Raw genomic sequence first — 57,200 nt, forward strand, 5'->3', positions numbered from 1 at the left:
TCCATCTACTTACTGCTGCCATGACATAGTCGATGATGGCCGTAGACATGTAGTCGCTCTTGGCGACCATTGTGATATTCAACTGCGGCAATGGTGCGGCTTTGCCGATCGTTTTGTAGGCCTGCTTGGCGACGTTACCGGGAAGTCGGCGAATAATTGCCGCCATGCCTTCGCTCTGCTCTATGTAGCAAAGCAACTCGGATTCGCGGCGATGACGGATCAATAGATCACTCAGCAATTTCACATACATGGACTCGATCGCCCCGGATTCCGTGTCGCTAGGGACACCTGTTCGATCGGTTACGACCATGTATGACCGAAAGAAGATGGTCCGCATGAGCTCTAAAAATGGACTGGAGACTTCTAGCGGATCGGTCGAACTGTGAAAACCGTTCTTGCGAAATTCTTCGAAGCTGGGAAGGCCGGCCAGGCTACTCTTCGCAGATAGCCTTTTATGCAAATCCCGAATCTTTTCCTCTATGTCATCTGCATCTTCACCCAGTTCAACCGCGCCGACGATCAGCGGCTGGGAGGTATTTCCGTTTCCTGACTCGTCCATAAATAGCTTCATCGCAAAGAGCCTTTCGTGAGGCCTGCCGCAAGGCCGCCAAGCCGTCCGCGTCGTCGCGCTGGTATCGACAGCCGCGGGAGTTGCACCTTCATCGGATACGGGACAACCCCTAGTTCTACCGGCTGGGTTTCCTGCCTGGGCTACAAGCCCATGGCCGTGCCTGGCGAGTGTCCCGGGAGGCGCCCAAGGCTGATCCAGTGTGCTGACGTTGCCGTCAGATTCTGCCGTCACGACTTCTTCGTCTGTTCAACGCCAACAGCGTTGGACACGCGATGCATACTATGCCTGCTCTCCGTCGACTTGCGCCCGAGTCAACAAGTATTCGCTGAACCTTTGAGCCTTTGTCGCTCGCTCTAGGATTACGCCCTCACGCTCAAGATATACCGCCGACCAAGTCTTGAGCTTCTCAAAAAGATCCTTGATTTGCCCCTCGTTGATTCCTGCATTCTTGCGCGCAAGGGAGCGGAGCATTTGCGGCCGCCGAATAGGGCCCCCATTCAACTGTTCCACAATCAGCATGGACAGGTGAAACTTGAGGTTGCTCTTCTGTGAAACGTTCGCTTCTGCAGCTTCGGACAGGAGGAAGTTATCCACCTGACGTTGCAGCTTGGCAGCCCAAAGATAGATCTCGAGATCGATGGACGAGTTGAATACTGAACGGTAGTCATCGTCATTCTTTAGGAGCGATGAAGGTTTACCGCGCGATTTATCAGGTCGGGCCAACCCCATTCCGGTAATACTCGCTCCGACGAATTGAATGCTCACGATCTTCGCAGGATCCTTGCCGTCATTCTTGTAAAATCCTTTCCTTCTGTCGTAGTACCATCCTTGAGTTAGAAAGTATTCCTCGATGTTTCGCTGAACCTCATCTGTTGCGCGAAGGGAAGCGTCCGTGATCGCCGTCTGGCGATTTGTTGCCCTGATTACCAAATCTCGCGTTGCTGCGTCATCTGTGACGATGATGCGGACCAGTAGCATGCGCTCTTCTGCCTCCGCTGCATCGCCACCTCGGAGTGAATTGAAGATCTCGTGACTTGTCTGCAGTCCATTTACGATTTGGATGTTGGACAGCGAGTAGGTCTTAGCTGTACTCGTGGCTTCACTGCAAATCAGTGTGACGCCGTTGTTTAGCCACCAAAACTCTGGGCTATCGGATGACGTCAAGGACTGCCGGATCTCCTGATTTACCGAGACGTTCCCCTGGTAATCTCTAACGTTCCACTCAAAAAGGTGCCTACGTAGGCGTCCGTTCTCGTCAACGATTAGATTGTAATAATCTTTCAGTTTCACAAGGGCGACATGAGATTTGCCGCTCGTGGCACTTTCCTGGTAATTCATGGCAAAGGTGTAAGGTGGGCGTTCGTTATACCTTGCCAGTAGCTCCTTATCGCCAAGCAGTTCTACAGAAACTTTCCGTGCATCCGGGACTGCCGATTGAATCACATGCCTCAGGGCGTTTAGTTTCGCCTCGAATTGGGGGGTGATGTTCCGTGAGTCGCCAGGAGCTGCGTACACTACATTCACGCTGATGCGCGGCCTACGGGTAAGCAGTTTCTCCCACGCGTCTCGAAATATTCCGAAGCGCACAAGTACTGTGGAGTTGTACAAAGACGACAAAGAATCAAGAGGTTGTGAGAGGTCCAACAGGCGACGCAGCGTGTTTTCAAGCTTCTCTGCCACCTCCTCGGCGAAGCTTGGGGTTCGCTTGGCTTGAACTACCCATAGTTCCAGATTCCTGTCCTGCCCGAATTCGGTTGGGCGGCTTTTCTGTGCGACAACGTCAGAATCTTCGTCCAGTAGGGCGTCGTCAAAGAAAACATAGACTGCATCAATCGCGCCATCTTGGCCCCCTCCCACGATCCCTGCTTCGATTTCTTCGATTCCAAGCCCAAACGGCCTCAGCGCTAGCTCGGATGCGAAAATTTCAAAAGCAGTTCCTCCGTCAACGGTGGGAAGGTTGTCTTCCGTCCATGCGTCGAAGATTCGCATGATTAGAGTCTGAGCATTACTGGGCATCTTTGGCATGTAGCACCTCGGGGAGAAAGTAATTTTTCTGGAGAAGATGTCATTCAGAGGTCTTTTGGCCCATGTGCCCTCACCTCTTCCCGGGTGTCATCTGTCCCGGCGTCGCCACGCAACGGAACCCGGTGTCATCGTCGTGCATCGTGTCGTTGGCATCATTGGGAACGGCCGGGATCCCGCGGAACAAAGGGCTCGTGAAGGCGCTACCGCGGAGCTCGTAGCGACCGGGCTCGGTCGCTGTCACAAGCCACTCCCACACGTTGCCTACCATGTCGTAAACCCCGTAGGGCGATACGCCGCTGTGGTATCGAGAGACGGACGTTGTGCGCTCCACGCCGGTCTCTCGGACGTTGCATTTTGCGGCAGTCTTCTGGTCTCCCCACGGGAAGGTGCGGCCGGCGGTGCCCCGTGCTGCCTTCTCCCACTGTTCGGCTGTCGGTAACGACTTCCCTGCCCACGTCGCGTACGCATTTGCGTCTCGCCATGTCACGTGCACAACGGGGTGGTCGTACAATGCACGCGGACATCGGCCGTTCTCCCAGTGCTCAGGCACGGGGTGTCGAGTGGCCGCGCAGAACCGCGCGTAGTCGGCGTTGGTTATCGGGAAGGTGTCGATGTGGAATTCATCCACCCACACCGGTTCGTCGTCCTCCCCCGACAGGAAGATTCCTTCCGGGACGTGCGCCATGAGTTTTCCATCACCGGGATGTTTCACGTACTCGCCGCTGCTCGTCTGTTCTTCATCGGGTTCGATGAGCGCTTGAGTAGGGACATCGTCCACCGCGAGGATGCCGACAAAACGACCCTGAGCATCCCGGTCAGCCTTGGCGAGCAGGGTGTCCAAGGCCGCTTGATTCACCATGCGCAGAGTGGCCTGTTCGCCGTCTGCCTCCCACCGGGAGACGATGCGATCGGACACCCCGAGCTTCTCAGCGAACTCCATGAGGCTCATCCGTACGGCTTCACGCAGCGCCTTAACTTCACGTCCGGTCCATTTTGTAACAAGTGGCATGGGCTACCTCTGTCGTGTGCTGCCGCCCCTGGTAGGGGCGGCAGCACGTGTCTACAGACGCTCGCCGGGGATGCCGGCGTAGGCGTCACGCAGTGCGGCGAGCACGGGGTGGTCCTGCGGGAACTGCACGTCATCGAGTGCGCTGATAGAACGCACGCCGATCGTCGTGTTCGTGGCGAATGCGGCTGCCATGTTCGGGACGTCGGCGAGCCGCACCGGAGCGGTGATCTGCTTCGGAGCGTCGAGGCTCTGGAGCAGCAGCATCGTCGTGCCGGGCAGCACGGGGGCGTCCGGCCAGATGACCGTCCCGCCCTGGTCGACGAAGCCAAGGTTCCAGGTGCCGCCCTCGGAAATCCGACCGTCCGGCTCGATGAATGCGGCGTCGTCGAACCCGGCGAGCTGGGCATCACGGCGAAGCCTGAGCTGAGGGTGAAGGCCGATGTGCTTCACCTCCGCGCTGTCGCGGGTGAAGGTGAAGGTCTTGGCCGTGAGGGGCGGAGGCGGCATGGCGCCTGCAGGCCGCAAGTTCACCAGGATGTGCGGGTCTTTGGCGTCGCTGGGGCGCCCCATGTCGAGCGCAGGATCGAAGACGGTGACGCGGAGGCCAGCAACCCCAGTGACACCCTGGGCTGCCTTGCGGATGTAGTTCAGCGTCCGCTCTCGGTCCAAATCGACGCCGAAGACGATGCGGCAGTCCCGCACCAAACGGTCCAGATGGAGCGACAGGCCCCGGACGGTGCCGTCCTCCATCCGCATTGACGTGAAGTGCCCGTAGTTCGTGAGGGCGAGGCCCTGGAGGTCGTCGAGGGTGACGGGTTTTCCGTTTAGTTCGGCCATACGACCAGTCTCGCAGCCGGTCAGGCTGCGCCAACACCCCCTTGAGGGCTGAAAGTTCGGATTAGTTCGGTGCGAGAGCGGCGGGAGTACGTACTCACGGCGCGCCCGCCGGGACACTCTGAGTGCATGAAGAAAAACGCACCGCGAGAGACGCTAGGCGCCGGGCTTCCCCTCAGCGGAACCCATGGCCGCTTCAAGCTGCCTGACGCGCTCGACGAGGCCAGCCAGTTCGGTCGAGACGCGCGTGACCTCAGCTTGCAGGTCGGTCAGGCGTTGGGCCGCCTCACGGGGCCCCTGCTCGCCAGGGGCGGTCTCGCGGACGTAGGTGCCACTCCCTGCGACACCTTCCACCAGCCCCTCGTCCCGGAGCTGCATGTAGGCGTTCTGCACGGTCATCAGGGATACGCCGAGCTTTTTGGCGTAGGCCCGGCCACCGGGGAGACGGTCCCCAGGGCCGAACGTCCCTGCGGCAATCTCATCTCGGATTCTGGCGGCGATTTCCCGGGCGTTGGGCTTCCTCGTCGGCTGTGAGTCCACCCCAAAAGCGTACTTGACCTAGGTCGTTTGGAATCAGACTGCGTAGCACTTGACGCCCCACAAGTGACCTAGGTAGCTTTCATATCAACGGCAAGTGACCTAGGTCGTTCTGCTTCTTGGGTGCTTTGACCTGGGAAGTTGCCCGGTCTCGACGTGTCCGCCAGCGGACGCGGAGGGCTCAGCACGACTGCACGAATGCACAGGGCGGGGACGCTGCAATCCCGCTAAAGGCCAGGTAGGACGCAATGGGCTTCGGCCCGACTGGCGAGGTGGCCCGGCGACCGCGAGCAACGGCCGGAGGGTGGGGACGAGGTCCCCCTTGCAGTGCTTGATCCCTGTTGACCGATAGAGAGAGGAGCCCCCGATGAGGCAGTTAAGTACCTGGGCGCCGCCGGTGCTGGACCGGCACTGACGGCCATGCCCTTCGCGTCTCCCTGCTCCGCCACGACAGCGCACCGGGACAGCCGGTGAGTCGCGGAGTCCAGGCCACCCGCGCGGCGGATGCCGCGGCCGGTTGCCTCCCCGTCCGTCCGGCCTCGCGCCGTACGGACGGGGCGGGGGAGCTGGATCTCCCGGTTCTAACGGCGTGCGGCCCCGGTGGTAGGACACCGGGGCCGCTGTGTTGAGCCGTTCCTGTCTGAGAGGAACACGACCCAATGAGCCACATCGTCACTGTTCAGGACGCCGTTACCGCGTTCGCCGACTTCATGGAGCCGACGAACGCCGAACTGGACGCGCTCGAGCGGGAGATGCCCGTCATCCTGGCGGACGTCGACCTGATCGACGCGCACATCGTCACCCTGGACCGCATGCCGACCGAGCTGGACGCGCGCCGCATCCGCCGGGCCCGCCGCCGGGCGCTGGCCGCGCGGGTCGCGCTGGTCAACCGCACCACGGGCGCGACCCTGCCGGGGGGTGCCGCATGAGGGGCCGCTTCGACCTCGCGCCGCGCGACCGGTGCCACGTGGAGGCTGCCCGCCGGGCCCTGGCCGACGCGGCAACCGTGAACCTGCTGGACGAGACCGCCATGGCCTACACGATCGGCCGGCTCGAGGTCGCCCTGGAGCGGCTGATCGGCCTGGTCGACGCGACCGCCCCCGGCCCGACGGACATCGCCGGGCCGGACGCTCCCGCCGGGGGTGCGGCATGAGCACCCCGACCCGCACCCGCCTGACCCGGGCACAGAAGATCGTGCTGAGCATCGCGTTCCTGCCGATGCTGGCCACCGGGGTGGCCGGCGGCATCGGCACCTACAGCAACATCAGCCACGCCTACGGCGCCGGCACCGCGCTGGGGGCGGTGGCGGCCGGTGAGGGCGCCACCGCCGTGCTCGCCCTGGTGCTGCTCGGGCTGACCATGCTCGGGCAGTCCTCCCCCTGGCCGGTCCGGGTCGGGCTGTGGGCGCTGCCGGCCGCCGCCGCGGTGATGGCCGCCATGGCCGGCCCCGACCCCGGCCGCACCGTGATCTACGCGGTGACCCCGATGGGCATGTGCGCCTCCGCCGAGGGCATGGCGTTCCTGGCCCGGCGCATCGTGGTGCACACCGACGGCCGCGACGCGGAGGCCGAGGCCCGCGCCGCCGCGGTGGTGCGGGAGCTGGCCTATCACCGGGCGGTGGCCGCCAACCACCCCGACGAGAAGACCCGGGGGAAGTCGGAGCGGACCTCGTGGAGGCTGGCCCGCCGGGTCGGCCACGGTGACCACTCCCTCGGGATCCGGCTGCTCGATGTCCAGCGGGCTCGGGTCACCGCCGGCGCCGACGCGGCGCTGGGATCGATGTTTTCCGCCCCGGGTGCGAATGCGGAGGAATCGGCCGAGACCGAGGCGAAACGGTCTATGGCTGACCTGCCGGAATCGACCCCGGGCCCGATCACGGTGTCGGTGGTGCGGGTGCCCGATCCGGTGCCGGTCGACTGCATCAAGTCGGCCCTGCCGGTCAAGCCGTTCCCGGCGGTCGAGTCGGCTCCCCTCGCCTCGATCGAGCGGCGCGCGGTGGCCGCCGAGTCGGCCCGCCCGCGCCGGGCCACCGGCCGGATTCCGCAGGCGGCGAAGTCGACCCGTCCGAAGCGGACCCCGGCTCAACTGCTGGCCGAGGCGCGCACGGTGACGGCCGATTGGCCGGACAAGCGGGTGACCGCCGAGGGCATCCGCCGCACGCTGCGGACGTCGCCGGTGAACGCGCGGACGCTGCGGGACACGATCCTGGGCGAACGCGCCGCGGCTGCTGCCGAGGTGGCGTGATGGGGGCGCTGCCGGTGTTCCGGTGGCGGCTGGCCCCGGACGGCTACGCCACCCGCCGCCAACTTCGTGCCCAGGGTCTGCGGCCCGGTGGTCAGGAGGTGGCGGCGCAGCTGGAGCGGTCACGCCGCCGGGGCCCGCTGGTCGCCCACCTCTACCGCATCGACCTGGCCAAGCCGGTGAGGCCGATGACGCCCGGCAGGTGGGCGGCACTCGCCGCAGCGAACCGCGCACGGCGCACCTGCCCGGTCTGCCGGCGCGATGCCGGCTACGTCATCCCCGCCGCGCTCGGCACCTGCGTGCCCTGCGCCTACCCCGACCCCTGCGACTCCCCAAGGAGTGCCTGACATGGGCAAGCCCGACACCCGCCGCCTGGACCGCGAGATCCACCAGGCCACCCGCAAGCTGGACGCCGTCCGCCGGCGCGAGCTGTGGCCGCTGGACGGCCGCGAGCGCCGCGCCGTCGCCGGTGCCGCCGTCACCGGCGGCTACCGGCTGCACCGGGGCGAGAGCACCGGCCGCGCCGAACACACCATGGACACCGCCTGGACCGCCGCCGAGACCCGGCTCATCGCCGAGATCACCGCCCTGCAGACCGAGCGGCAGCGCATCGTCACCGAGGCCGCCCGCGACAAGGCCACCAAGAAGTCGTCGGGGTGGTGGTGACCGTGCCCGCCACCAAGACGCCGCCGGGTGAGTGCCCGCAGTGCTGGCAGCACGCCCACGACCGGCGCATCCACCGCAAGCTCAAGCCGCGTGAGGACTGCCCGCAGTGCGTGGACCACATGGTCAACGGCTGCCCGTACCTCGTGCCCAAGAAGTTGTCGGGGTGGTGGTGAGCGTGCCGCGTACCGCCGGCAGGGCTACGCCCGCCCTGATTTCGCACTTTCACTGCCCGGACTGCGGGCCGCTGGTGTGCGGCGTGACCCGGGCCGTCTGCGGCCAGGTGATCCCCGCTCCGGTCGTCGGTGACGGCCCGGAACGCAAGTGCCCGGCCTGTAAGGCGGCACTGCGCGCCCACAAGAACGGCCACCGCCGCTGACCCCTGAGCGCCGGCCCCTGCCCGGCCGGCGCCCCTTCTCGTCTTCCCGCCCCGTTCGGGGCAGTCAGGAGCCTTCCCGTCATGGGTGACACCGTCGTTCACCTGCACAAGCACACCGACCCGCCCGCCGACACCGCCACCGTGACCCGGCTGACCGTGGTCCCCGACCCGCCGGCGCCCGCGCCCGTGCCGCTGTGGGTGCGCTCCGGCCGCGCCGTCAAGCGCATCGCCACCGACGAGCGGACCACGACCACCGCGCGGGCGGTGGCCCGGCACACCCTCTACGTGGCCGGTGGGGCGCGGATCGTGGCCCGCCGCACCTGGGACGGCCGCACCGCCGCCCGCTACGAGCGCTACATGCGCACGGCGGAAGCCGCGGGGAACATGGAAGCGGCGGCGGAGTGGGAGGAGCGCGGGCAGCGGTACCGCGACGCGCGCCACCGCCGCCGCATGGACCTGCTCCACTCCCCCGTCGACGCCGCCAAGGGCGTGTTGGTCGGCACCGGCATGGGCATCGGGGGCCTGGTCGCCCTCGGAGTGGTGCTGGCCATCGCCAACAAGGATCTCGGCGACGTCGTCACCCCGCTGATGGCGGTCATCGAGTTCATCCGGCTGCTCATCACCATCGTCACCGTGGTGTGGGGCCCGCTGGTCACCATCGGCCCGTTCCTGGCCCTGCTCGCCCTGTGGGCCGTCGGCCGCCACCAGCAGGCCGCCCCCCAGTGGGCCCTCCCGGCGAACGTCCGGTCGGGTGAGGGGGAGCCGGTCACCCCGTCCATCGTGGTCAAGGCCCTGCGCGACCTCGGAGTCCCGGCCCTGGCCCGGGCCATCAAGGAGATGGGCGACGCCGGCGCCTCCATGCTCGGACCGATCACCATCGCCGGATGCGGGGTGGAGGTCGACGTGACCCTGCCCTCGGGGGTGTCGACGATCGAGGTGCAGAACAAGCGCCGCAAGTTGGCGGAGAACCTGACCCGGCACGAGCACGAGGTGTTCATCACCATCCCCCAGGCGGCCCGCACGGTGCGGCTGTGGGTGGCCGACTCGGGGGCGCTGGACGAGCCGATCGGCCCGTCCCCGCTGGCCGTGGACGAGTCGCTGACCGCCGACTACGCCAAGGGCCGCGCCCCGTGGGGGCAGGACCTGCGCGGGGATGCCGCCGCGCTGAGCCTGTACCAGCGCCACCTGCTGATCACGGGCCTGTCCAACCAGGGCAAGACGGCCGCGCTGCGCGCGCTGGCCCTGTGGCTCGCCCTCGATCGCACCGTCGAATTCCGGGTGGCCGACCTGAAGGGCGCCGGCGACTGGGCCATGTACGACGGCCTGGCCACCGTCCTGATCCAGGGCCCGACCGATGACCACGTGATCGAGGCCACCGAGATGCTCGAAGGCGGCGTGACGGAGATGGAACGCCGCCTGACCGCGCCGCCCGGCACGACGTTTCCGCCGCTGATCCTGCTGGTCGACGAGGCGCAGGTGGCGTTCATGTGCCCGCTGCTCGACGCCGACAAGCGCCCCTACGGCGGCTCCAAGGCCACCAGCCGCTACTTCATGGCCGCCCGCAAGATTCACAACCAGGGCCGGGCGGTCAACGTGCTGCTGTGGCAGGGCACCCAGGACCCCACCGACCAGAACCTGCCCAAGCTGGTCCGCGAGGGCGCCCACACCCGCGCCTCCCTCGCCCTGGGCACCGAGTCGCAGGCCCGCATGGCACTGGGGGACAAGGCCGTCGACGGCGGCGCCGCGCCGAACCTGCTGCGCCCGGGGCTGGACAAGGGCACGGTCGTGGTCGCCTCCGACGGCATCGCCATCCCGGCCGGACAGGCGTCGATCACGGTGCGCACGCACTACATCGACACCGACACCGCGACCGAGATCGCCAAGCGAGCCAAGGCCCTGCGCGACGGGGTCACCACCCTGCACGTGATCGAGCGCGGGAAGGAGCATGACCCGCTCGCCGACATCGCCGCCGTCCTCGGCACCGCCTCCCGCGTGCTGACCGCCGATGTCCTCAAGCGGCTGTCCGCGCTCAACGAGGACGCCTACGGGCGGTGGACGCCCGGCGACCTCAAGCGCGTGCTGGAGGACGCCGGCGCCGAGCCATACAAGTCCGACGGCCGCATGGTCGTCGGCCGCGACCGCGTCGCCCGCGCCCTCGCCAACCGCGACACCGACGGTTCCGCTTCCGCCGACGGATGACAGGGAGCCGACCCCCACACGGTCAGGGAGGCAGGGAGAACTCCCTGACCGCCTCCCTGACCCGCCTCCCTGACCCTGACCAGCATCGATGATCTGTCAGGGAGGCAGGGAGGCACGCAGGTCAGACCCTCGAACACCCCTCCCCAGCGCCCCCGGCAGGGGGTGTCTCCGCCTCCCTGACCCATGTCCGGAAGGGATTCCGCATGTACCCCGAACCCACCCACCCCGTGCCCGTTCAGCGGGACGTGACCACCTACCAGCCCACCCCGCTCCCGCCCACCGTCGTCCACCCGGCGCCGGTCGTGCCGGTGCAGCCGGGCACCGCCCCGGCGGTGGCGAGCATCGTCCTGCCCGACGGACGCGTCGTCACCGGCTACGCCATCGACGCCGTCCGCCCGGAGCCGGTGACCGCGAAGCCGGCCGTCTCCCGCACGGCCGTGAACGTCGCCCTCGGAGGCGTCGGCTTCCTCGCCGTCTGCGGCGGGCTGCTGCTGCTCACCTCGTTCCTCGCCGCCCTGACCGCGTTCATCAGCCAGCTCATCATCCTGGCCGCGGTCATCTTCGGCGGCTGGATCGCCGTCCAGGTCCTCAGCCCGAGCGACCACCGGGGCGGCACCACGGTGAACATCCGCAAGGCCACGTTCAAGCGCAACCACTTCCACGGCTGACCAGGAGGAACCCCGCGTGTTCGACGACGACCAGTACTGCGACGACTGCGCCGCCTACGGATGCCCCGGTCACAAAATGTGCGACGAGTGCTCGGGCGACATCTGCAACGAGTGCGGCGGCTGCGACTGCCCCGACTCGCCCTGCCCCGGCTACACCGCCCACTACACCGGCACCGACCTCTAGCTACGCCAAGGGCGACCGCCCCTCTCGCCAAAGATGCGCGGTCGCCCTTGCCAACCAGCACCCATCAAGGAACTGGAGACCTCCAGCATGACGCAACCCACGCCCCCTCCGCTGCACCCCCAGCACACCGCGCTGAGCCTCGCTGAGTCCGGCGTGCCCGTGCTGCCGCTGCGCCGGGGCAAGGTCCCGTTCGGCAACTGCCCCTCATGCGCGGACAACGCGTGCGGCGGCCGGCCGAACATGAAGAGCGCGGGCCCGTGCCGGTGCCCCGGCGTCTGCCACGCCTGGGCCGCCGCCACCACCGACCCGGCCGTCATCGCCTCACCCTCGTGGACGACGGCGTGGCGGCGGGCCGTCTCCGTCGCCTACCACCCCGGTGGCGCCGGGCTGACCGTGGTGGACCTGGACGACGCGGACGCCATTGCGTGGGCCCGTACCGCCCTGCCCGCCACGCGGACCGTGGAGACGACGCGCGGCGAGCACTGGATCTACCGGGGCACCATGGGCTCGTCCAACGCCGTCCGCCCCGGCGTCGACATCAAGTCGACCATGGCCTACGCCCGGTGGCTCGGGCCCGGCACCGGCACCATGACCGCCCTGCCGGACGCCGTCCGCGCGCTGGCCGTGAAGGAACCCCCCATGGTCCAGCCGATGCCGCAGGCCGTCGCCGTGCCCACACGGTCCGGGAACGGGGAGTGCCCGCACCGCACGCCCGCCTACCTGGACCGGGGCATCGCCATGGCCGAGCAGCGCATCACCGAGGCGTCCAGCGCGGTGCACGCGACCGTGTATCGGACGTTCCTCGCCGTGCTGTCCACGCACGGCCGGTGCGGCTGCCTCACCGACGCCCACACCGCGCGGCTGTTCACCGCCGCGCAGGCCAAGGGCGAAACCCCGCGGCACTGCACGGACGCGTGGACCAACGCCCGCACCCGGTTGGGACTGTGACCATGGCCGACGACGACAAGACCCCCGCCCGCGAAATCATCACCGACTACGCGCAATCCCACTTCCGGTACTTCCGCACCGCCGACGGGACCGTGTACGCGCAGCGCAACGGCCACCCCGTGGCCCGCCCGATCCGCTCCCAGGGCACCACCGGCAGCCACCGCCAGGAACTCATGGTCGGACTGTTCAAGGACGGCATCGGCGTGTTCAACGGCACCGCCATGAAAGAGGCATTGGACTTGATCGAAGCACTCGCGCTGACCGAGGACGTGCAGCCCGTGCACATCCGCGTGGCCCCCGGATTCGACGGGGCGACGTGGCTGGACCTGGGGCGCAGCGACGGGCAGTCCGTGCGCATCCACCCCACCGGCTGGGACATCCGCACCCCGGACCCGCAGGAAGTCTGCTGGCGTCGCACCCAGCTCACGGGGGAAATGCCCCTGCCGGTCAAGGACACCGACGGCAAGGGCATCGATCTGCTGATGCGGTTGTGCAACTTCGCCACCGCGGAGACCGAGTGCCTGGCCATCGCCTGGCTCATCGGCTGCCTGGGTCCGGCCGTGCCCGTCCCGGCCCCGTTCCTCACCGGCCCGCAGGGCGCGGGCAAGTCCACCGGTGGGCGAATGCTCGTGCGGATCATCGAGGGCATGACCGGGGACCTGCGCCGGGCACCGAAGGACGAGGAGAACCTGATCACGGCGGTGGCGGCCGGTTGGGTCACCGCCCTGGACAACCTCTCGCACATGACGCCGGAGCTGTCGGATGCGATGTGCTGCATCGTGACCGGGGCAGAGAACGTCAAGCGTGCCCTGTTCACCGACGGGGACGTCTTCCGCATCGGCTACCGCCGCCCCCTGCTGCTGACCGGCATCGACGTCGGCGTGATCCGGCCCGACCTCGCAGAGCGACTGTTGCCCCTGCGGCTGGAACGCCCCCGGGTTCGGCGCACCGAGGCGGAACTGTGGTCCGACTTCGCCCAGGTGCTGCCCGTCATCCTCGGCTCTCTCCTGGACCTCACGGTGCAGGTGCGGGCAGCGGAGGCGGACATCCCGACGGATCTGCGCATGGCCGACTTCGCGCACCTGTGCGCGCAGCTGGACGCGGCCACCGGTCTGGGAGCTCTCGCTGCCTACCGGGCCAGCCTGGACGACCTCAACGACGACGTCATTGAGGGCGACCTGTTGGCACAGACGGTGCTCAAGCACGCCGCCGGCATCGACCCGGGCACCGAGCAGCGGATGACGTCGGCCGAATGGCTGCACAGCCTCACGGGCCTCTACACGAGCGAGGACTTCCGTCCCCTGCCCAAGGGGTGGCCGACCACCGGCAAGGTGCTCTCCGACCGGCTCAAGCGCCTTCAGCCCACCCTCGCGGCCCGGGGCGTCCTCATCGACTGGGGGCGTACCAAGACGTCCCGCTATATCGAGATCGCGCGGCCGTCCGCCGCACCGCCCTCGCCGGAGCAGGAAGCGGCCTTCTGACCGCGCGGCACCACGCCCGCTCATACAAGCAAGAGGAGCACCCGGCAGCGCGTGCTCCTCTTGCTGTTCGGCGGCGGCGCCGCCCTGCCAGGGTCGCGCCGCGCAGCGGCTCCCTCTTCGCGCTCTGAGCCGCGCACCACAACAGACACCACCCCCCTCTTTGTCCGAAGTAGGAAGCGTTGCGTCACCTGCGTCACCCGCACCCCGAAAACGGCCGGTGACCTGCCGGAAGACGGGTGACGCAGACGGTCGATTCCTGCGTCATCCTGCGTCACCTGCGTCACCCGATGACGGAGGTCTGTGTCACCGGTGACGTACCCCCACCGTGCTGCGTCACCGCGAAAGCGCAGGTCAGGTCGGCGAATGACGCAGATGACGCAGGTGACGCAGAAATCCGCACCTCGGACAGACGCAGGCTGCTGGGCCACTGAATCCAACTCCATTCGCAGGCTCCGCCCTCTCTGGAGGTCCCAAAGTGCCGACCGTTGTCCCGACCGATCCCCGCGCGACCCTCCGCGGCGGTCTCCCGGGCCGGTACCTCACCCCCGACGACATCGCCGACATGTTCGGCGTACCGCTCGAAACCGTCTACCAGTGGCGCAGGAAACGCACCGGACCGCCCGGCTTCCGGATCGGTAAGCACCTTCGCTACGACCCGGCCGACGTGCGCGCCTACGTCAGCCAGCGCAAGAGCGCCTGCCAGAGCGCCGCATAGCCAACCATCCCCAGGACAGCAGGGAGAGCCACCGCGGGTGGCTCTCCCTGCTGTATGTCGAGAGGACCGCCGCCGTATGGCTGGCCACATCCAAGACCGCTGGTACAAGACCGAGACGGCACCCAACAGAAAGACGATCAGAGTAAAGACCGACCGATACGGGACGGGCTTGCGCTACCGGGCCCGCTACGTTGCCCCGGACGGAAGCGAACGCAGCAAGTCGTTCCCGGACAAACAGAAACGTCTCGCGGAGGCGTGGCTGACGCAGATCGCGGCTGACATGACCCGGGGCCAGTACATCGACCCGTCGGCCGGCAAGGAGACGTTCAGGGAGTTCGCCACTCAATGGCTGGCATCCCAGACCACGGACCCTTCCACGATCGTGAACATGGAGCTGAGGTTCCGGCTCCACGCCTTCCCCTACATCGGTTCTCGCTCCCTGAGCGCCTTCCAACCCGCCCATATCCGCACGTGGGCACGGGCCCTCGCAGACTCCGGCATGGCAGCGTCGTATCAGCGGACGGTCTTCGCGAACGTCTCCGCTGTGTTCGGCGCCGCCGTGGATGACGGCATTCTGACCCGGAATCCCTGCCGCGCAGGCTCCGTACGCGCGCCCAAGCTGGACCGGCGGAAGATCAAGCCCTGGGCGCGTGACCGGGTGGTCGCCGTCCGGGGTGGACTTCCGAGCCAGTACGCGACGGCCGTCGACGTCGGTGCCGGGTGCGGTCTGCGACAGGGCGAGATCTTCGGGCTGGCCGTTGACGAGGTCGACTTTGTTGAAGGAGTCGTGCACGTCGTGCGGCAGGTCAAGTTGGTGGGGCCGCAGATGGTGTTCGCCCCGCCCAAGGGCGGCAAGCTGCGAGACGTGCCCCTGCCTAATGTGGTGTCGGAAGCGCTCGCCGCGCACATCACGCGCCGGCCCCCATCGACGTCACTCTGCCGTGGAAGACCCCCGACGGCCCGCCCGTTACCGCGAAATTGCTGTTCTACTCGCGGGAGCGTAAGGCACTGAACAGGAACTACTTCAACATGTACCTCTGGAAGCCTGCCCTGATCGCCGCCGGCGTCATTCCGGAACGGGCGCCGGGGGAGCGGTTCAAACCGTCGCGTGAGCACGGCATGCACGCCTTGCGGCACTACTACGCATCGGTGCTGCTCGACTCCGGGGAGAACATCAAGGCCCTGGCCGAGTACCTGGGTCACTCCGACCCGGGATTCACCCTCCGGACGTACACGCACCTGATGCCGAACAGCCGGGATCGGGCTCGCCGAGCCATTGACGCCGCATTCGGCGTACCCGACGCGGACGACGGCCCTGGGGAGGGCGACGTGCCGTCATAAGCGGCGGCGGGCCAGAAACAGGCCGTCGGCCGTGCCCTTCCACGCAGGAAGAGACACGGCCGACGGCCCACAGACGGCCCAGGGGAGCGGTTACCCGCTCTGACCTGGGGCGATATCACACGTCGAAGTAGAGCTCGAACTCGTGCGGGTGCGGGCGGAGGGCCAGGGGGGCGATCTCGTTCTGGCGCTTGAAGTCGATCCAGGTCTCGATCAGGTCGGACGTGAAGACGTCGCCCTGGAGGAGGTACTCGTGGTCGGCCTCGAGGTGGTCGAGGACGGCGGAGAGGGAGGTCGGGACCTGCGCCACGTTGGCGTGCTCCTCGGGAGCCAGCTCGTAGAGGTCCTTGTCGATCGGCTCGGCCGGCTCGATCTTGTTCTTGATGCCGTCCAGGCCCGCGAGCAGCAGGGCCGAGAACGTCAGGTACGGGTTGCCGGAGGCGTCCGGGGCGCGGAACTCGACGCGCTTGGCCTTCGGGTTCGAGCCCGTGATCGGGATACGCATCGCGGCGGAACGGTTGCGCTGCGAGTACACCAGGTTCACCGGGGCCTCGAAGCCCGGCACCAGGCGGTGGTACGAGTTCACCGTCGGGTTGGTGAAGGCCAGCAGCGACGGGGCGTGCCTGAGGATGCCGCCGATGTAGTAGCGGGCCATGTCCGACAGGCCGGCATAGCCCTGCTCGTCGTAGAACAGCGGTTCGCCGCCCGCCCACAGCGACTGGTGGACGTGCATGCCCGAGCCGTTGTCACCGAAGATCGGCTTCGGCATGAAGGTCGCGGTCTTGCCGTTGCGCCAGGCGACGTTCTTCACGATGTACTTGAAGAGCTGCAGGTCGTCGGCGGCGGCGAGCAGGGTGTTGAACTTGTAGTTGATCTCGGCCTGGCCGGCGGTGCCCACCTCGTGGTGCTGGCGTTCGACCTTCAGGCCGGACCGGGCCAGCTCCAACGAGATCTCGGCGCGCAGGTCGGCGAAGTGGTCGACCGGCGGGACCGGGAAGTAGCCGCCCTTGTAGCGGACCTTGTAGCCGCGGTTGTCCTCCAGCGCGCCGGTGTTCCAGGCGCCCGCCTCGGAGTCGATGTGGTAGAAGGACTCGTTCTCGGACGTCTTGAAGCGCACGCTGTCGAAGACGTAGAACTCGGCCTCGGGGCCGAAGAACGCGGTGTCCGCGATGCCGGTGGAGGCCAGGTACGCCTCCGCCTTCCTGGCCACGTTGCGCGGGTCGCGGGAGTACTGCTCGCCCGTGATCGGGTCGTGGATGAAGAAGTTGATGTTCAGCGTCCTGTCGCGGCGGAACGCGTCGAGCCTCGCGGTCGAGAGGTCCGCGCGCAGCGACATGTCGGACTCGTGGATGGCCTGGAAACCACGGATCGAGGATCCGTCGAAGGCCAGCTCCTCGTCCGGGTCGAACGCTTCGGCAGGCACTGTGACGTGCTGCATCACACCCGGGAGGTCGCAGAAGCGGACGTCGATGAACTTGACGTCCTCGTCCGCGATGAACTTCTTGGCCTCGTCGGCGTTCTGGAACATCCAGCTCCTCCTACTCCCGACCGTCCCGCCGGGGTGGTAGATCGTTCGTGCGGCCAGTGCGGGGGGCCCACGTGGTACTCGACCCTAGGGACGGGGCATTTCTCGGGCGTGACCCATTTGTTTCGCACAAGTTAACCGGCACATCTCTCACGGTAGTCCGGACACGCGTCGCCGTCGTGCTCCGGACCGCGCCTCGTCCCGCACCCCGCCGTCCCCCGCTCATATTCGGGCGCAGTACCGTGTAGGAGTGGACAACAGGCAGGCAATCGGATCGTGGCTTTCCGGGCCGCGCGAGGCCATGGAAGACGCCGGCGCCGACTTCGGGCACCGTGGTGAGCAGCTCGGGCTGCCGGAGCACGGGCCGGGCTCCCTCGCAGGCCCGGGCCGGAGGCTGGGCGCCCTGGCCGTCGACTGGGGCCTGTGCGTGCTGATCGCGTACGGGCTGATCACCGACGGCTTCGCCGGGCAGGCGACCAGTAACTGGGCGCTGCTGGTGTTCTTCGTGCTGAGTGCCCTCACCGTCGGCACGGTCGGGTTCACCCCCGGCAAGCGCCTGTTCGGCCTGCGCGTCGTCGCCGTCGACAGCGGTCGGGTGCAGCCGCTGCGCGGTCTGGTCCGCTCGGCGCTGCTCTGCCTCGCCGTCCCCGCCCTGATCTGGGACCGCGACGGCCGCGGCCTGCACGACCGGCTGGCCCGCACGGTCGAGGTCCGGATCTGAGCCGGTCCGGTCCCGAGGACGGCGACGGCACCGCGGTGCATGACGAGCCATGACGAGGGGGTGCCCGGAATCATTCCGGGCACCCCCTCGTCATGGCTCGCGTCGTATGCGAGGTCTCAGCGGGCCTTCGGGCCGCCGCCCTTCGGGAGCTTCATCCCCTTGGGCATGGGGCCCTTCGGGAGCGGCATGTTGCTCATCAGGTCGCCCAGCGCGCGCAGCCGGTCGTTGGTCGTGGTGACCTGCGGGCCGGTGAGGACACGGGGCAGCTTGAGCATGGTCGTGCGCAGCTTCTTCAGCTCGACCTGGCCCTCGCCCGTGCCCACGATCATGTCGTGCACCGGGACGTCCGCGACGATGCGGTTCATCCGCTTCTTCTCGGCGGCGAGCAGGCTCTTCACCCGGTTCGGGTTGCCCTCGGCGATCAGCACGATGCCGGCCTTGCCGACCGCGCGGTGCACCACGTCCTGGTTGCGGTTCATCGCGACCGCGGGGGTCGTCGACCAGCCCCGGCCGACGTTGTCCAGCACGGCCGCGGCGGCGCCCGGCTGTCCCTCCATCTGCCCGAATGCCGCCCGCTCGGCCCTGCGCCCGAACACGATCGCCGTCGCGAGGAAGGCGAGCAGGAAGCCCAGGATGCCGAGATAAACGGGGTGGCCGATCAAGAAGCCGATCGCGAGGAAGACACCGAAGGTGACGATTCCGATAGCCGCGAGTACAAGACCGATCTTCTTGTCGACCCTGCGGGTCATCTTGTAAGTCAGAGCGATCTGTTTCAGTCGCCCGGGGTTCGCAGCGTCCGCTGCGGTTTCCTTCCTCGCCATGCCACGAAGTCTACGTGTCCCCGGGAGCGGGGATGACGGCAGTGCCTTCGGAGGTCTCAGAGCCCCCGGAGGCGCCCGCCGGAGGACTCAGAAACCGGTGACGGTCGGGGACTGGTCGAGTACGCGCTCCGCCTCCACCCGGTCCTTGGCGCGACGGCGGTCCTCCAGGACGGAGGTCCAGGCGTTGCGGCGGGCGGTGCGCTGGCCGCTGCTCATCAGCAGTGACTCGACGGCGCGCAGCGCGGTGCCGAAGGACGGGATGGCGGTGGCGCGGACCGGCGCGGTCTGCATCGTGGAGGTCCCCCCTCGAAACGTCTTCGGGTACGGGTGCGGGTACGACTGTGGGTGCGGCCGTGAGCACGAGTGCACACGGCGTGATTCCAGGGTCACTGATTGGTGTTACCAGGGCGTGACCCGCCGGTCAAACGCACATGAAGCCCCGGTTCGGGCCTCACGAACACCGACGCGGCCCCGGCGCACGTCCTCATCTGCGAGGACGGCCGGGACCGCGTCGTCTCGGGCATTACTGGCCAGTAGTTTCTTGTGCGCGAGTTCACACGCATGCCGTACACGGCGCCCTCGGGTCCCGCGCGAGCGCGGACCCGAGAGCGCCGTGTCAGACGGCCTGGGCGGCGATGTACGCACCGCGCTTCTCGACCGCCATCCGGTAGAGGCGGCCGGCCCGGTACGAGGAGCGGACCAGCGGGCCGGACATCACGCCGGAGAAGCCGATCTGCTCGGCCTCCTCCTTCAGCTCCACGAACTCGTGCGGCTTCACCCAGCGGTCGACGGGGTGGTGGCGCACCGACGGGCGCAGGTACTGCGTGATGGTGACGAGCTCGCAGCCGGCGTCGTGCAGCTGCCGGAGCGCCTCGCCGACCTCCTCGCGGGTCTCGCCCATGCCGAGGATCAGGTTCGACTTGGTGACCAGGCCGTAATCCCGGGCGGCGGTGAGGACCTTCAGGGAACGGTCGTAGCGGAAGCCGGGGCGGATCCGCTTGAAGATGCGGGGCACGGTCTCGACGTTGTGCGCGAACACCTCGGGCCGGGAGGAGAAGACCTCCTCCAGCTGCTCCGGGACGGCGTTGAAGTCGGGGGCCAGCAGCTCGACCTTGGTGCGGCCGGACTCGCGCCCGGCGGTCTGCCGGTGGATCTGGCGCACGGTCTCGGCGTACAGCCAGGCGCCGCCGTCCTCCAGGTCGTCGCGGGCGACACCGGTGATGGTGGCGTAGTTCAGGTCCATGGTGACCACGGACTCGCCCACTCGGCGCGGCTCGTCACGGTCGAGCGCCTCGGGCCTGCCGGTGTCGATCTGGCAGAAGTCGCAGCGCCGGGTGCACTGGTCGCCGCCGATGAGGAAGGTCGCCTCGCGGTCCTCCCAGCACTCGTAGATGTTCGGGCAGCCGGCTTCCTGGCAGACCGTGTGCAGGCCCTCGCTCTTGACGAGGTTCTGCATCTTCGTGTACTCGGGCCCCATTTTCGCCCGGGTCTTGATCCACTCGGGCTTGCGCTCGATCGGGGTCTGGCTGTTGCGGACCTCCAGGCGCAGCATCTTGCGTCCGTCCGGTGCGACTGCGGACACGTCGGCTCCCTAGCTTCGATTCTTCGGCGTACCCCAGGGTACGCCCGTGTTTGATGGGTCTGACGGTCAGGCCGACCTCCGAGACCCGGGGGCCATTCCTGCCGCGTCGGGCGGTCGTACCGCCGGGTCAGGCGGGGTGCGGACGATCTCCCGCGGCTTCAGGTCGGCGTGCTCCAGGATGTCGCGCAGATGCCGCTCCACCACGGGGAGCACCTCCTCGATCGTGATGTCGCGGCCCAGTTCGCCCGCGAGGGAGGCGACGCCCGCGTCGCGGATGCCGCACGGGATGATCCGGTCGAACCACTTGTTGTCGGGCTGCACGTTGAGCGCGAAGCCGTGCATCGTGACGCCCTTGGCCACCCGGATCCCGATCGCGGCGATCTTGCGGTCCTCGCGGCGCTGGCCGGCGTTGGAGGGGGCGTACTGGGGGCCGTTCAGGCGGGGGTCGAACTCCTCGTCGTCCAGGCGGGGGTCGAAGTCCAGGGAGAGTCCGCCGAGCGCCGGACGCTGCTCGACCGGGTCGCCGAGCACCCACGCGCCGCTGCGTCCCTCGATCCGGGTGGTCGTCACACCGAACTCCGCGCAGGTGCGGATCAGTGCCTCCTCCAGACGCCGCACGTGCGCCACCACGTCCACCGGGCGGGGCAGCTTCTGGATCGGGTAGCCCACCAGCTGGCCGGGGCCGTGCCAGGTGATCTTGCCGCCGCGGTCCACGTCGATGACCGGGGTGCCGTCGAGGGGGCGCTCACTGTCCTGGGTGCGCCGGCCGGCCGTGTAGACCGGGGGATGCTCCAGCAGGATGACGGTGTCGGGCACCTCGTCGGCGAACCGCGCCGCGTGCACCCGGCGCTGCTCGTCCCAGGCCACCTGGTAGTCGACGGCCTCGGCCCCGAAGCCCATTCGGACGAACCGCAACTCACTCACGGCGAGCGCCTCCCGGAAGGTAGTAAGGCAGGACGTAGTAAGGCACGAAACGTGCCCAAGCCACTGTACGACCGTACGACCGGCTTTCCTTCCGGCGCCCGTTCCGATGCCCGCGCGGGCCCCGTGCCGGTCGCTGCCCGTCAGCCTCAGGGGAAATTCTCACACGATCGGATGAATGCGGGTCGAAATGTGCGACCAGGTGTTTACTCTCCGCTACATTCGCGCCGTCCAGAAGGCCATAAGGGCTGCTCACAGGTAATCCGGGCACCAACGTTCGCCGGAAGGCAGGAGACCGCACCACAGATGACGGAACGACCCGCGCAGCGCACCCCCAACCGCCAGCTCGCCGCGCTCATCGCAGAAGCGGGGTTCTCCCACGCGGGACTCGCCCGTCGCGTGGACCAGCTCGGTCTCGAACACGGGCTCGACCTGAGATACGACAAGACCTCCGTCACCCGCTGGCTGCGCGGGCAGCAGCCCAGGGGGACCACACCCGCACTGATCGCCGAGGTCTTCACCCGGCGCCTCGGCCGCCGGCTCACCGCCCAGGACCTCGGCCTGGACGCCTGCGCCCCCGTCTACGCGGGCCTGGAGTTCGCCGCCGCTCCGGAGGAGGCCGTCGACATCGTCAGTGGGCTGTGGCGCAAGGACTCCGGCAGCCACGCCGAGCTGCGCAAGATCGCCTTCACCTCGGCCGGGCTCGTCGTGCCCAGCCGGGACTGGCTCATCGGCCGCGCCGACGAGAAGGTGGCCCGCGCCGAGCCGCCGGTCCGCGTCCCCGCCCAGATCCGCCCCACCGGGCCGCCCGAGTTCGGCACCCGCCGCCGGGCAGCCGAACGCGGCCCCGGCCAGCGGGTCACCGGCGGCGACATCGCCGCGCTGCGCTCGGTCGGCGAGCTGTTCCGCACCCTCGACGACGCCTACGGCGGCGGCCACGCCCGCCAGGCCCTGGTGCGCTACCTGGAGCACGAGTGCGAGCCGATGCTGCGCGGCACCTACGACGAGCAGACCGGCCGCCGTCTGTTCGCCGCCGTCGCCGACCTGACCCGGCTGGCCGGCTGGACGTCGTACGACATCGGCGCGCACGGGCTCGCCCAGCGCTACTTCGTGCAGGCGCTCCGCCTCGCGCAGGCCGCCGCGGACCGGGCCTACGGTGCGTACGTGCTGGTCACCATGAGCCGACAGGCCGTCTACCTCGGTCACGGGCGGGAGGCCGTGCAGCTCGCGCGGGTGGCCCAGCAGGGGGCGGGCGGCTCCGCCCCACCCGCCGTGCAGGCCCTGCTGCACGCGGCCGAGGCACGCGGGCACGGGGTGCTCGGCGAGGTGCGGGCCTGCACCGCGGCCCTGGTGCGCGCCGAACGTGCCCTGGAGAACGCCCGGCCCGGCGACGAGGTCCCGCACTGGGTGCGGTTCTTCGACGAGGCCCAGCTCGCCGACGAGTTCGGCCACTGCCACCGCGACCTCCGGCAGTTCCGCGCCGCGGCCCAGCACGCGGAGCGCTCGCTGCAACTGCGGGCCCCCGGCCACGCCCGCAGCCGCCTGTTCTGCCGGGTCGTCCTCGCCACCGCCCGCCTCGGCCTCGGCGAACTCGACCAGGCCTGCCTGCTCGCCGCCGAGGCGGCCGGCCAGGCGTCCGAGATGCGCTCGGTACGGGCCGTGGAGTACGTCCGGGACTTCGAACGCAGACTGGAGCCCTACCGCGACGCGGCACCGGTACGCGTCTACCGCGACAAGATCGCGGCGTACTGCTGAGCCACTGCGGTCGCCTGGGCGGCGGATGCGTCGGGCGCGGCGGAGGGCCGCTGGTGTGCCGTCGGCCGGGTGGCGCGTGGTGGGGCCGCCACGTCCCTCCGGGGGTGGTCACCGAAGGGACGTGGGGCGGCTCGAGGTGTCGGCCGGTCAGGCCGCTCGGGCCGTGGGAAGGGGGTCCGCCGGGTGCATCGGGCGGCCCGCGCCGAGGTCCGTGAGGATCGCGGCCGAGGCGCGGCGGCCCGAGTGCAGGGCACCCTGCACGGTGCTGGTGTCCCGGTGGTCGCCGCACACGTACAGGCCCGCCAGCAGCCGCACCGGGCGCCGCAGGTCGTGCGGCGGCCGCATGGACGGGACGGCCTCGGCGGTGTGATACACCCCGAGCGTCTCCCAGCGCGCCGTCGACGTGCCGTACAACCTGGCCAGGTGCATGCGCACACCGGTGTCGACCTGGGCCCCGGGCGGTCCCAGGACCGTGGACGAGATCAGCGCGCGGTCGGCCGGGGCCCGGGACGGGTCGACCCGGCTGACCACCGCCGTGTGCGCCACCGGGCCGCCGCGGTCGGCGTCCAGGAGCAGCGAGGTGCCGGTCGCCGGGGGCTCGTCGGTGGCGTGGTGCACCACCGTCACCGGGTGGAAGTCAGGCACCCGCAGTCCCGGCAGCAGCTCCGCGGCGGCGCGCGCGTCCGTCGCGATCAGCACCGCGCGGCAGTGGAACTCGCCGTGCTCGGCGGTGGTCACCGACGTCGTGGAGACCGAGGTGACCCGGACGCCCGTGTGCACCGTGCCCGGCGGCAGCCCCCGCGCCAGCAGTTCCGGCAGGGCCTCCGCGCCGCCCTCCGGCACACACAGCCGCCCGGCCGCGAAGGCGCGCAGCGCGAGATCCGCGCACCGGCTGGACGTGGTGAGGCCCGGGTCGCACAGCAGGGCGGCGAGCAGCGGACGGAGGAAGTCGTCGACGGTACGGGTCGGCAGGCCCCGGGCGGTGAGTGCCTCTGCGGCGGTCAACTCGGACCGGGCCAGCAGCCGTTCCACCGGCGTGTCGGCCAGCCGGGTGAACGCGGCGCCCAGCCGGGCCTGGTCGACGGCCGTGCCCAGCGGGGCGGCGGCCCGGCTCCGGGGCATGGACACCTGCCGTCCGGGGACGGCCGCCGGCCTCCTGGGCACGGACCCCGCCCGGGGGGCGCTCGCGAGGGCGCGCACCGTGTGGAGTGCGCCCCTTGCGCCCCTCGCGCCGGTCGGCACGCCCGCCCGGTGGTGGCGTCCGTCGCTGTGCAGCAGGACACCGGGCGTGAACGGGCGCAGGGCGAGCCCGTCCCAGCCAGCGGCCGGCCGCAGTTCGGGATACGCCGTGGACAGCAACTGCCCGATTCTGTCGAGCCGGAAGCCGTCGACCTTCTCGGTCGCCATCCGGCCGCCCACCGCGTGGGCGGCCTCAAGGACCATGGTGGTGACTCCAGCGCTGGTCAGGCGTCGCGCCGCGGAGAGTCCGGCAACCCCGGCCCCCACGACGACGACGTCCGCCCGGTACGTGGGCTCAAGCACGTGCCCCTCCTCGAGGTTGCGCGGACGCTGGAGACGTCATGCCCCCAACAGGCCCCAGGAATACCCGAGTTCTGGTCGAGGTTAGGTCCGTGACGGATCGCGCGGAGTCGCGCATCGGCAGGGGCACGGGCGCACGGCGGTCGCACACGCACGCCGGACGGCCACCGCACGGCCTCCAGGGGCGCACCGGCTCCGGCCACCCGCCTCCCGCACCCCCGGCCACCCACCCCCTCGATTCCCGCCCCTCCGAGGGGAAAGAGGTCCGCGTTTCAGGCCTACTGACGTGAGGTCACAGTGCCGCGCGGATCGCGCCGTCGATCTCCGGGAACGCGAAACGGAACCCCGACTCCAGCAGCCGTTTCGGCAGCACCCGGGCACTGCCCAGCACATCCCCGGCCATCTCGCCGAGCACGGTCCGCAACAGCGGCGCGGGCACCGAGAACACCGCCGGCCGGTGCAGCACGCGCGCCATCGCCTCGGTGATCTCACGGTTGGTCACCGGATGCGGCGCGGTCAGGTTGAACGGCCCCGACAGCCCGTCGGTGTCGAGGAGATGACGCAGGGCGGCCACCTCGTCGTGCAGCGCGACGAACGACCAGTACTGGCGCCCGTCGCCCAGCCGCCCGCCCAGTCCGGCCCGGAACAGCGGGAAGAGCCTGCTCCACGCCCCGCCCTCGCGGGCCACCACCAGCCCGGTCCGGGCGAGCGCCGTCCGCACGCCCGCCTCCCGCGCCGGTGCTACTGCGGCCTCCCACTCGACGCACAGCTCCGGCAGGAAGCCCGTGCCCGCCGGCGCGCTCTCGTCGACGGCCCGCTCACCGGTCTCGCCGTAGTAGCCGATCGCGCTGCCGTTGACGAAAACCCGGGGCCGTACGTCCTCCGCGAGCCCGGCGACGGCCTCGGCGAGCGCCGCCGTGCCCCGCACCCGGCCGGTACGGATCCGCTCCTTGTACGCGGGCGTCCAGCGCCGGTCGCCCACCCCGGCACCGGCGAGATTGACCACGGCGTCGCACCCGGCGAGACCGGCCGCGTCCACGGATCCGTGCTCCGGGTCCCACCGGACCTCGTCCGCCGCGCGTGGCTCGGCCCGCACCAGGCGTACCACCGTGTGCCCGTCGGCGGTCAGGGACCGTACGAGCGCGCCGCCGATGAGACCGGAGGCGCCGGCCACCGCGATGCGGGAAGACCGGGAGGGTTCGGAGGATGCGGCACTCATGGCGACCATCCTGCCCGCCGCCCGGACGTCACCGCGGGCGCCCCGCGCGAGCGGTCGTAAAGTGACCCTCATGCCCGAGCCGTTGATACGCGCCGCCCGCCCCACCGACGAGGGGGAACTGGCCCTGCTCGACCGGGAGACCTGGTCCCTCCTGCACGCCGTCACCCCGCCGCCGCAGCCGCCGTACGACTCCTTCTTCAGCGAGCGGTCCGGCCCCCGCGACCACCTCGTCGCCGAGTACGACGGCCGCGTCGTCGGCTATGTGCGCCTCGGCTTCCCCACGGAACTGGCCTCCCACAGGCACGTCCAGCAGATCCGCGGCCTCGCCGTCGCCGACGCGGCCCGCGGCATGGGCGTGGGCCGGGCGCTGGTACGGGCGGCCGTCCAGCAGGCCCGGGAGCGCGGCGCGCGCCGCATCACCCTGCGCGTCCTCGGCCACAACTCCGCCGCCCGCGCGCTCTACGAGTCCGAGGGCTTCGTCGTCGAGGGCGTCCAGCCGGAGGAGTTCTGCCTCGGCGGCAAGTACGTCGACGACGTGCTCATGGGGCAGTCCCTGCTCCGGCCTCCGACCTCCGACCTCTGATGCCGGGTGCTCGAGCGGAGTCCTACGACGTCACCGGGGCGCCCGTGTCCACCGGTGCCGTCGCGTTCGCCGCGCGCTCCGCGTCGTCGGCGACCTCGTCCGCCGTCAGCACATAGCCGGTCTCCGCGTCCGAGGTGGAACGGGCGAACACCACGCCGTACGCCCGGCCGTCGGTGGTCAGCAGGGGGCCGCCGGAGTTGCCGGGGCGCACGGTGGAACGGATCGAGTAGATCTCGCGGATGACCACCCGGTCGCCGTAGATGTTCCGCCCCTTCGCCTGCACCCGGTTGGCGACCGTCGCCGCCCGCAGGTCCAGATCGCCGTCCTGCGGATAGCCCGCGACGACCGCCGAGTCGCCGCGGCCGGCGTCGTCGTCGAACCGAACGACGGGCGCCCGCAGTTCGGGGACGTACAGCACGGCCACGTCCTTCTGCGGGTCGAACAGCACCACCCGGGCCTCGTACGCCCGCCCGGCGCCGCCGACCCGCACGGTCGGCTCGTCGATCCCGGCCACCACATGGGCGTTGGTCATCACGCGCTCCGTCGCGTACACGAAGCCGCTGCCCTCGCGGCCCTGGAGGCCCGCGACGCCCTCGACCTTCACCGTGCTCCGCTGGGCGACCCGGGTGGCGGCCGCGGTGACACTGTCGCCGGAGGGCTCGGCGACCTCGGCGGTCGACTCGTTCTCGAACGGGTTGAAGACCTGCGGGAAGCCCGCCTCGGTCAGCGCCGAGGTGGCCCGCGAGAACCAGGCAGGCGTGGTGTCCGGCATCACCCCGTGGACCGCGCCGAGCAGCCGCGAGTCCCGGATCGCGGAGTTGATCAGTGGGGACGAGGAGGCGCCCAGCACGGACGCGGCCACCCAGGCCACGATCAGCACGGCCACCGAGTTGGCCGCGGCCCCGCCGACCCCGTCCGCCACCCGCAGTGGCCCCCGGTCCAGCTCCCGCCGCAACCGCAGCGCCGGCCGACCCGCCAGTTCATGGCAAACCGCGGCCGGCAGCAGCACCGTGAACACGGCCGTCACCGTCGCCGCGGTCGTCCCCGGGGTCACCAGATCCATCACCCAGGGCAGAACCCACACGCCGACGACCGCACCGCCCACAAAACCGGCCAGCGAGACACAGCCGGCCAGCAGACCGCGCCGGTAGCCGGACGCCGCGTAGGCCAGGACGACCAGCAACAGCAGAATGTCGAGCAGCTCCACGCACGCCGCCTTTCTCTCGGGCCCCCTCATACGTGGGGGAGGGGCCCGGTGGTCAGCCACGCGCGCGGGGGACCACGGAAGCGGTCACGCGCGCGTGCACTCGGAAGAACGCGGCGGACCAGGGAGATGGTTCCACCGGTCGGCACAGCACACGTCGCGGACGCGGTGGATCCGACCGACATTGAAACCATGCGTGTCCTCACGAGACCGCGGGGAGTGCGGCGGCGCTCTGCTTCCCGGACACCCCACCGCCCCGGCAGCACGGGCCCGCCCAGAGGCGTCAAGGTGCTGCTCGGCTGCCTGCCGGGCATCGCCGCGGCCGTCGCGCTGGTGCTGTGCGCGTACGGCGTCGAGCGGGCCGCGGAGTCCTCGGCCGCCGTGGCCCCCGCCACCGCCCGCAATGCGGCCCTGTACACGGCGCCCAAGCCGCCCATCGTGTCCAGAGCGGCCTGGACGGCCGGCGCCGCCCACGACCAGCCGCCCCCGCGCTACGACGACGAGGTCGTCGCCGTCTTCATCCATCACACCGACTCGCCCAACGACTACGAATGCGCCGAGGCCCCGGCCAACATCCGCAGCGTGTACGAGGGCCAGACCTCCGGCCGGGACTGGGACGACATCGGCTACAACTTCGTCGTCGACCGCTGCGGCACCATCTACGAGGGCCGGGCGGGCGGGACCGACCGGCCCGTCACCGGTGCCCACACCCAGGGCTTCAACCACCGCACCGCGGGGATCGCCGCCCTCGGCACCTTCACCGCCGGGGTGCCGGTGCCGCCCGCGATGGAGCGCGCGATCGGCGAACTGGCCGCCTGGAAGCTCGGCCTGTCCGGCACCGATCCGCGCGCCGACGTCCGGCTGGTCTCCAGCAACGGCGCCAGCCGGTACGCGGCCGGCACCACCGCCATGCTGCCCGCCCTCGCGGGCCACAGCGACGGCTACATGACCAGCTGCCCGGGCGCCGCCCTGCAGGCCCGCCTCCCGGCGATCAGGGAACGAGCCGCGGAACTGCAGGGCCGCCGGCCGGACGCCCGGCGGCAGGAGGACAGCCGGATCGTGGGGTCCGCCGGGGAGCGGGACGGGGGACAGAGCGGAGGACAGGACGGGAACCAGGGAGGGAATCAGGTCCGGAACCGCTCCCAGAGCCGGGGGTAGCGCTCGGCGAGCCGGGACTCGTTCTCGAAGTCGACCGGCGTGCCCTCGGGTTCCGCGGGGCCCGGCGGGAGGTCCAGATCGGGCGCCACCGTTCCGGTGAGCTGCTCGTACGCCTCGTCCGCCGCGTAGCCGAGATCCTCGGCGTCGCCGTCGACCTCCTCGTCGAAGTCGTCCAGCAGGTCGGCCAGGGCGTCCGGATCGTGCAGCGCGCCCTCGAAGACCTCACGGCCCTGGCCGATCAGCCAGCACCGGAAGAAGTCGAAGGCGTCGTCGCTCGCCCCGCCCAGCAGCACCCAGGCGGCGCCCCACAGGTCCCAGCGGTAGGCGCGGTGATAGCGGGACTCGAAGTGCCGGGCGAAGTCCAGGACCGACTCCGGGTCCAGCCGCGCGAGCCGTTCCACGAGCAGGTCGGCCTGCTCCTCCGGGTCACCCTCGGCGTCCTCGCGGGTGGTGTCGACCAGCTCCCAGAACTCCGTCTCGTCCATCACGGGTCAAGCATCGGCCCTGGAACCGGGGGACGCACCCCGGAGTGTCACCCGGATTGCTCAGGGGCAGGGGCAGGTGCGGGGCCGGGGCCCGTCCCGTACAGCCGGGCCAGCCGCACGGCCTGGGCGGCGAACCACTCCCGCAACGACGCGGGCGTCAGCACCTCCACCTCGGGACCCAGCGCCGTCAGCTGGGTGTGGGCGACCTCCTCGGACTCCACCGGCAGGGTCACCGTCACCCACCCGCCGTCGTCCCCGCCGGCCCCGGCCGCCTCGGCCAGTGCCTCCCGTGCGGCCGCCGCGTCCACGGCGTGCGGCAGCAGGCGTACCCCCTCGGGCGACAGCCGCACCTCCACCTCCGTCCGCAGGATCGAGCGCGCGAACTGCTCAGCCCGCTCCTCCCAGAACGCGGGCAGCTCGAACTCCCGGTCGCGTTCGAAGCGTTCCGCGCCCGCCTCCACCGCCGTGAACCGGTCGACGCGGTACACCCGGAAGGCCCCGTGTTCCGGCACCCGCGCACACAGGTACCAGACGCCCGCCTTGAGCACGAGCCCGTACGGTTCCAGCTCCCGCGCGACCTCCCGCCGGTGCTCCCCCTCCCCGCGCCGGTAGCGCGCGGTGACCCGGCGGTCGTCCCACACCGCGTCCGCCACGGCCGGCAGCAGCTCGGGCGTCCCCGGCTCACGGAACCAGCTCGGGGCGTCCAGATGGAAGCGCTGAGCCGCCGTCCGCGACGCGTCCCGCAGGGAGGGCAGCAGCGCCGCCGACACCTTCAGCCGGGCCGCGGAGGCCGCGTCCTCGAGCCCCATCTCCCGCAGAGCCCCCGGCACCCCGGACAGGAACAGCGCCTCCGCCTCGCCGCGGGCCAGCCCCGTCAGCCTCGTCCGGTACCCGCCGACCAGCCGGTAACCTCCGGCCCGCCCCCGGTCCGCGTACACCGGCACCCCGGCCTCCGACAGCGCCTGCGCGTCCCGGATTACCGTCCGCTCCGACACCTCCAGCTCGCGCGCCAGCTCGGCGGCGGTCATGGAGGGCCGGGACTGGAGCAGCAGCACCATCTTGATCAGCCGGGCAGCACGCATACGGCCCATCATGCGGCAGGAGGCCCCCGCCGCGGCGGGGGCCTCCTGCCCTCATCCGTAGCACCCGGGTGCTACAGGCCGTACTTCTCGCGCGCTTCCTTCACGGCCGTCGCCTGCACCTCGCCGCGCCGGGCGAGCTGCGCCAGGGCCGCGACGACGATGGACTCGGCGTCGACCCCGAAGTAGCGGCGGGCCGCCTCGCGGGTCTCCGACAGGCCGAAGCCGTCGGCGCCCAGCGAGGTGTAGTCCTGCTCCACCCACTGCGCGATCTGGTCGGGGACCTGGCGCATGTAGTCGGAGACCGCCAGCACCGGACCCTCGGCGCCCTGGAGCGCCTGCCGGACGAACGGCTCCCGCTCCTCGCCGCGCAGCAGCGCCTCGTCCGCCTCCATGGCGTCCCGGCGCAGCTCGGTCCACGACGTCGCCGACCACACGTCGGCCGCCACGCCCCACTCCTCGGCGAGCAGCCGCTGCGCCTTCAGCGCCCAGTGGATCGCCGTACCGGAGCCGAGCAGCTGGATCCGCGGGGCGAGGGGGGTACCTCCCTGCTCGAGCGAAGCCGAGAGATTGGGGGAAGGCACCGTCAGCCCCGCCGACTCCGCCGTGTTGAAGCGGTACAGGCCCTTGAGGATGCCCTCGTCGATCCCGGGGGCCGCCGGCTTGGCCGGCTGCCGCAGCGGCTCGTTGTAGACCGTCATGTAGTAGAAGACGTTCTGGTCCTCGTCCGGGGCCGCCGCGCCGTACATGCGGCGCAGACCCTCCTTGACGATGACGGCGATCTCGTACGCGAACGCCGGGTCGTACGTCAGCGCGGCCGGGTTGGTCGCGGCGATGACCGGGGAGTGGCCGTCGGCGTGCTGGAGGCCCTCACCGGTGAGTGTGGTGCGGCCGGCGGTGGCGCCGACGAGGAAGCCGCGGCCGAGCTGGTCGCCGAGCTGCCACATCTGGTCGGCCGTGCGCTGCCAGCCGAACATCGAGTAGTAGATGTAGAACGGGATCACCGGCTCGCCGTGCGTCGCGTACGACGTCGAGGCGGCGATGAACTCGGCCATGGAACCGGCCTCGGTGATCCCCTCGTTGAGGATCTGGCCGTTCTTGGCCTCCTTGTAGTACATCAGCTGGTCGCGGTCGACCGGCTCGTACGTCTGGCCCTTGGGCGAGTAGATGCCGAGCGACGGGAAGAGCGACTCCATGCCGAAGGTCCGCGCCTCGTCGGGGACGATCGGCACCCAGCGCTTGCCGGTCTCCTTGTCGCGGACCAGGTCCTTGACCAGGCGGACGAACGCCATGGTGGTCGCCACGTTCTGCGAGCCGGAGCCCTTGTCGAAGGCGCTGAACGCCTTGTCGGCCGGGGCCGGCAGCGGCGCGACGGGGTGGACGCGGCGGGCCGGGGCCGGGCCGCCGAGAGCGGCGCGGCGCTCCTGGAGGTAACGGACCTCGGGGGAGTCGGCGCCCGGGTGGCCGTAGGGGACCACGCCGTCGACGAAGTCGCTGTCCTTGATCGGCAGGTCGAGGCGGTCACGCATCGCCTTGAACTCGTCCACCGACAGCTTCTTCATCTGGTGGTTGGCGTTCTTCGACGCGAAGCCCTCGCCGAGCGTGTGACCCTTGACCGTCTGGGCCAGAATCACGGTCGGCGCGCCCTTGTGGGCGAGCGCGGCCCGGTAGGCGGCGTAGACCTTGCGGGACTCGTGGCCGCCGCGCGAGAGGTGGAAGCACTCGAGGATCTTGTCGTCGCTCAGCAGCTTCGCCATCTCGACGAGCGCCGGGTCCTTGCCGAAGAAGTCCTCGCGGATGTAGGCCGCGTCGCGGGTCTGGTACGTCTGGACCTGTGCGTCGGGTACCTCGCGCAGGCGGCGTACGAGCGCGCCGGTGGTGTCCAGCCGGAACAGCTCGTCCCAGGCGGTGCCCCACAGGCTCTTGACCACGTTCCAGCCGGAGCCGCGGAACTGGGCCTCCAGCTCCTGCACGATCTTGAAGTTGGCGCGGACCGGACCGTCGAGGCGCTGCAGGTTGCAGTTGATGACGAAGGTCAGGTTGTCCAGGCCCTCGCGGGAGGCGAGCGTCAGAGCGGCGGTGGACTCCGGCTCGTCCATCTCGCCGTCGCCGAGGAACGCCCACACGTGGGAGTTCGTCAGGTCCTTGATGCCGCGGCTGGTCAGATAGCGGTTGAACCGCGCCTGGTAGACCGCGGAGATCGGGCCGAGGCCCATCGACACCGTGGGGAACTCCCACAGCCAGGGCAGGCGCCGCGGGTGCGGGTACGACGGGAGGCCGTCGCCGCCCGCCTCACGGCGGAAGTTGTCCAGCTGCTTCTCGCCGAGCCGTCCGTCGAGGAAGGCACGGGCGTAGATGCCGGGGGAGGCGTGGCCCTGAATGTACAGCTGGTCGCCCGAGCCGTCGCCCTCCTTGCCGCGGAAGAAGTGGTTGAAGCCCGTCTCGTAGAGCCAGGCCGCGGAGGCGAAGGTGGCGATGTGGCCGCCGACGCCGTACTTGCTGCCGCGGGTCACCATCGCGGCCGCGTTCCAGCGGTTCCACGCGGTGATGCGGGACTCCAACGCCTCGTCGCCGTCCACCGCGGGCTCGGCGGAGGTGGGGATGGTGTTGACGTAGTCGGTCTCGAGGAGCTGCGGCAGTGCGACGCCGGCGTCCTCGGCGCGCTCCAGCGTACGGCGCATCAGGTACGCGGCACGGTGCGGCCCGGCCGCCTTGGCGACGGCGTCCAGGGAGGCCTGCCATTCGGCGGTCTCCTCGGGATCGCGGTCCGGGAGCTGGTCCAGCTCGCTCGGCTGGATGGCCTTGGGGTCGGTCATGTCGCCGCCTTCCTCAGTCGAAGGGGGTTCCCTCATCGGTAAGGGTTCGGGGGTGCCCTTGGTCTTTGGCAGGACAGGGCTGGGGCTCTGGTGGAGACCCCGCTGGTGACAATAACTCCCTGATCGATGATCGATCAAAGGGAGAGGGCCAAAAGAGTCTCGATATCGAGAAATTGGCATCCTGTGCCGGAGATTTGGGCACGCGGTGCCGCGTTTTCCCTGCTCACCCCAGTGGCGACCGGCCGTTCGGGCGGGGTGCGAGGTGGCTCGGAAGCGCCGAACGCCGGTGGGGCCGGACGCGCGGACGGCGTCCGGCCCCACCGGCGTTCAGGGCGGACCTGTCATGCCGTCGCCGGCTGCGGCGGCGCCGCGGTCTCCGTCCGGTCGGCGGCGGTCTGCCCGCCCTGCTCGTGGTCGGCGCGTTCCCGCTCGGCGCGTTCGTGTCCCTGGTGCTGCCGCGCCGCCTGCTCGCGGGTGATCACCTCGGTGGCGGCGCCGACGGCGACCGCGATCGGCCAGCCGATGGCTCCGGCGGCGGTCATGCCGCCGAGGACGCCGTAGAGAGCCAGCCTGCGGGGCGAGGGGAGCAGGGACGCGGCCGTGGACACGGGCGCGGCCTTGCGGGCCTGGGAGAACATGTCGCCCGGGGTCACGTAGGGGATCGGAACCCGGGCGTGCGCGGTGCGCAGGTGCAGCACCTTGCCGCCCGTCCGCTTCTCCTCGGTGTGCTCCGTCGGGGTCTGCCGTGGTTCCGGAGCGCGGGTCTCCTCGGCCTGGATTCCGGCCTGCGGCGGGGCCGGCGGTTGCGGTTGCTGGGTCTGTGGATCCGGGGAAGTCATCTCCGTCCTCTCCTGCCGTGAAGCGTGAGTGGCGAGGGGTCTTCCTGGCCGCCTTCCATCAAAGCGCGCGGATAAACCCACCTGAACGGACAATTCGGGCGGTCTGGTTCGGGGATTTCTCAGGCGTATGCGGCCGCCGGGCGCTCGCTCGTGCCGAAGGCCTTCCAGAGCTGGACGGCCAGCCGAACCACGGCGGCCTCGAGCAGGGCGACCGCCACCTGGGTCAGGATCGTGGTGAGGATGTGCGGCATGGTCCGCCGCCTTTCGTGTGTGTCGTGCCGGGTACGACTCCTTTGTCCGCCCCGATGTCATCCAGCAGGCTGCACGCGGGTGTTCTGCAGGTGAACTTTTCCCAGCGCCTCGGTGGCACCCCGGGCCACGAGGGGTACGAATACCGAACCCGCCGCCGACGCCAGCGCGATCGTCCAGGCCGCGGGGCCCAGGGGACGGCTGCCGAAGAAGTGGCTGAGCCCCGGCACGCTCACCACCACGCCCAGCACCACCAGGGACCCCACCACGGCCGCGGCCACCACCGGATCACGGCCCGCGCCCTGGAGCGTCTGGAACAGTTGGGAGGTCACCAGGGCGACCAGGGCGACCGTGTCGGCCCGCCCCCGGGTGCCGGTGGCCCGGGCGGCGATCCAGGCGGCCGTGGCCGCCACCGTGGTGACGGCGGCGCGCAGTCGGATGTGGCGGGTCAGGGCCTTGCCGAGCGAGGCCTCCGGGCCCTCCGCGAGCAGCCGGTCGGGGCGGTCGGCGGGCGGCCGGGCGGCGATGGCCATGGCGGGCAGCATGTCCGTGAGCAGGTTGACCAGGAGCAGCTGACGGGCGTTCAGCGCACTGCGCCCGGTGAGCAGCGTGGTCGCCAGCGTGAAGACGATCTCTCCCAGATTGCCGCCGAGGAGGATGCCCAGCGCCCTGCGCACCGAGCCCCACATGGCCCGGCCCTCGACGAAGGCGTCGACGATGGTCTCGATCCGGTCGTCGGTGACGACCACGTCGGCGGCGGCGCGGGCCGCCGGCGTGGCCCGGGAGCCGAGGGCGATGCCGACGTCGGCGATCCGGATGGCGGGCGCGTCGTTGGCACCGTCGCCGGTGACGGCGACGGTGCGGCCGGCCGAGCGCAGCGCGGTGACGATACGGACCTTGTGCGCCGGGGTGACCCGGGCGAACACGGTGACGTCCGGCAGCGTCCCGGCGAGCGCCGCGTCGTCGAGGGCGTCCAGCTCCGCCCCGGTCATCAGGCGCGGCTCCTCCTCGGGCCGCAGCTCCCGGGCGATCGCGGCGGCGGTGCTGGGGTGGTCGCCGGTGAGCATGACGATGCGCACCCCGGCCCGGGACAGCCGGTCCACACTCTCCGCGGCGGTGGGCCGCACCGGGTCCGCGAGGCCCAGCAGGCCCAGCAGGCACAGCCCGTCGACGACCTCGTCGTCGAGGTCCCCCAGGCCGGCGGGGGCGGTGTCGTCCTGCGGCGCACCCGCGGGCAGGACCCGCTCGGCGACCGCGAGCACCCTGAGGCCGCGCCGGGCCAGCCGGTCGATCTCCGCTTCCGTCTCCGCGCGCGGCCGCTCGTCGAACGGCTCGGTGGCGTCGCCACGGCGGACCCGGTCGCAGCGGGCCAGTACGACCTCCGGCGCGCCCTTGACGACGATCCGCGCCTCGCTGTCGGACCGCCCCAGCACGGCGTGGTAGCCGCGCCCCGGCTCGAACGGCAGCTCGGCCAGCCGCTCCCAGCTGTCCGTACCGAGCCCGGCGGCCCGGGCCGGAGCGGCGCCGAGCGACTCGGCCCCGTCGGCGATGGCCCGGTCGGTGGGATGGGCGAGTGTCGCGGCCGCGCCCGGCGGACCGGCCAGGGCGGCCGTGGCGACGATCCGGCGCAGCGCCGGGGTGAGCCGGTCGGGGCCACCGCGCCGCAGGCCGTCGGAGACCTGCTGGAGGCTGATCCGGCCCTCGGTGAGCGTGCCCGTCTTGTCGAAGCACAGCACGTCGGTGCGGCCCAGCGCCTCGATGGTGGAGGCGCTGCGGACCAGGGTGTCGCGCGCGGACAGCCGACGGGCCGCGGCCAGCTCCGCGACCGTGGCGACGAACGGCAGCCCCTCCGGTACGGCCGCCACGCACAGGCTGACCGCGGACCCCAGGGCGGCGCCCAGGGGTCGTCTGCGCAGCAACTCGACGGCGAAGAGGGCGACCCCCGAGGCGACGGACAGCGGCAGGAACCACCGGCCCAGCGCCTTCAGCCGCCGCTCCACCCCGCTCTCCGGCGGCGCACCCTCGGGACCCACTTCGGCCGCGCTGCCCGCTTCGGTGGCGGTCCCGGTGGCGACGACCACGCCGAGCGCGTGGCCGGCCGCCACCGTCGTGCCCTCGTAGAGCATCGAGGTGCGGTCCGCGACCGCCCGGGCCGCGGTCGGCGCCGCGCTCTTCACGACGGGCAGCGACTCGCCGGTGAGGCTGGACTCGTCCACCTCCAGACCCTGCGCCCGCACCACCCGGCAGTCCGCGGGGACCGAGTCCCCGGCCCGCAGTTCGATCACGTCCCCGCGCACCAGGTGCTCGCCGGCCGCCTCCACCGCCTCCGCCCGGCCGGGCCAGGCGCACCCGCACCCGCACCGAGGTGGCCTCGACCAGCCGCTGCGCCGCGTCGTCGGCCTGCTGCCGCTGCACCCCGCCGACCAGCGCGTCCACGCCGAGCACTCCGCCGATCAGCACGGCGTCCAGTACGGAGCCGAGTGCCGCCGAGATACCGCCGCCGATCGCCAGGACGGGCGTGAGCGGATTGGCCAGTTCCTCCGCGACCCGGCTGATCAGGGTGACGGCACCCTCGTGCCGCTCGCGGCCCGCGGACTGCCGGCGCCGGGCGGCCTCGGCCTCGTCCAGCCCCCGGGACGAGGTGCCGAGCCGGGACATCACCTGGCGTACCGCCATGGCGTGCCAGGGGGTGCGCTCCGCGGCGGCCGGGGCCGGACGCCCGTGCAGCCGCCATCCCGCCCAGAAGCCCGCGGCGACTGAGGCGATGATCACCCCGTCGGACACCAGACGGGCCCGCGTCCAGGCCCGCGGGCGGGGCACGAGCAGGGCGAGAGCCGAGCCCGCCACGGCGCCGGCGCCCTCCAGCCGGGCACACAGCCGGGCGATCCGCCGGGCCTCCGGCAGGGCCGTCAGCAGCAGGTGGACGACCTCGGGCGGAGCGGCGACGTCGGCGTCCCACGGCACGTGCCGCGGGACGGTGATCGATCCGATGCCCAGGTCCGCGCGGACGAGCGCGCGCCGGGTCCGTGCCGAGAGCACCGCGACCCCGTGCCCCTCCGCCTGGAGGGAGTGCACCAGGGCGGCCGTACGCCGGTGCCCGGTGGGCGCGGCCTCCTCGAGCCCGAACCGGCGGTGCAGCCCGGGCGGGCCGCCCACCAGCCGCACCTCACCGCACTCCCGTGCAGCGCGCACCAAGTGATGCGCAAGCGGGTGCAGTTGGGGGACCAGGGCGGCCACGGCCACCGGCGTGTCCTCCCGCAGGACGAGCACGACCTGCGCACCCTCCTCGGCCCACTGCCGGATCCGCGCGGCCGCCTCCGCGGGCACGCCGCCGTGGGAGTCGGCCTCCGTACCGCTGAACGGCCGTAGTTCCCAGCCGTCCCGCCGCTTCGGCGCCAGGGAGTCGGCGCCGTGCCGGGGGCGCCTCCCGTCCCGCCCGTCCGGTTCGATCAGCTCGTGGATCCGTACGTGGATCTCGTCGTCGTCCGGGCCGCTGTCCGCCGAGCCGCCGCCCTGCGGACCGGGCTCGGACCACCCGGTCTCCGGCCCACGGTCCGGGCCGCCGCGCGCCTCACGCCCGGGCTCGCCGGGCCCCGGGGTGCCGTGTGGGGGCAGGCGCAGTACGCCCTCGACCGTCCAGTCGCGGTCGGCCAGCACCCGGGCGTCGAGGACCACCGTGTCGATCCGGTCCAGGCGGCGCAGCACCTCCGGCCGCAGCACCAGCGCCCCCCGATCGGAGAGGGCCCGGCCCACCGAGCATCCGAATGCCTCCCGGCCGAACCGGGGGGCGAGAGGCATCCCCGCGATCAGCAGCGCCAGCCCCCGGTCATGGCTGCGCAGGCCGACCGACGTCAGACCGTACGCCGCGAGCGACACCGGTGCCGCCACGTTGGCGTACCGGTCGCCCGGGCCCGGCGGCAGCGGCGCGGGGCGCCCGGAACCCGGCACCGCGTCGTGGCGGTACGCACCCTCCTGCACGCCCAGCCTGCGCGCCCAGGCCGCCCACGCCCCGCGACGGGCCTGCACCTCCGCATACCGGGCGGCGGCCAGCACGGTGGTCACCGCGGCACCCACCGGCCGGAAGGACAGGGTGGCCGTCAGCAGGTTCACCGCAGCGAAGCCGCGTTCCGTGGCCGGCTCGCCGATCCGGTGGGCGATGCCGTCACGCAGCCGCGGCGTGGACTCCACGAACTGGATCGCCGACGTCACCAGTGGATGCAGACCCCGCAACCTGAGCACGCCGCCGACCGACGCCACCCCCACCGCCAGCAGCCCGGTGCCGAGCCGGGCGGCCGCGCCGATCCGTGGTCCCGCGGCCCCGGGGTAGCCGACCGGGGGCCGCCCCCGGTCCGCGCTCCCGTCGCGCGGGGCTTCCTCGGCGGCGGCGTCGGCGGCCGCGACGACGTCGGCGACGGCCGCAAGGTCGGTCTTCGGCCCGCAGCCCACGTACACACAACCCAGCGTGCCGTTCACCTCCGCGCGGCTCACCCCCGGCACCCGGCGCAGCGCGGCCTCCAGCCCGCGCGCCGCCGCTGCCGTACCGGGCCGCCCCAGCCGCCGGACCGCGATCTGCACGCCTCCCGGGGTTCGCCAGAGGCCGGGCACACGCGGCTGTGCCACCGGCCCGGTCGACGGAAGCGCCGCCGGGACGGCGGCCAGACCCCGCGCGACGGACCGGGCCGCCGATACCGTCGAGGCCACGGCGTTCCGCGTCGAGGACAGGACGGACCCGGGAAGTACGGAGGACAGCTGTGTCGGGATCACATGGCCTCCACCACCGGCCGACGGGGGCGTTGGTCGCCGCCCTGGGGAACGACGCGGCTCTCCCCAGTATCGGCACGTTCCGACAGCTTCGCCCGGCGCAGCGACGCAGGAGGGACGGGGCGGCTGGTGCCAGGACCGACCGCAACGGGCGGATTCGGGGATCAGGCGGGCGCGTCGGCGGCGTGCGGCGCGCAGCCCAGCACATGCTCCTTCACCAGGCGGCCGATGTCCGGATCCTGCCGTCGGAACGCCGCGACCAGCTCTTCGTGCTCCTCGGCGTAGGACTGCTGGACCGTGCCCAGCCAGCGGATGGACAGGGCCGTGAAGACCTCGATGCCCAGTCCCTCCCAGGTGTGCAGCAGCACCGAGTTGCCGGCCGCGCGGACCAGTTCACGGTGGAAGGCGACCGTGTGCCGCACCTGGGCCGTGCCGTCGGCCGTGCGGTCGGCCTCGTAGAGTGCGGCGACATGCGGCTCCAGCGCCGAGCAGTCCTGCGCCAGCCGCTCCGCCGCCAGCTCCGCGGCGATCGCCTCGAGACCTGCCCGTACGGGGTAGCTCTCCTCCAGGTCGGTGGCCGAGATGTTCCGCACCCGCACGCCTTTGTTGGGCGCCGACTCGATCAGCCGCAACGACTCCAGCTCGCGCAGCGCCTCCCGCACCGGTGTCTGGCTGACCTCCAGCTCGGTCGCGATCCGCCGCTCCACGATCCGCTCGCCCGGCTGCCAGCGCCCGCTGATGATCCCTTCCAGGATGTGCTCGCGGATCTGTTCGCGCAGCGAGTGGACGACGGGCGCGGTCATGAGTGCTCCTTGGACAGGGTTCGTGAATCCGGGGCAGCCGCCCGAAAGGCCCGGTCGAGGGGCGGCGGACGGGCGACGGACAGGACCCTTGAGGGCGATTGACCCTTAGACAATACGGCTGACCCGGCGTCCCGGAGGGGCGCACGGGGTGCTTTCGCCCAGGTGAGACGAGGCTTACACGGCGCATACGACGCGGCTCACGCCGTGCCTACGACAGTGCCCCCGCCGGGAGCCTGGGAAGCTCCGGACGGGGGCACCGGTGGCCGTGGATCAGCGGCCGCGGATCACAGGCCGAGCTCGACCTCGAACTCGCCCGCCTCCAGGATCGCCTTGACCGCGTTCAGGTAACGGGCCGCGTCGGCACCGTCCACCAGTCGGTGGTCGTAGGAGAGGGTCAGGTAGGTCATGTCGCGGACGCCGATGACCGTGCCCTCCTCCGTCTCGATGACGGCCGGACGCTTGACCGTGGCACCGATGCCGAGGATCGAGACCTGGCCCGGAGGCACGATGATCGTGTCGAACAGCGCGCCGCGCGAACCGGTGTTGCTGATGGTGAAGGTCCCGCCGGACAGCTCGTCCGGGGTGATCTTGCTGGCCCGGACCTTGCCCGCCAGCTCGGCCGTGGCCTTGGAGATACCGGCGATGTTGAGGTCACCGGCGTTCTTGATGACCGGGGTCATCAGGCCCTTCTCGGAGTCCACCGCGATACCGATGTGCTCGGTGTCGAAGTAGGTGATGGTCCCCTCGGCCTCGTTGATCCGGGCGTTGACGGCCGGGTGGGCCTTCAGCGCCTGGGCAGCGGCCTTGACGAAGAACGGCATCGGGGAGAGCTTGACGCCCTCACGGGCCGCGAACGACTCCTTGGCCCGCGCCCGCAGCTTCATCAGCCGGGTGACGTCGACCTCGACGACCGAGGACAGCTGCGCCTGCTCGCGCAGCGCCTTGACCATGTTGTCGCCGATGACCTTGCGGATCCGCGGCATCTTCACGGTCTGGCCGCGCAGCGGCGAGGCCTCGAGAACCGGGGTCCGCTTCGCCGCGGCCGGAGCGGCGGCCGGAGCCGCGGCGGGGGCGGCGGTCTTCGCGGCCTCCGCCGCGGCGACGACGTCCTGCTTGCGGATACGGCCGCCGACGCCGGTGCCCTTGACGCTGGACAGGTCGACGCCGTGCTCGGCGGCGAGCTTGCGCACCAGCGGGGTCACGTAGGCGCCTTCGTCGGTCGGCTGCGCGGCGGCCGGGGCGACCGGAGCGGCAGCCGGGGCGGCCGGAGCCGGCGAGGGGGCCGGGGCAGGAGCCGGAGCCGGGGCGGCCTGCGGGGCAGGAGCCGGGGCCGGAGCCGGGGCGGCCTGCTGCGGAACCGGGGCGGGCTCGGGCCGCTCCGGGGCGGCCGGAGCCGCCGGGGCCGGAGCGGTCGCCGGGGCGGCACCCGGAGCACCGATGACGGCGAGCTTCGCGCCCACCTCGGCGGTCTCGTCCTCGCCGACCGTGATCTCCAGCAGCACACCGGAGGTGGGCGCCGGGATCTCGGTGTCGACCTTGTCGGTGGAGACCTCGAGCAGCGGCTCGTCGGCCTCGACACTGTCGCCGACCGACTTCAGCCAGCGGGTGACGGTGCCCTCGGTGACGGACTCGCCGAGCGCGGGCAGGACCACATCCGTGCCCTCGGCGGAGCCGCCGCCGGCGGCGGCCTCGGCGGTGGGAGCGGGCGCCGGGGCGGCCTGCTCGGTGGAGGGGGCCGCCGAGGCCGGCTCGGGCGCCGGTGCGGCGGGCTGCTCGGCGGCGGGTGCCTCAGCCACCGCGGGGGCGGCGGCAGCCGCACCGCTGCCGTCGTCGATCAGGGCCAGCTCGGCACCGACCTCGACGGTCTCGTCCTCGGCGACCTTGATGGAGGACAGCACACCGGAGGTGGGCGCCGGGATCTCGGTGTCGACCTTGTCGGTGGAGACCTCGAGCAGCGGCTCGTCGGCCTCGACGCGCTCGCCCTCGGCCTTCAGCCACCGGGTGACAGTGCCCTCGGTGACGCTCTCACCGAGCGCCGGAAGGGTTACGGAAACCGCCATGGTTTCGGTTGCTCCTTAGAAGTGCGGAAGTCTGTGTCGTCGTGCCCGTGACCGAAGGCGTCAGTCGTGGGAGTGGAGGGGCTTGCCCGCGAGGGCCAGGTGGGCCTCGCCGAGCGCCTCGTTCTGCGTCGGGTGGGCGTGGACGAGCTGCGCGACCTCGGCCGGCAGCGCCTCCCAGTTGTAGATCAGCTGGGCTTCGCCGACCTGCTCGCCCATACGGTCGCCGACCATGTGGACGCCGACCACGGCACCGTCCTTGACCTGGACGAGCTTGATCTCGCCGGCGGTCTTGAGGATCTTGCTCCTGCCGTTGCCCGCCAGGTTGTACTTCAGGGCGACGACCTTGTCCGCACCGTAGATCTCCTTGGCCTTGGCCTCGGTGATGCCGACGGAGGCGACCTCCGGGTGGCAGTACGTCACCCGCGGCACGCCGTCGTAGTCGACCGGGACGGTCTTCAGACCGGCCAGCCGCTCCGCCACCAGCATGCCCTCGGCGAAGCCGACGTGCGCGAGCTGGAGCGTCGGGACGAGGTCGCCGACGGCGGAGACGGTCGGGACGTTGGTGCGCATGTACTCGTCGACGAGGACGTAGCCGCGGTCCATGGCGACCCCGGCCTCCTCGTAGCCCAGGCCCTGCGAGACCGGGCCGCGGCCGATGGCGACGAGGAGGACCTCGGCCTCGAACTCCTTGCCGTCGGCGAGGGTGACCTTGACGCCGTCCTGGGTGTACTCGGCCTTCTGGAAGAAGGTGCCCAGGTTGAACTTGATGCCCCGCTTGCGGAAGGCGCGCTCCAGCAGCTTCGAGCTGTTCTCGTCCTCGACCGGGACGAGGTGCTTGAGGCCCTCGACGATCGTGACGTCGGTGCCGAAGGACTTCCACGCGGAGGCGAACTCGACGCCGATGACGCCGCCGCCCAGCACGATCGCGGACTTCGGCACGCGGTCCAGGACGAGGGCGTGGTCCGAGGAGATGATCCGGTCGCCGTCGATCTCCAGGCCCGGCAGCGACTTCGGCACGGAGCCGGTCGCCAGCAGGACGTGGCGGCCCTGGATCCGCTGACCGTTCACATCGACGGAGGTCGGCGACGACAGCCGGCCCTCACCCTCGACGTAGGTCACCTTGCGCGAGGCGATCAGACCCTGCAGGCCCTTGTACAGGCCCGAGACCACGTCGTCCTTGTACTTGTGGACGGCCGCCATGTCGATGCCCTCGAAGGTGGCCTTCACACCGAACTGCTCGCTCTCGCGGGCCTGGTCGGCGATCTCTCCCGCGTGCAGCAGGGCCTTGGTGGGGATGCACCCGTTGTGCAGGCAGGTACCGCCGACCTTGTCCTTCTCGATCAGGGCGACGTCCAGGCCCAGCTGCGCCCCGCGCAGGGCCGCGGCGTAACCACCGCTGCCACCGCCGAGGATCACTAGGTCGAAAACAGTGCTGGCGTCGTTCGCCACGTCACGTCCTCCATGCATGTGCGCCACGCCGGTCTCCAGTGACCGGTCGGCGGCTGGTGTCCGGCCGCTTCTTGCCTTCGGCCCTTCGGTGGGGCCCTGTCCTGCCGAGCCCTATCCTCGCACTTGTCCGCGCCGAACGAGACGTGGGGCAGGGGTGTGACACGTCCCACGTTCGAACGCCCGCCCGTCGCACGCGCGAGGGCTTCTGTGACGACACGCGCCGACACACGCGGCGAATCCGCATGACGCGCCTGCCGGGGCCCCGTCCCACCCGCGCACGGGGCTCCGCCGGCAACCGGTCGACGACACCGGTCGGCTCAGCCCAGGTCGCCGGCCGCCGTCTGCTCCGCGAGGCGGACCAGCGTCCGTACCGCCGAGCCCGTACCGCCCTTGGGGGTGTACCCGAAGGGGCTGCCCTCGTTGAAGGCCGGGCCGGCGATGTCGACGTGGGCCCAGGTGATGCCCTCGCCGACGAACTCGCGCAGGAAGAGCCCGGCGACGAGCCCGCCGCCCATCCGCTCGCCCATGTTCGCGATGTCGGCGATGGCCGAGTCCATCCCCTTGCGCAGGTGCTCCGGCAGCGGCATCGGCCAGGCGGGCTCGCCGACCTCCTCGGCGGCCTCCAGCACCGCCGCACGGAAGGCGTCGTCGTTCGCCATGACGCCGAACGTGCGGTTGCCCAGTGCCAGCACCATCGCACCGGTCAGCGTCGCGACGTCCACGATCGCGTCGGGCTTGTCCTCGGAGGCGGCCCACAGCGCGTCCGCGAGGACGAGACGGCCCTCGGCGTCGGTGTTGAGCACCTCCACCGTCTTGCCGCTGTACATGCGCAGCACGTCACCCGGGCGGGTGGCGGAACCGGAGGGCATGTTCTCGGCCAGGGCCAGCCAGCCGGTGACGTTGACCTCGAGACCGAGGCGGGCGGCGGCGACGACCGCGGCGAACACGGCGGCGGCACCGCTCATGTCGCACTTCATCGTCTCGTTGTGCCCGGCCGGCTTCAGCGAGATGCCGCCCGAGTCGTAGGTGATGCCCTTGCCGACGAAGGCGAGGTGCTTCTTCGCCTTGGCGGACGTGTACGACAGCTTCACCAGCCGCGGACCCGACGCCGAGCCGGCGCCGACGCCGAGGATGCCGCCGTGGCCGCCCTTGGCCAGCGCCTTCTCGTCGAGCACCTGCACCTTGATGCCGTGCTCCTTGGCCGCGGTCTGGGCGACGGCGGCGAACGCCTCGGGGTCGAGGTCGTTGGGCGGGGTGTTGACCAGGTCGCGGGCCCGGTTGAGCTCCTCGGACACCGTGGTGGCGCGCTCCACAGCCGCCTTGAACGCCTTGTCCCGGGACGTGTCGCAGAGCAGCACGGCCTCGGCGAGGGGCGCCTTCGCGTCCTTCTTCCGGCCCTTGCCGCCGTTGTCGCCCTTGTTCTTGTGGGCGTTCTTGTTCTTGTAGGCGTCGAAGGAGTAGGCGCCGAGCAGCACGCCCTCGGCGACCGCGCCGGCGTCGGCCGCGTCCGTCAGGGGGAGGGCGAACGCGGCCTTCTTGGACCCGGCGAGGGCGCGGGCGGCCACACCGGCCGCCTTGCGCAGTGCCTCGTGGTCGGGCGCGGCGTCCTTCTCGGGCGGGGTGCCCAGGCCCACCGCGACCACGAGCGGCGTCTTGAAGCCGGTCGGCGCGGGGAGCTTCGTCACCTCCCCCTCGGCACCGGACGCGCCGAGGGTCTCCAGGACGCCGGCGAGCCCGCCGTCGTAGGCCTTGTCCACGGCTTCGGCGCCCGGTGCGACGACCAGGCCCCCGGGCCCGGACGCAGTGTCCTTGGCAACACCGATCACGATCGCGTCGGCCTTCAGGCCGGGGATCGCGGCGGTGCTGAGAGTGAGAGCAGTCACGGTGGTGAATTCTCGCTTCCGATGTGAAGTTGCTGTGGCCGAAAAGTGTGGGTCGACCGGGTCCGGCGCCGACCCTAACGGCGGCTTGGCGGTACGGTCCCGGCGGGGCCCTCCCCGGTACGGTGCACACTCCGGACGAGCCTACGCGCGTCTGCGCGTGCGCTCCCTCGCCCGGGTCTTCACCGTTCGGTGACGCGGCGGACGTCTTCGGGCCCCGCCCGCGGATCGCCGGACGGCGGCGATCCCCCTCGGAGCCGCCCCCGGCATCCGTTGCCGCCGTCGCCACCCTCTTGGAGACCATCGGTGAGACGCGCATGAGGCGACCCGTAGGACGACACGGCGGCCTGCTCGCCGCGATCTTCGCACTGGTCCCCCTGCTGCTCGCGGCCTGCACGTCCGCCCCGGCCGCGGGTTCGGGTTCCGGGGGGCACGGGAAAGGAGAGGGCGGGGCGAGTGCCGCGCCGGCGGACGGCCCCCGCTGGCAGCCCCGGCCCGGCACCGGCTGGCAGTGGCAGCTCAGCGGGCGCCTCGACGCCTCCATCGACGTGCCGGTCTACGACATCGACGGCTTCGACCACTCAGGGAACACGGTCGCGGCGCTGCACCGCGACGGCCGGAAGGTCATCTGCTATCTGTCCACGGGGGCCTGGGAGGACTTCCGCCCCGACGCCGGGGACTTCCCCGACGCGGTGCTCGGCCGCGGCAACGGCTGGGAGGGCGAACGCTGGCTCGACATCCGGCGTACCGACGTCCTGGAGCCGATCATGGCCGAGCGGTTCGACATGTGCCGTGACAAGGGCTTCGACGCGGTGGAGCCGGACAACATGGACGGCTACCGCAACCGCACCGGATTCCCGCTCACCGCCGCCGACCAGCTCCGCTACCACCGCCTGATCGCCAGGCTGGCCCACGAACGCGGCCTGGCCGTCGGCCTGAAGAACGACCTCGACCAGGTCCCGCAGCTGGTCGGCGACTTCGACTTCGCGGTCAACGAGCAGTGCGCCCGGTACGGCGAGTGCGCGCGGCTCGCCCCGTTCGTCGAGGCGGACAAGGCCGTCTTCCACGCCGAGTACGAACTGCCCACCGACCGGTTCTGCGCCGACTCCCGGCGGCTGAGGCTGAGTTCCATGCTGAAGAAGTACGAACTGGGGGTCTGGCGCCGCGCCTGCTGAGGCCGGTGCGGGCCGCCGGTTCCTCAGCCCAGGGCCGCGACGACGAGCGCGGTCGTCGCCGCGGTCTCCGCGAGCGAGCCGAACACGTCACCGGTGACCCCGCCGAAGCGGCGGACGCAGTGCCGCAGGAGGAACTCCGCGGCCGCGACGGACAGCAGCACCGCGAGGACGGCACGGACGACGCCGTCCACCCCGAGCAGGGCGCCCCCGGCAGCCGCCGCGCAGGCCGCCGCGAGCGCGACGCCCACCGCAGCCGCCGGCGGGACGGCCCCGGCGACGGCGGCACCCAGCCCCTTGGGCCGGGCGGGCGGCACCCCGGCGCGGGCGGCGAGGGTGAGGGCGAGCCGGGCCGTGACCGCCGCGACCACGGCGGCGAGCGCACCCCGGGTCCAGGAGTCGCCGTACGCCTGGGCCAGCGCGGCCACCTGCGCCAGCAGCACGAGGACGAGGGTGAGCACGCCGAACGGCCCGATGTCCGACTGCTTCATGATCCGCAGCGCGTGCTCGGCCGGCTTTCCGCTGCCGAGCCCGTCCGCGACGTCGGCGAGTCCGTCGAGATGCAGCCCGCGCGTGAGCGCGGCGGGCACGGCGACGGTGGCGACGGCGGCGAGCGGCGCGCCCGCCCCGAGGAACAGCAGCAGCAGTCCGCAGACGGCGGCCACGGCGCCGACCGCCAGCCCGGCCAGCGGGGCGCACAGCATGCCGCCGCGCGCGGCCGGGCGATCCCAGCGGGTCACCTCGACGGGGAACACGGTAAGGGTGCCGAAGGCGAAGCGGAGGCCGTCGGCCAGGGAGGTCAGGAAGGGCACGGGCACCGGCGCAGATTACCCGGCGGTCAGCAGGGCACCCCCGGCGGCCGTGGATAAAGTGCGCTTATGGGACATTGGTTGCAGCGAAACATTATCGAGCCGGGCAAGCTGCCGCTGCTGCTCGCCCTCACCGCCTTTGTCCTCACCTTCGTGATCACCCGGGTCGTCACCCGGCTGATCCGGGCCGGCAAGGGCCCCTTCGGCAACGTCGAGACGGGCGGTGTGCACATCCATCACGTCGTGCCCGGCGTGATCCTCACCGTCGTCGGCGGCTTCGGCGCGGTGGCGGGCAGCCGGCACGGCTTCGGCTCGGCCCTCAGCGCCGTCGTCTTCGGCATCGGCGCCGGCCTGGTCCTGGACGAGTTCGCACTGATCCTGCATCTCGACGACGTCTACTGGACCGAGGCCGGCCGCCAGAGCGTCGAGGTGGTCGTCCTCACCGCCGCGATGGTCGGACTGCTACTGGCCGGGTTCTCGCCGTTCGGCGTCAACGACCTCTCCGAGGACGAACTCCAGAACCGCGGCGGCGTCGCCCTGAACGTGGCGGTCAACTTCCTCTTCTCCCTGATCGCCCTGAGCAAGGGCAAGGCGAGGATCGCCGTCTTCGGCGTGATCGTGCCCGTCGTCGCCCTGATCGGCTCGCTGCGCCTGGCCCGTCCCGGCTCCCCGTGGGCCAGACGCTTCTACCGGCGCCGGCACCGCGCCCGCGCCAAGGCCGTCTTGCGGGCCTACCACCACGACCTCCGCTGGTCGGGCCCCCGCCGCGCCCTCCAGGACTGGATCGGCGGCAAGCCCGACCCCGACCCGCCCCGCTCCGTCGAACGCGGCTGACGGCGCCGGGGGGTGCTTCGGGGCCGCCGCCCCGGTCGCCGCGGTCGCCGGCTATCCGGACTTCGAGCCCGTGGTCGGCTCCGGCTGCTCATCGGCCGCCGGCGCCTCCGGTCCCTCCGACGCGTCAGCCGCCTCCGACGCCTCCGGCACGTCTGATTCCTCCGCCTCCTCCGGGCGCTCGGGGAGTTCCGCGGCCAGCGCGGCCGCCGCCTGCACCAGGGGGAGGGCCAGCAGGCCGCCCGTGGCCTCGCCCACGGTGACGCCGTGCGTGAGGAGCGGCTCCAGCGCCATCCGGTCCAGCGCCTTCGCCTGCCCCGGCTCACCGCTGTCGTGCGCGGCCAGCCACCAGTCCGGCGCCCGGAACGCGATCCGCTGCCCCACCAGCGCGCACGCCGCCGTCACGACGCCGTCGAGCACGACCGGCGTCTTCCGTACGGCGGCCTGCAGCAGGAAGCCCGTCATCGCGGTCAGATCGGCACCGCCTACCGTCGCCAGCAGCCGCAGCTGGTCGCCGAGCACGGGCCGGGCCCGCCGCAGCGCGTCGCGGATCGCCGCACACTTGCGCATCCAGGCCAGGTCGTCGATCGCCAGCCCGCCGCGCCCGGTGACCACGGACGCGTCCGTCCCGCACAGCGCGCCCACCAGCACACCCGCCGCCGTGGTGCCGCCCACGCTCACATCGCCGAGCACCACCAGGTCCGTACCGGAGTCGGCCTCCTCGTCGGCCACCGCGACCCCGGCCCGGAACGCCGCCTCGGCCTCCTCGAGGGTCAGCGCGTCCTCGATGTCGACGCGTCCGCTGCCGCGCCGCACCCTGTGCCGTACGACGTCCTCGGGCAGGGTCGCCGGATCGCAGTCCAGGGCCATGTCGACCACTCGTACCGGCACCCCGAACCGCCGGGCCAGCACGGAGACCGGACGGCCGCCCTCCAGCACCTCGCGCACCAGCTCCCCGGCGCTGCCCGCGGCCCGTGCCGAGACGCCCAGTTCGGCGATTCCGTGGTCACCGGCGAAGAGGACGACCCGCGGCCGCTCGACCGGCCGCACCGGCACGGCGGACTGTGCGGCGGCCAGCCACTCGCCCAGTTCGTTCGAGCCGGCCCAGCGACCCGGGCGGCACGATCTGGCGTCCGCGGCGCGCCTCCGCGTCACGGCGCACCCCGCCGTCCGGACGCTCGATCAGGTCGGTGAAGTCGTCGAGATTAAGCGAGCTCATTCGCCGAACAGTACCGGCCCGGATCGAACACCACGGAGTCCCAGGTCCCGTCGTCGATTTTCCGCCCGCCGGGCGACGCCACCCCGACGTCGTTACGCCTCGGAGGGCCATCCGATCCGTAACGTTTTGCAGTGGAATGTCATACACGCGTCCCGACGTTCCGCTCGCCCATCCGCCCGACCCCCCGGGAGCCGCCCATGTCCGTGCCCGACGCACCCATCGCCGCCCCGTCGGCCGCCGTGCCCGGCGCCGTTGCCGTACCCGCCCAGCAGGCCTCCGCGCGGGTGCACGAGCCGCGTCGCGAGGACTGCCCCTGGTGTGGCTCGGCGCGGCTGCGCAACCGGCTGCGCACCGGTGACCTGCGGCGGCACCGGCCGGGCCGGTTCACCGTCGACGCGTGCCGGGACTGCGGGCACACCTTCCAGAACCCCCGCCTCACCGCCGAGGGCCTCGCCTTCCACCGGCGGGTGCTGCGCGGGGCCCCCCGGGACGCCGTCACCGACCGGGTCCTCGCGCTGCGCGACGCCCCGCGCCGCCGCCGTGCCACGGCCCGCGCGATGCTGCGCTTCGGCGAACCGGAGAGCTGGCTGGACGTCGGCACCGGTCACGCCCGCTTCCCGTACACCGCGCGGGAGCTGTTCCCGTACACCGCCTTCGACGGCACCGACCTCACCCCGCGCGTCGAACGCGCCCGCGCCCTCGGCCGGGTGGAGGAGGCCCACATCGGCCCGCTGACGTCCCCACGGCTGCGGGCCCGGGTGGCGGGCCGCTACGACGTGGTCAGCATGCTGCACCACCTCGAACACACCACCGACCCGAGGGCGGAACTCCACGCCGCCCTCGACGCCCTGCGCCCCGGCGGTCATCTGCTCATCGAGACGCTGGACCCCCGCAGCGCATTCGCCGCCCTGTTCGGCCGGTGGTGGCTGTCCTACGACCAGCCCCGCCGACTGCACCTGCTCCCGCCGCGCAACCTCCGCGCCGAACTGGAGCGGCTCGGCTGCGAGATCGTCACCGCCAGGCCCGGGCTCCCGTTCAGGTCAGGCTCCGGGCACCGCGCGGTGCACGTTCCGTACGACCTGGCCGGTGCCACCGCGCTGGCCCTCTCCCACGCCCTGCCCGCCCCGGACGCCCCCTGGCGCGCCATCCCGCCGACCCCGTTCCAGCGGCATTCGCGCACCGTCCTGCTGCGCGCGAGCGCCCCGGTGGTGGCCGCCGCGGCACTCACGGACCTCGCGCTGGCCCCACTGCTGCGGCACACCCCGTTCGCCAACGCGTACCGGATCATCGCGAGAAAGCCCACGGGCTGACCCGGCACGCCCGCTCACCCCTTCAGTATCAGCGCCTGTCCCGCCACCACCAGCAGCACTTGCTCGCACTCCTGCGCGAACGCCGCGTTCAGCCGCCCGAGTTCGTCCCGGTACCGGCGGCCGGACGCGGTGGCGGGCACGATGCCCGAGCCCACCTCGTTGGACACCGCGACCACCGTCCGCCGGGTCGCGCGCACCGCGTCCGTCAGCTCGCGCATCCGCTCCCTGAGCGCCCGTTCCCCGCCGTCGGCCCACTCCGCGTCGTCCCACGCCCCGACGGAGTCCATCGCGTCCGTCAGCCACAGCGACAGACAGTCCACCAGCAGCGGCGGCCCGTCGTCCTCCAGCAGCGGCACCAGATCGCAGGTCTCGACGGTCCGCCACGACCCGGGCCGCCGCTCCTGATGGGCCGACACCCGGGCCGTCCACTCGGTGTCCCCGTTGCGGGACCCGCCGGTCGCCACATACAGCACCTCCGGAAGCGACTCCAGCCGGCGCTCGGCCTCCACCGACTTGCCCGACCGGGCCCCTCCCAGCACCAGCGTCCGCCGCGGCAGGTCGGGCACGTACTCGTAGGCGCCCACCTCCAGCGTGGTCCCGTCCGGCACGGCGCGCGCCCCGGCCGCCGCGAGCCGGCGGCGCGCCTCCGCGCCGGGCGGCACGTCGTGGTCCAGGTGCACGGCGACGACATCCGTCGTCGGCCCGACCGCGCCCACCGCCCGCAGCCGCGCCAGCGCGTCCGGGCGCCCCACGACGTCCAACAGCACCATGGCGTACGGTTCGGCGGGCTCCTCAAGGCACGGCCGGCGCCGCGCCCGGCGGCAGATACAGCAGCCGCTGCCCGTCCGGGCCGGTCACCGCGTACCCGGTGCCCGGCGAGTCCAGCGCCACCGCCCGCACCCTGTGGCCCGTCAGCAGCGCCAGCTCCCGCCCGTCCGGCACCCGGCCGGGCTGCGGCAGGCCGGCGGGCAGCTCGACCGGGGGCCCGTCGTGCGGATGGGAGAGCAGCACCTGGCGCACACCGCCGAGCGAGTGCCCCGCACGGGCCGCCGCGAAGGCCACGCCCGGCGTGAGGTCGAGCAGCAGCGAGCCGTCCACCAGCAGCGCGGTCGCCGCGCGCGCGTGCGGACCGGTCGCGGACGCGCACGCGGCGCAGGGACAGTCGGGGCGGGGCAGTCCCGCGGGGGCACCGGTACCGAGCAGAGTGAGTTCCACGGACCCGATTTTCGCCTGTCCCCACGGCTCCTGCGCGTCCGACCGGGCGGCTGCCCCGCGTGATCCGTCGTACAGGACCCACGTCCTGGCTCAGGGCCTGTCCGGCGGATCATGCCGCAGACGCGGGGTCCGGCACGTACTCCCCGAGCTCTTCGAGCAGGGGGGGACCCCCAGTGGCGTTGTCGTCACTCGCCGACCCCCCCGAGCTCTCGACGAGCTCGAGCAGGGGGCGCCCCTCTCGCGTCGACTCCCTCCTCCGCCTTGCAGCTGCACGCTCCCCCACGCTCGAACACCCTCACGCGGGGGTACCCCCATCGCCCCCGCCCACCTGCACTGATGAGGCGCTGTCGATTTCCCGCGACCTGATCCGCCGGACAGGCCCTAGGCTCTTGCCGGAGCCGGACCGAGATCCGGCTCCTGTTGTGCAGTGTGCTGACACCCACGGAGGCGTACATGGCGGCATGGACGTGGCGGTTCGAGAAGGCCGACGGGACGCAGGTCGAGCCCGCGGTGACGCCGGAGGAGTTCACCACGCAGGGGGACGCCGAGTCCTGGATCGGGGAGAACTGGAAGGCTCTGCTGGAGGGTGGTGTCGACCAGGTGCGGCTGCGGGAGGACGCCACGGAGATCTACGGGCCGATGAGCCTCCACGCGGACCAGGTGAGCCCCGAGGTCTGAGCTCACGGGCGGGGGCCCCGGCCCTCGCCCGCCCCGCGCCCGCGTCAGCCCCGTACGCCGCACAGGTGCAGCAGCGACGCCACCCCGCGGTAGGGGTCCGTCCGCCCGGCCCGCTCCTCGACCGCGAGGAGGGTCGCCAGGTCGTCCGGGACGTCGGAGGCGCGCGTGTCGTCCGCCGCCGTGTCCGTGAAGACCCGCACGCCGTACCAGGTGTGCAGCGGCGCCCCGAGCCCGGCGAGCGTCGCCGTCAGCTTCTTCAGCCGGTCGGCCCGTATCTCGAGCCCCGACTCCTCGTCCACGTGGCAGGTCGCGTCGAACGCGGTCAGCGCGCCCGCCCAGTCGCCGCACAGGCCGGACCGCATCGCGGACGCGTCACCGTTGCGCACCAGCAGCGACAGCAGTCCGCCGGGGGCGAGCATCCGGGCCAGCCCCGCCACCAGCGGGTCCGGCTCCGCCACGTACATGAGCACGCCGTGGCAGAGCACCACGTCGAAGCCGCCCGGCAGGAAGTGCACACCGGTGTCCCGGCCGTCGCCCTCGATGACCCGCATCCGCTCCCGGATGCCCTCCGGCTCCCGGGCGAGCGCCGCACGCGCGGCGCGGAGCATCTCGGGGTCCCGCTCCAGGCCGGTCACCGAGTGACCGGCCCGTGCCAGACGCAGCGCCTGTGAGCCCCGGCCCATGCCCACGTCGAGCACGCGCAGCCGCCGCCCGACCGGGAACCGCCCCACTATCTGCTCGTCCAGTTGGCGGGCCACCAGCTCCAGCCGTACGGCCTCCCGCAGGCCACCGGGCCCGCCCGGTCCCCCCGGGGAGGCCGGCGCGGGTACCGCGGGCCGTGCCGGACTCGCCGGCGCCGGGGGGGCCTCGCCGTCGGCGAACGGCAGGGTGCTCAGGGCCGCTCTCCGCGCTTGACCTGGGGCTTGGGCAGCCGCAGTCGGCGCATCTGGAGCGAACGCATCAGCGCGTAGGCGACGGCGCCGCGACGCCTGTCGTCGGGGAAGCGCTCGGCCAGCAGCTTCTTCAGCCGGAAGCCGGTCACGAGGGAGTCGAGCACGATCGTCACGATCACGACCAGCCACAGCAGCAGCGCGACGTTCTGCAGCTGGGGGACCTGGATCATGCTCAGCACCAGGATGACCACGGCCATCGGCAGGAAGTACTCCGCGATGTGGAACCGCGAGTCGATGAAGTCACGCGCGAAGCGACGCACCGGCCCCTTGTCACGGGCGGGCAGGTAGCGCTCGTCGCCGTTGGCCAGCGCCTGGCGCTGGCGCTCCATCGCGGCTCGGCGCTCGTCACGCTGCCGCTTGGCGGCCTCCTTGCGCGTCATCGACGTATTGGTCACGCTGCGGCGCTGGGTCTGGGCCACGCTGCGCTTGGGCGTGGGACGGCCCTTGGGGGCCTCCGGGTGGCGGGTCTGCTTGGAGTCGGTCACCGTCGCCTTGTCGGCGTGGGCCTTCTCTTCCTTGGCACGGCTACGGAACACAAAACCCAAGGGTACGGGGTCTGTGCGGTTGGACCCCAGTCCCGGGGGAACGATCCGGCAACACCAGTCGTCTGTAGGAGGACAGAGAGGGCGTTGCGTACCTCTTGGGGTGCGTTGTCCCGTCCGCCTCGGGGGTCACCTACTCCCTGGGCCGGAGCGGGCGGCCACTCAGTCGTCCTTGGGGATGAGCGCATCCGTCCCCGAACAGTGCGGTAATGGATGCAGGGCCCGTACTGTGGGTTCTGTCGCAGAGCTGTGAGCCGGAGTCGGTCAGAAGGGGGCGCGCGAAGCCCATGAGCGGTGTCATGAAGCGTATGGGGATGATCTTCCGCGCGAAGGCGAACAAGGCCCTTGACCGGGCCGAGGATCCGCGCGAGACCCTCGATTACTCGTACCAGAAGCAGCTGGAGCTGCTCCAGAAGGTCCGCCGCGGTGTCGCCGACGTGGCGACCAGCCGCAAGCGCCTGGAGCTCCAGCTCAACCAGCTCCAGTCGCAGTCGGGCAAGTTGGAGGACCAGGGGCGCAAGGCGCTCGCGCTGGGCCGTGAGGACCTGGCCCGCGAGGCGCTCTCCCGCCGCGCCGCCCTCCAGCAGCAGGTGACCGATCTGGAGACGCAGCACGCGACGCTCCAGGGCGAGGAGGAGAAGCTCACCCTCGCGGCCCAGCGGCTCCAGGCCAAGGTCGACGCCTTCCGCACGAAGAAGGAGACCATCAAGGCCACGTACACGGCGGCCCAGGCGCAGACCCGGATCGGCGAGGCGTTCTCCGGCATCTCCGAGGAGATGGGCGACGTCGGGCTGGCGATCCAGCGCGCCGAGGACAAGACCGCCCAGCTCCAGGCGCGGGCCGGCGCCATCGACGAGCTGCTCGCCTCCGGCGCCCTGGACGACCAGTCCGGCATGCACAAGGACGACATCCAGGCCGAGCTGGACCGGCTCTCCGGTGGTACGGATGTGGAGCTGGAGCTGCAGCGCATGAAGGCCGAACTGGCCGGAGGCCCCTCCGCCGAGCAGCAGGCCATCGAGGGCGGCAGCGAGCAGTCCCAGGCCCAGCAGCAACCGCAGGACACCCCGCGGTTCGACAAGCAGTGACCACCGCACGGGAAACCGTGCCGACGACCGAGGTTCTCGCCAGGACCCAGGAGGCCGACATGATCGTACGGATCATGGGGGAGGGGCAGGTGGCTCTGGCCGAGAGCCACCTCGCCGAGCTGGACAAACTGGACGAGGAACTCCTCGCCGAGATGGACACCGGCGACGGCCCCGGCTTCCGTCGCACCCTCACCGCCCTGCTGAACAGGGTCCACGAGCTCGGTGAGCCACTGCCGGACGACGCCCTGGAACCCTCCGACCTCATCCTCCCCTCCCCGGACGCCACCCTCGAGGAGGTCCGGGAGCTGCTCAGCGACGGCGGACTGATCCCGGGCCCGTGAACCGCAGGCCCGTGAACCCCGGGCCTGCCGAACCCCGCACGGGCGGTCCACGACCGGGCCCCGCGCACCCGGCGCCGCACCGGACGTCACGGCGGCGCCGGGGACGCCGTACGGTGAACGGTCGTGAGCACCCTCCAGCGCGCCCGGTGCCGGCTGCGCGCACATCCCTTCGCCCTGGACGCCGCCCTGGCCGCGGGTGTCCTGGCGTGCATGGTGGCCGGATCCTTCGTGGACCCGCACGGCCCGCACGGCGTCACCTGGGAGCTGAGCACCCCCGACCCGCTCAGCCTGGTCCTCATGGCCCTCGGCGCCGCCGCGCTGGTCCTCCGACGCCGGGCCCCTCTCGCGGTCCTCGCCTTCACCGGCGCCGCCTCCGTGGTCGAGTCCGTCACCGGCGACCCCCGCGTCCCGGTCGCGATGTGCGTGGTCGTCGCGCTCTACACCGTCGCCTCCACCACCGACCGGCCCACCACCTGGCGGGTCGGCCTGCTCACCATGACCGTCCTCACCGGCACCGCCATGACCGCCGGCCCCCTGCCGTGGTACGCCCAGGAGAACCTGGGGCTCCTCGCCTGGACCGGGATCGGCGCCACCGCCGGGGACGCCGTCCGCAGCCGCCGCGCCTTCGTCCAGGCCATCCGGGAGCGCGCCGAGCGGGCCGAACGCACCCGCGAGGAGGAGGCCCGCCGCCGCGTCGCCGAGGAACGCCTGCGCATCGCCCGCGACCTGCACGACGTGGTCGCCCACCACATCGCCCTGGTCAACGTCCAGGCCGGGGTCGCCGCTCATGTCATGGACAAGCGGCCCGACCAGGCCAAGGAGGCCCTCGCCCACGTACGGGAGGCCAGCCGCTCGGCGCTGGGCGAACTGCGCGCCACCGTCGGCCTGCTGCGCCAGTCCGACGACCCCGAGGCACCCACCGAGCCCGCCCCCGGCCTGGACCGCCTCGACGAGCTCGCCGGCACCTTCCGCAGCGCGGGCCTGCGGGTCCTGGTCGCCCGTGAGGACCAGAGCCCCGCGCTGCCCGCCGCCGTGGACCTGGCCGCCTACCGGGTCATCCAGGAGGCCCTCACCAATGTCCAGAAGCACGCCGGCAGCGAGGCGAAGGCGGAGGTCAGCGTCGTCAGGGTGGGCCCCCACATCGAGATCACCGTGCTCGACGACGGCACCGGCGACGGCGCTGGAGCAGCCGGCGGCGGCCGCGGTGAGGGCGGGCACGGCGGCGGTGAGGGCGGGCACGGCCTGCTCGGCATGCGGGAACGCGTCACCGCCCTGCGCGGCACCCTCACCACCGGCCCCCGCTACGGCGGCGGGTTCCGCGTCCATGCGATCCTGCCCGTCGAGCCCCGTACGTCCGCAGCCCAGGACGGCCCGTGACCAGCGCCCCCGGGGGAATCCGTATGACCATCCGAGTCCTGCTCGCCGACGACCAGGCGCTGCTGCGCAGCGCGTTCCGCGTGCTCGTCGACTCCGAGCCGGACATGGAGGTGGTGGGCGAGGCGTCCGACGGCGCCGAGGCGGTCCGGCTGGCCCGGGAACAGCGTGCCGACGTCGTCCTCATGGACATCCGGATGCCGGGTACCGACGGCCTCGCGGCCACCCGCCTGATCAGCGCCGACCCCGAGCTCGACGGGGTCCGTGTGGTCATACTGACGACCTTCGAGGTCGACGACTACGTGGTGCGGTCGCTGCGGGCCGGCGCCTCCGGCTTCCTCGGCAAGGGCTCCGAACCCGGGGAACTGCTGAACGCCATCCGGATCGCCGCCGAGGGGGAGGCGCTGCTGTCCCCGGCCGCCACCAAGGG

At 71.6% G+C, this 57,200-nt stretch carries 52 protein-coding genes and 4 pseudogenes (2 of these 56 only partly in view); 27 read left to right on the forward strand and 29 right to left on the reverse strand.

All coding sequences use genetic code 11. The features are described 5' to 3' along the window. From WJ438_RS29460 to WJ438_RS29480, 5 genes are all read right to left on the reverse strand, one after another. A protein-coding gene (locus WJ438_RS29460; protein WP_406727906.1) for a hypothetical protein crosses the window boundary here: on the reverse strand, positions 1-559 show its 5' portion. It extends 131 nt beyond the left edge of the window; only the first 559 of its 690 coding nucleotides appear in the window; the start codon lies at positions 557-559; its stop codon lies beyond the left edge, outside the window. A 291-nt stretch (positions 560-850) separates the two neighbouring features. After that, positions 851-2,560 carry an AIPR family protein gene (locus WJ438_RS29465; protein WP_406727907.1) on the reverse strand — a complete coding sequence of 570 codons (1,710 nt, stop codon included), beginning with the start codon at positions 2,558-2,560 and terminating at the stop codon, positions 851-853. Positions 2,561-2,666: 106 nt separating this feature from the next. Then, entirely contained in the window at positions 2,667-3,605 is a 939-nt protein-coding gene (locus tag WJ438_RS29470; RefSeq protein ID WP_406727908.1) for an SUMF1/EgtB/PvdO family nonheme iron enzyme, read from the reverse strand. Positions 3,606-3,656: 51 nt separating this feature from the next. Next, on the reverse strand, positions 3,657-4,442 hold the full coding sequence (locus tag WJ438_RS29475) for an aminotransferase class IV family protein (RefSeq protein WP_406727909.1): 786 nt from the start codon (positions 4,440-4,442) through the stop codon (positions 3,657-3,659). Positions 4,443-4,595: 153 nt separating this feature from the next. Further along, positions 4,596-4,979, reverse strand: coding sequence for a GntR family transcriptional regulator (locus WJ438_RS29480; protein ID WP_406727910.1), 384 nt, complete (start codon positions 4,977-4,979; stop codon positions 4,596-4,598). Between the two features lie 656 nt (positions 4,980-5,635). Between WJ438_RS29480 and WJ438_RS29485 the strand changes: the two genes are divergently transcribed. The 13 genes and pseudogenes from WJ438_RS29485 to WJ438_RS29545 all read left to right on the forward strand — a co-directional run bounded on the left by WJ438_RS29485 (position 5,636) and on the right by WJ438_RS29545 (position 15,795). Then, positions 5,636-5,905 carry a DUF6284 family protein gene (locus WJ438_RS29485; protein ID WP_406727911.1) on the forward strand — a complete coding sequence of 90 codons (270 nt, stop codon included), beginning with the start codon at positions 5,636-5,638 and terminating at the stop codon, positions 5,903-5,905. Continuing rightward, a complete protein-coding gene (locus WJ438_RS29490) occupies positions 5,902-6,129 on the forward strand; it encodes a hypothetical protein (protein WP_406727912.1) in 228 nt (75 codons plus the stop codon). Before WJ438_RS29485 ends, WJ438_RS29490 begins: the two co-directional genes overlap by 4 nt. After that, positions 6,126-7,220: a conjugal transfer protein gene (locus WJ438_RS29495; protein WP_406727913.1), complete on the forward strand. Its 1,095-nt coding sequence runs from the start codon at positions 6,126-6,128 to the stop codon at positions 7,218-7,220. The genes WJ438_RS29490 and WJ438_RS29495 overlap by 4 nt, the downstream gene beginning before the upstream one ends. After that, positions 7,220-7,564, forward strand: coding sequence for an RRQRL motif-containing zinc-binding protein (locus WJ438_RS29500; protein WP_406727914.1), 345 nt, complete (start codon positions 7,220-7,222; stop codon positions 7,562-7,564). Before WJ438_RS29495 ends, WJ438_RS29500 begins: the two co-directional genes overlap by 1 nt. Before the next feature lies 1 nt (position 7,565). Next, on the forward strand, positions 7,566-7,883 hold the full coding sequence (locus WJ438_RS29505; protein ID WP_406727915.1) for a hypothetical protein: 318 nt from the start codon (positions 7,566-7,568) through the stop codon (positions 7,881-7,883). Further along, positions 7,877-8,056, forward strand: a complete 180-nt coding sequence (locus tag WJ438_RS29510; RefSeq protein ID WP_406729846.1) for a pRL2-8 — start codon at positions 7,877-7,879, stop codon at positions 8,054-8,056. The genes WJ438_RS29505 and WJ438_RS29510 overlap by 7 nt, the downstream gene beginning before the upstream one ends. A gap of 284 nt (positions 8,057-8,340) precedes the next feature. Beyond that, positions 8,341-10,458: an ATP-binding protein gene (locus tag WJ438_RS29515; RefSeq protein ID WP_406727916.1), complete on the forward strand. Its 2,118-nt coding sequence runs from the start codon at positions 8,341-8,343 to the stop codon at positions 10,456-10,458. Between the two features lie 203 nt (positions 10,459-10,661). After that, positions 10,662-11,126 (forward strand): hypothetical protein, encoded by a 465-nt coding sequence (locus WJ438_RS29520; RefSeq protein WP_406727917.1) that lies wholly within the window; start codon positions 10,662-10,664, stop codon positions 11,124-11,126. Between the two features lie 16 nt (positions 11,127-11,142). After that, entirely contained in the window at positions 11,143-11,310 is a 168-nt protein-coding gene (locus WJ438_RS29525; protein WP_406727918.1) for a hypothetical protein, read from the forward strand. 87 nt (positions 11,311-11,397) lie between these two features. After that, on the forward strand, positions 11,398-12,258 hold the full coding sequence (locus WJ438_RS29530; RefSeq protein WP_406727919.1) for a bifunctional DNA primase/polymerase: 861 nt from the start codon (positions 11,398-11,400) through the stop codon (positions 12,256-12,258). A 2-nt stretch (positions 12,259-12,260) separates the two neighbouring features. After that, complete coding sequence (locus tag WJ438_RS29535) at positions 12,261-13,739, forward strand: ATP-binding protein (RefSeq protein ID WP_406727920.1); 1,479 nt, start codon at positions 12,261-12,263, stop codon at positions 13,737-13,739. Between the two features lie 475 nt (positions 13,740-14,214). After that, positions 14,215-14,454, forward strand: coding sequence for a helix-turn-helix domain-containing protein (locus tag WJ438_RS29540; protein WP_406727921.1), 240 nt, complete (start codon positions 14,215-14,217; stop codon positions 14,452-14,454). A 76-nt stretch (positions 14,455-14,530) separates the two neighbouring features. Continuing rightward, a pseudogene (locus WJ438_RS29545) lies at positions 14,531-15,795 on the forward strand (tyrosine-type recombinase/integrase). Positions 15,796-15,910: 115 nt separating this feature from the next. Here WJ438_RS29545 and glnA read toward each other — a convergent pair. Continuing rightward, positions 15,911-17,320 (reverse strand): type I glutamate--ammonia ligase, encoded by a 1,410-nt coding sequence (gene glnA, locus WJ438_RS29550; protein ID WP_406727922.1) that lies wholly within the window; start codon positions 17,318-17,320, stop codon positions 15,911-15,913. Positions 17,321-17,567: 247 nt separating this feature from the next. Here glnA and WJ438_RS29555 point away from each other — a divergent pair, with 247 nt between their 5' ends. Next, positions 17,568-18,038 carry an RDD family protein gene (locus WJ438_RS29555; RefSeq protein WP_406727923.1) on the forward strand — a complete coding sequence of 157 codons (471 nt, stop codon included), beginning with the start codon at positions 17,568-17,570 and terminating at the stop codon, positions 18,036-18,038. A 116-nt stretch (positions 18,039-18,154) separates the two neighbouring features. On the opposite strand, the gene WJ438_RS29560 is transcribed toward WJ438_RS29555, so the two are convergent. The 4 genes from WJ438_RS29560 to lipB form a co-directional block, all read right to left on the reverse strand. After that, complete coding sequence (locus tag WJ438_RS29560) at positions 18,155-18,859, reverse strand: DUF4191 domain-containing protein (protein WP_406727924.1); 705 nt, start codon at positions 18,857-18,859, stop codon at positions 18,155-18,157. A gap of 87 nt (positions 18,860-18,946) precedes the next feature. Beyond that, the gene (locus WJ438_RS29565; protein ID WP_406727925.1) at positions 18,947-19,150 is read right to left on the reverse strand and encodes a hypothetical protein; all 204 of its coding nucleotides are present in this window, start codon (positions 19,148-19,150) and stop codon (positions 18,947-18,949) included. 325 nt (positions 19,151-19,475) lie between these two features. Continuing rightward, on the reverse strand, positions 19,476-20,441 hold the full coding sequence (gene lipA / locus WJ438_RS29570) for a lipoyl synthase (RefSeq protein WP_406727926.1): 966 nt from the start codon (positions 20,439-20,441) through the stop codon (positions 19,476-19,478). 66 nt (positions 20,442-20,507) lie between these two features. Next, complete coding sequence (lipB, locus tag WJ438_RS29575; protein WP_406727927.1) at positions 20,508-21,365, reverse strand: lipoyl(octanoyl) transferase LipB; 858 nt, start codon at positions 21,363-21,365, stop codon at positions 20,508-20,510. A gap of 303 nt (positions 21,366-21,668) precedes the next feature. Between lipB and WJ438_RS29580 the strand changes: the two genes are divergently transcribed. After that, complete coding sequence (locus tag WJ438_RS29580; RefSeq protein WP_406727928.1) at positions 21,669-23,117, forward strand: regulator; 1,449 nt, start codon at positions 21,669-21,671, stop codon at positions 23,115-23,117. A gap of 147 nt (positions 23,118-23,264) precedes the next feature. Here WJ438_RS29580 and WJ438_RS29585 read toward each other — a convergent pair whose 3' ends face one another. After that, complete coding sequence (locus WJ438_RS29585) at positions 23,265-24,659, reverse strand: NAD(P)/FAD-dependent oxidoreductase (RefSeq protein ID WP_406727929.1); 1,395 nt, start codon at positions 24,657-24,659, stop codon at positions 23,265-23,267. A 289-nt stretch (positions 24,660-24,948) separates the two neighbouring features. After that, positions 24,949-25,875: a TIGR01777 family oxidoreductase gene (locus WJ438_RS29590; protein WP_406727930.1), complete on the reverse strand. Its 927-nt coding sequence runs from the start codon at positions 25,873-25,875 to the stop codon at positions 24,949-24,951. A 70-nt stretch (positions 25,876-25,945) separates the two neighbouring features. On the opposite strand from WJ438_RS29590, the gene WJ438_RS29595 reads away from it, so the two are divergent. Next, positions 25,946-26,458, forward strand: a complete 513-nt coding sequence (locus tag WJ438_RS29595; RefSeq protein ID WP_406729847.1) for an N-acetyltransferase family protein — start codon at positions 25,946-25,948, stop codon at positions 26,456-26,458. A gap of 22 nt (positions 26,459-26,480) precedes the next feature. Here WJ438_RS29595 and WJ438_RS29600 read toward each other — a convergent pair whose 3' ends face one another. Next, positions 26,481-27,665, reverse strand: coding sequence for a MarP family serine protease (locus WJ438_RS29600; RefSeq protein ID WP_406727931.1), 1,185 nt, complete (start codon positions 27,663-27,665; stop codon positions 26,481-26,483). Between the two features lie 189 nt (positions 27,666-27,854). Between WJ438_RS29600 and WJ438_RS29605 the strand changes: the two genes are divergently transcribed. After that, positions 27,855-28,820 (forward strand): peptidoglycan recognition protein, encoded by a 966-nt coding sequence (locus tag WJ438_RS29605; protein WP_406727932.1) that lies wholly within the window; start codon positions 27,855-27,857, stop codon positions 28,818-28,820. On the opposite strand, the gene WJ438_RS29610 is transcribed toward WJ438_RS29605, so the two are convergent. From WJ438_RS29610 to WJ438_RS29640, 7 genes and pseudogenes are all read right to left on the reverse strand, one after another. Beyond that, positions 28,787-29,305: a DUF4240 domain-containing protein gene (locus WJ438_RS29610; protein WP_406729848.1), complete on the reverse strand. Its 519-nt coding sequence runs from the start codon at positions 29,303-29,305 to the stop codon at positions 28,787-28,789. The two genes, WJ438_RS29605 and WJ438_RS29610, sit on opposite strands and share 34 nt — an antisense overlap. A gap of 47 nt (positions 29,306-29,352) precedes the next feature. After that, positions 29,353-30,387 carry a helix-turn-helix transcriptional regulator gene (locus tag WJ438_RS29615; RefSeq protein WP_406727933.1) on the reverse strand — a complete coding sequence of 345 codons (1,035 nt, stop codon included), beginning with the start codon at positions 30,385-30,387 and terminating at the stop codon, positions 29,353-29,355. Between the two features lie 71 nt (positions 30,388-30,458). Further along, a complete protein-coding gene (gene aceE, locus WJ438_RS29620) occupies positions 30,459-33,200 on the reverse strand; it encodes a pyruvate dehydrogenase (acetyl-transferring), homodimeric type (RefSeq protein ID WP_406727934.1) in 2,742 nt (913 codons plus the stop codon). Between the two features lie 341 nt (positions 33,201-33,541). Next, positions 33,542-34,039: a hypothetical protein gene (locus tag WJ438_RS29625; protein ID WP_406727935.1), complete on the reverse strand. Its 498-nt coding sequence runs from the start codon at positions 34,037-34,039 to the stop codon at positions 33,542-33,544. A gap of 119 nt (positions 34,040-34,158) precedes the next feature. Then, positions 34,159-34,290: a hypothetical protein gene (locus WJ438_RS29630; protein WP_406727936.1), complete on the reverse strand. Its 132-nt coding sequence runs from the start codon at positions 34,288-34,290 to the stop codon at positions 34,159-34,161. Between the two features lie 57 nt (positions 34,291-34,347). After that, positions 34,348-36,609: a cation-translocating P-type ATPase gene (locus WJ438_RS29635; RefSeq protein ID WP_406727937.1), complete on the reverse strand. Its 2,262-nt coding sequence runs from the start codon at positions 36,607-36,609 to the stop codon at positions 34,348-34,350. A gap of 226 nt (positions 36,610-36,835) precedes the next feature. Beyond that, positions 36,836-36,964, reverse strand: a pseudogene (locus tag WJ438_RS29640) (cation-transporting P-type ATPase); the annotation flags it as partial. Between the two features lie 372 nt (positions 36,965-37,336). On the opposite strand from WJ438_RS29640, the gene WJ438_RS29645 reads away from it, so the two are divergent. Together WJ438_RS29645 and WJ438_RS29650 are read left to right on the forward strand one after the other, a co-directional pair. Then, on the forward strand, positions 37,337-37,657 hold the full coding sequence (locus tag WJ438_RS29645) for a hypothetical protein (RefSeq protein ID WP_406727938.1): 321 nt from the start codon (positions 37,337-37,339) through the stop codon (positions 37,655-37,657). Positions 37,658-37,964: 307 nt separating this feature from the next. Then, positions 37,965-38,615 carry a hypothetical protein gene (locus tag WJ438_RS29650; protein WP_406727939.1) on the forward strand — a complete coding sequence of 217 codons (651 nt, stop codon included), beginning with the start codon at positions 37,965-37,967 and terminating at the stop codon, positions 38,613-38,615. 598 nt (positions 38,616-39,213) lie between these two features. Here the strand turns inward: WJ438_RS29650 and WJ438_RS29655 are convergent. From WJ438_RS29655 to WJ438_RS29670, 4 genes are all read right to left on the reverse strand, one after another. Continuing rightward, entirely contained in the window at positions 39,214-39,852 is a 639-nt protein-coding gene (locus tag WJ438_RS29655) for a GntR family transcriptional regulator (RefSeq protein WP_406727940.1), read from the reverse strand. A gap of 284 nt (positions 39,853-40,136) precedes the next feature. Continuing rightward, positions 40,137-41,912, reverse strand: a complete 1,776-nt coding sequence (gene sucB, locus WJ438_RS29660; protein ID WP_406727941.1) for a 2-oxoglutarate dehydrogenase, E2 component, dihydrolipoamide succinyltransferase — start codon at positions 41,910-41,912, stop codon at positions 40,137-40,139. A gap of 60 nt (positions 41,913-41,972) precedes the next feature. Then, entirely contained in the window at positions 41,973-43,361 is a 1,389-nt protein-coding gene (gene lpdA, locus WJ438_RS29665; protein WP_406727942.1) for a dihydrolipoyl dehydrogenase, read from the reverse strand. A gap of 317 nt (positions 43,362-43,678) precedes the next feature. After that, positions 43,679-45,244 (reverse strand): leucyl aminopeptidase, encoded by a 1,566-nt coding sequence (locus tag WJ438_RS29670; protein WP_406727943.1) that lies wholly within the window; start codon positions 45,242-45,244, stop codon positions 43,679-43,681. A gap of 314 nt (positions 45,245-45,558) precedes the next feature. On the opposite strand from WJ438_RS29670, the gene WJ438_RS29675 reads away from it, so the two are divergent. After that, complete coding sequence (locus WJ438_RS29675; protein WP_406727944.1) at positions 45,559-46,416, forward strand: endo alpha-1,4 polygalactosaminidase; 858 nt, start codon at positions 45,559-45,561, stop codon at positions 46,414-46,416. 23 nt (positions 46,417-46,439) lie between these two features. Here the strand turns inward: WJ438_RS29675 and WJ438_RS29680 are convergent, their stop codons facing one another. After that, positions 46,440-47,231 carry an adenosylcobinamide-GDP ribazoletransferase gene (locus WJ438_RS29680; protein ID WP_406727945.1) on the reverse strand — a complete coding sequence of 264 codons (792 nt, stop codon included), beginning with the start codon at positions 47,229-47,231 and terminating at the stop codon, positions 46,440-46,442. Positions 47,232-47,291: 60 nt separating this feature from the next. Here WJ438_RS29680 and WJ438_RS29685 point away from each other — a divergent pair, with 60 nt between their 5' ends. Beyond that, complete coding sequence (locus tag WJ438_RS29685) at positions 47,292-48,056, forward strand: hypothetical protein (RefSeq protein WP_406727946.1); 765 nt, start codon at positions 47,292-47,294, stop codon at positions 48,054-48,056. 51 nt (positions 48,057-48,107) lie between these two features. Here the strand turns inward: WJ438_RS29685 and cobT are convergent. Then, positions 48,108-49,272 (reverse strand): annotated as a pseudogene (gene cobT / locus WJ438_RS29690) (nicotinate-nucleotide--dimethylbenzimidazole phosphoribosyltransferase). A 197-nt stretch (positions 49,273-49,469) separates the two neighbouring features. Between cobT and WJ438_RS29695 the strand changes: the two are divergent. Further along, positions 49,470-50,582, forward strand: a complete 1,113-nt coding sequence (locus tag WJ438_RS29695) for a methyltransferase domain-containing protein (RefSeq protein ID WP_406727947.1) — start codon at positions 49,470-49,472, stop codon at positions 50,580-50,582. A 14-nt stretch (positions 50,583-50,596) separates the two neighbouring features. Here the strand turns inward: WJ438_RS29695 and WJ438_RS29700 are convergent. Further along, positions 50,597-51,797 (reverse strand): annotated as a pseudogene (locus tag WJ438_RS29700) (bifunctional adenosylcobinamide kinase/adenosylcobinamide-phosphate guanylyltransferase). Positions 51,798-52,250: 453 nt separating this feature from the next. On the opposite strand from WJ438_RS29700, the gene WJ438_RS29705 reads away from it, so the two are divergent. After that, positions 52,251-52,475 (forward strand): hypothetical protein, encoded by a 225-nt coding sequence (locus WJ438_RS29705; protein ID WP_406727948.1) that lies wholly within the window; start codon positions 52,251-52,253, stop codon positions 52,473-52,475. A 44-nt stretch (positions 52,476-52,519) separates the two neighbouring features. Here the strand turns inward: WJ438_RS29705 and WJ438_RS29710 are convergent, their stop codons facing one another. Both WJ438_RS29710 and WJ438_RS29715 read right to left on the reverse strand, forming a co-directional pair. Then, entirely contained in the window at positions 52,520-53,233 is a 714-nt protein-coding gene (locus WJ438_RS29710) for a class I SAM-dependent methyltransferase (RefSeq protein WP_406727949.1), read from the reverse strand. A gap of 134 nt (positions 53,234-53,367) precedes the next feature. Further along, positions 53,368-53,964, reverse strand: a complete 597-nt coding sequence (locus WJ438_RS29715; protein WP_406727950.1) for a DUF3043 domain-containing protein — start codon at positions 53,962-53,964, stop codon at positions 53,368-53,370. Positions 53,965-54,257: 293 nt separating this feature from the next. Between WJ438_RS29715 and WJ438_RS29720 the strand changes: the two genes are divergently transcribed. The 4 genes from WJ438_RS29720 to WJ438_RS29735 all read left to right on the forward strand — a co-directional run. Next, positions 54,258-55,055, forward strand: a complete 798-nt coding sequence (locus WJ438_RS29720; RefSeq protein ID WP_406727951.1) for a PspA/IM30 family protein — start codon at positions 54,258-54,260, stop codon at positions 55,053-55,055. Between the two features lie 59 nt (positions 55,056-55,114). Further along, a complete protein-coding gene (gene pspAA / locus WJ438_RS29725; protein ID WP_406727952.1) occupies positions 55,115-55,396 on the forward strand; it encodes a PspA-associated protein PspAA in 282 nt (93 codons plus the stop codon). A 123-nt stretch (positions 55,397-55,519) separates the two neighbouring features. After that, complete coding sequence (locus tag WJ438_RS29730) at positions 55,520-56,773, forward strand: sensor histidine kinase (protein ID WP_406727953.1); 1,254 nt, start codon at positions 55,520-55,522, stop codon at positions 56,771-56,773. 23 nt (positions 56,774-56,796) lie between these two features. Continuing rightward, positions 56,797-57,200, forward strand: the 5' portion of a protein-coding gene (locus tag WJ438_RS29735; protein ID WP_406727954.1) for a response regulator. The gene runs 283 nt beyond the window's last position; only the first 404 of its 687 coding nucleotides appear in the window; it begins with the start codon at positions 56,797-56,799; the stop codon falls past the right edge of the window.

The organism is Streptomyces sp. GD-15H, assembly GCF_045291515.1.
Classification (GTDB): Bacteria; Actinomycetota; Actinomycetes; order Streptomycetales; family Streptomycetaceae; genus Streptomyces.

Bases quoted from the DNA above. Each gene is read 5' to 3' on its own strand.
- WJ438_RS29560 (WP_406727924.1), bottom strand. From the start codon at position 18,859: ATGGCGAGGAAGGAAACCGCAGCGGACGCTGCGAACCCCGGGCGACTG.
- WJ438_RS29485 (WP_406727911.1), top strand. From the start codon at position 5,636: ATGAGCCACATCGTCACTGTTCAGGACGCCGTTACCGCGTTCGCCGAC.
- WJ438_RS29675 (WP_406727944.1), top strand. From the start codon at position 45,559: ATGAGGCGACCCGTAGGACGACACGGCGGCCTGCTCGCCGCGATCTTC.
- WJ438_RS29720 (WP_406727951.1), top strand. From the start codon at position 54,258: ATGAGCGGTGTCATGAAGCGTATGGGGATGATCTTCCGCGCGAAGGCG.
- WJ438_RS29495 (WP_406727913.1), top strand. From the start codon at position 6,126: ATGAGCACCCCGACCCGCACCCGCCTGACCCGGGCACAGAAGATCGTG.
- aceE (WP_406727934.1), bottom strand. From the start codon at position 33,200: ATGACCGACCCCAAGGCCATCCAGCCGAGCGAGCTGGACCAGCTCCCG.
- WJ438_RS29615 (WP_406727933.1), bottom strand. From the start codon at position 30,387: ATGCGTGCTGCCCGGCTGATCAAGATGGTGCTGCTGCTCCAGTCCCGG.
- WJ438_RS29515 (WP_406727916.1), top strand. From the start codon at position 8,341: ATGGGTGACACCGTCGTTCACCTGCACAAGCACACCGACCCGCCCGCC.
- WJ438_RS29625 (WP_406727935.1), bottom strand. From the start codon at position 34,039: ATGACTTCCCCGGATCCACAGACCCAGCAACCGCAACCGCCGGCCCCG.
- WJ438_RS29490 (WP_406727912.1), top strand. From the start codon at position 5,902: ATGAGGGGCCGCTTCGACCTCGCGCCGCGCGACCGGTGCCACGTGGAG.
- WJ438_RS29505 (WP_406727915.1), top strand. From the start codon at position 7,566: ATGGGCAAGCCCGACACCCGCCGCCTGGACCGCGAGATCCACCAGGCC.
- WJ438_RS29655 (WP_406727940.1), bottom strand. From the start codon at position 39,852: ATGACCGCGCCCGTCGTCCACTCGCTGCGCGAACAGATCCGCGAGCAC.
- WJ438_RS29705 (WP_406727948.1), top strand. From the start codon at position 52,251: ATGGCGGCATGGACGTGGCGGTTCGAGAAGGCCGACGGGACGCAGGTC.
- WJ438_RS29530 (WP_406727919.1), top strand. From the start codon at position 11,398: ATGACGCAACCCACGCCCCCTCCGCTGCACCCCCAGCACACCGCGCTG.
- sucB (WP_406727941.1), bottom strand. From the start codon at position 41,912: ATGGCGGTTTCCGTAACCCTTCCGGCGCTCGGTGAGAGCGTCACCGAG.
- WJ438_RS29590 (WP_406727930.1), bottom strand. From the start codon at position 25,875: ATGAGTGCCGCATCCTCCGAACCCTCCCGGTCTTCCCGCATCGCGGTG.
- WJ438_RS29475 (WP_406727909.1), bottom strand. From the start codon at position 4,442: ATGGCCGAACTAAACGGAAAACCCGTCACCCTCGACGACCTCCAGGGC.
- glnA (WP_406727922.1), bottom strand. From the start codon at position 17,320: ATGTTCCAGAACGCCGACGAGGCCAAGAAGTTCATCGCGGACGAGGAC.
- WJ438_RS29520 (WP_406727917.1), top strand. From the start codon at position 10,662: ATGTACCCCGAACCCACCCACCCCGTGCCCGTTCAGCGGGACGTGACC.
- WJ438_RS29470 (WP_406727908.1), bottom strand. From the start codon at position 3,605: ATGCCACTTGTTACAAAATGGACCGGACGTGAAGTTAAGGCGCTGCGT.
- WJ438_RS29695 (WP_406727947.1), top strand. From the start codon at position 49,470: ATGTCCGTGCCCGACGCACCCATCGCCGCCCCGTCGGCCGCCGTGCCC.
- WJ438_RS29465 (WP_406727907.1), bottom strand. From the start codon at position 2,560: ATGCGAATCTTCGACGCATGGACGGAAGACAACCTTCCCACCGTTGAC.
- pspAA (WP_406727952.1), top strand. From the start codon at position 55,115: ATGATCGTACGGATCATGGGGGAGGGGCAGGTGGCTCTGGCCGAGAGC.
- WJ438_RS29535 (WP_406727920.1), top strand. From the start codon at position 12,261: ATGGCCGACGACGACAAGACCCCCGCCCGCGAAATCATCACCGACTAC.
- WJ438_RS29685 (WP_406727946.1), top strand. From the start codon at position 47,292: ATGGGACATTGGTTGCAGCGAAACATTATCGAGCCGGGCAAGCTGCCG.
- WJ438_RS29605 (WP_406727932.1), top strand. From the start codon at position 27,855: ATGCGTGTCCTCACGAGACCGCGGGGAGTGCGGCGGCGCTCTGCTTCC.
- WJ438_RS29595 (WP_406729847.1), top strand. From the start codon at position 25,946: ATGCCCGAGCCGTTGATACGCGCCGCCCGCCCCACCGACGAGGGGGAA.
- WJ438_RS29500 (WP_406727914.1), top strand. From the start codon at position 7,220: ATGGGGGCGCTGCCGGTGTTCCGGTGGCGGCTGGCCCCGGACGGCTAC.
- WJ438_RS29630 (WP_406727936.1), bottom strand. From the start codon at position 34,290: ATGCCGCACATCCTCACCACGATCCTGACCCAGGTGGCGGTCGCCCTG.
- WJ438_RS29580 (WP_406727928.1), top strand. From the start codon at position 21,669: ATGACGGAACGACCCGCGCAGCGCACCCCCAACCGCCAGCTCGCCGCG.
- WJ438_RS29565 (WP_406727925.1), bottom strand. From the start codon at position 19,150: ATGCAGACCGCGCCGGTCCGCGCCACCGCCATCCCGTCCTTCGGCACC.
- WJ438_RS29610 (WP_406729848.1), bottom strand. From the start codon at position 29,305: ATGGACGAGACGGAGTTCTGGGAGCTGGTCGACACCACCCGCGAGGAC.